Raw genomic sequence first — 53488 nt, 5'->3', positions numbered from 1 at the left:
ACTAAAACTCACAACATGATTTGTAAAATAAAAATAGAAAACTAATTGTAATATAAAGAAAAAATACAAAATACGTTCTGTTTAGCTAACAAAAACATCGTCCAATCCGGCCAAAAGCGAGGCAAGTAATAATCGCTTCAATCATTTAACTTTCATTCGAGCATTATTAATATTCGTATTGTTTTTTGAGCGTTTTAGAAAGAGGTAATTATTAGTCATGTAACCATGCCGCTATTAGATAAGTAATAGGCAATTTACCTTGACTAACATATAGTTTGATAGTCAAATAAAATGATTATCAAACTATATGGCGTTAATTTATATGTCTAGCCCATCCTTGTCCCATTTAAAACATTCACACCAGTTTACGTCCCACAATACTCAAGGAGAAAAACGTACTATTTACGTACTTATTCTCACCGTTGCAGCTATGGTTGCTGAAATTATCTCAGGTAACCTTTTTGGATCCATGGCTTTACTCGCCGATGGATGGCATATGGGTACTCATGCGGCGGCTTTTTGTATCACTTTATTTACCTACCGTTATGCCAAACGTAACGCTCATAATGAGCGTTTTTGTTTCGGGACAGGAAAAGTGAGTGTGCTTGGTGGGTTCAGTAGCGCTATTGCTCTGGGTATTGTAGCGTTAATGATGCTTTTTGATTCCGTGGTTCGTCTATTTTCACCTCAAGATATTCGTTTTGATGAAGCGATTATGGTTGCGATTGTTGGGTTAATTGTTAATTTTATCAGCATGTTGCTTCTTCATAGCGATAGTTCACAAAACGATAGTCCACATAGCGATTGTCTGCATAAGGATAGTTCACACAAGCATAACCATGGTCATAATCACAAGCACAGCCACCAAGACCACAATCTGAGGGCTGCTTATATGCATGTTTTGGCCGATACTCTCACCTCTGTTTTGGCAATTGTTGCCCTAATAGTGGGCAAATATGTGGGTTGGAATTGGCTAGATGCAGTAATGGGGATGGTGGGAGCCATCGTGATAACTAAATGGGCAATAGGCCTACTGCAACAAACAAGCCCAATACTGTTAGATAACTCTATCGACAAAGAATACCAACAGGCCATTATTGCTACATTGGCACCGTACGCCGACATTATTGACTTACATATTTGGAAAGTGAGCGCTGATCATTATGCTGCAAGCCTTATATTATGCTCGCAAAAGAGTAAAACTATCGATGACTATAGGCAAATGCTGTCTAATTTTGATAGGATTAATCACCTCACTGTAGAACTACATAATGTTAAATCTGAATGAATGAACTGACTGCGCTGAATCGATTACTCACCGAGTTTTACGACAAAATGTCATCATGGGAACAATCTGTGGTGAAAGACACTGGATACTCTTTGGCTCAAGTTCACACCATCGAAGTTTTAGGTAGTCACGGGCCTTTACGTATGAAAGAGCTCGCGGAAAAATTGGGAATAACAACAGGAACCTTAACCGTTCAGGTTGATAAGTTGGTGATGGCAGGCATGATTGATCGTTGTGCACACCCTGATGACCGACGTGCTATCGTCGTCAAATTAACTAAGGATGGAAATGAGCTGCATGCGCAGCATAACCAATTACATCTTGATTTGGTGCGTGATTTAACTCGTGATATTACATCGACTAATGAAAAGGTGCTTATTGAATGCCTAGAAAAAATAAACCGAGAATTTTAACTCTTTGAATCAAAGTGATTAGTGCAAGTGAATAGTTCTGAAACTAGTCACTTGCAAGCTTACCCATTCCGTTTACCGATTAGGCATCTATAAATTAAACAGCGGCAACAACCGAAATTTCAACCAGCAGTTCTTCTCTGGCCATTTGTGCTTGAACACAAGCTCTAGCGGGTGCGTGACCTTCTGGTACCCAGTTATCCCAAACCGCATTCATTTCTGAAAAATCATCCATACTTTTTACGTAGATAGTGGCCGATAAAAGTTTTTCTCGACAAGAACCAACACTTGCCAATAGTTCATCCACCTTCTCAAGCATAGTTTCTGTTTGGTGCTTAATGCCTTGCGTGGAATCTTTTGCTACCTGACCACAAAAATAAACGGTGCCGTTGTGGATCACTGCTCGACTCATTCGTTGCTTGGTTTCTTTTCTTTCAATCATTTTTATCTCTATTTTTATTTATAGCGAACAGCCAACAGTGTAAAGAAAATAGATCAAAAAAACAGATTAAATAGCTCAATGTTGTTTGCGTTGAAGTATCGGATCATGGCTAAACCACCAGTAAATCGATTGCTATCGCGACTTCAACAGAATTAGTTATTAAATACCCTCCAAACTAACAATCCATAAAAAAATAAGACTTACGTCACAAGTAAGCCACTTTATAAGCATTAATATTGCTAATAGAAGCATCAATAAACTCAACATATTTAGTAATAAAAAAAGCATATCGCTTTTTGTCGCTTAACTTGGAGATATCAACATGGCTACCCCACACATTAACGCTCAACCCGGTGATTTTGCAGAAACAGTATTAATGCCAGGCGACCCTCTTCGAGCCAAATACATTGCTGAAACCTTCTTAGAGGATGTAAAGCAAGTATGCGACGTTCGTAATATGTTTGGTTACACTGGCAGTTACAAAGGCAAAAAAGTATCGGTAATGGGACACGGAATGGGCATACCTTCATGCTGTATTTATGTTCATGAACTTATCGCAGAATTTGGTGTGAAAAATGTCATTCGAGTGGGTAGCTGTGGTGCTGTACGTGATGATGTCAACTTAATGGATGTCGTCATTGGTATGGGTGCGTCAACAGATTCTAAAGTTAACCGTATCCGCTTCAATGACCATGATTTTGCTGCTATTGCTGATTACGGCTTGTTAGAGGAAGCAGTAAAACAAGCTCGTATTCAAGAAGTACCAGTAAAAGTGGGCAACGTTTTTTCAGCCGATTTATTCTATTCCCCTGAAGCGGATATTTTCCAGAAAATGGAAAAACTGGGTATTTTAGGTGTCGATATGGAAGCCGCAGGAATCTATGGTGTGGCTGCTGATCTTAACGCTAAAGCGCTTACTATTCTTACTGTATCTGATCATATTATTCGTGGCGAAAAGCTAAGCTCTGAAGATCGTCAAAAGTCGTTTAACGATATGATGACGGTTGCACTTGAGACAGCCATTAATCTTTAGTTTTAGCCGTTAATTTCTAATTGTTAGCAGATAACGTTTATTTATCACTATTAGTAGTGATTCATCGCAAGCTGACAGCGAAAATATTTTAAGGGGGAGATCGTGTCAAACGACAGGCTACCTAAAGACGCAAATGGCTTACAACTCAACTTTTGTAAAACATTGGCGTGTGATAACTTTGGATTGAGTGATGTAGAACGATATGTGCTACAACACGTAAACCCCAAGCGTCCTACGATGGTCTGTCGCGAATGTGGTTCTTTCCCCCCCTTGCTTAATAATCAAGAGGTCGTAAACGAACTGAAGCGATTACGCATCGTTCATAATGACGGCCTCGCCGCTTGTTCCCACCCGGAATGTAGTAGCTTTGGTAAATCAGTACATACGAACAAAAATTTATATCATGCTTTTGGTTACAGTGGAGATAGGCAGCGCTATCGCTGTAAAAATTGCCAATCGACTTTTGTTGATAAATGGTCCGGTAACAACGCCAAGCTATCATTTCAGGAAAGTGTCCTTGCACTTTTATTTACTGGCTTTTCAGTCAAAGATATTTGCCGAAAATTACAAGTCAACCCAAAAACCTTTTACGACCATGTAAATCACATCGCCAGTCGATGTCGCCGAAAATTAGCCATGTTTGATGCCCGTTGGGTGAATCACGCTGAAAACTATCAATTCGCGTCACATTTTATGCCACTCCAACCGAACAGTAATAACGGCGTGTTATGGTTTGCGACCGGTGAGGCAGAATCGGGCTATATTCTTTCTCAACATATCAACTATTCCGCAGATGAAGAACCTTGTGGTCCCATTGATCATGACCCATATTCTTGCCCTACTCGCCATATTTCTAAACACTATTTACCTGAAGCCAATGTGAATATTGAAGTCACCTCTCAGGACCTATTAAAACGTATTGATGAGAAATATAAGATCATACTGACACGCAGCAATGTGGAAGATCCAATGGGCAATATGGCACAATTCAACTATCCGTCCAAAGGCGCATTAATACGTGCTCCTTATACTTCTTATGCACATTTCATGCAGATATTTGACCTATGTGATCCTACTAAACCAATGTCTATTTATCTGCCTCAAGATCCATTATTACGGTCTGCGGCCTTATCCTTGTGTGTAGCAAAAATGAAACGTAAAGATATTGATTTAGTTTATGTAGAAGAAGATCCGCAATGGGATAGTCATTTGATTAGCGATAAAGTTGATATTGTGCATATGGGCTGGTGGAAAGATCGTTGGGCTATTTCTGCGCAAGGCACTGCAAGTAAAGGTATTTGTTATCTAGCTGGAGAGGCCCCTTCTGCGCAACATTGGATCAATACAGCCAGCGTGCGAAATACTAAATTTTACCAAGACCGATTCCAACTTATCTTCACCAGCTTTATCAATGAGCCTCGACGAAAATTAAGACCGGCAGGCCTACTCCCTATGCTGGATATATTTAGAGCATGGCATAATCTTTGTTATCAGGACAAAGACGGAAAAACACCGGCACAAAAACTGGCAGTTACCGAGCAACCACTAACATTAAAACAGCTACTTTCCTAAAACTACATATTTGTTAAATAGCAAAAAACGTCCGTAAACATGGTTGTGTAATGTGATTGGGCACTGATTTTTATAGAAATAAAAATCATTCATTGCATTTTTATTGGTGATTATTTCCAAAGTATTCATATAATGTGTAGGATAATCAGTTATTCACAGCATGGACTTAGCCTTGGATAGAGCTCACTCAGTATTAGAAAACGAAATAGAACAGCTTTCTTATCGAATAGAAAGTGAGCCTGATGCTGTCTTAAATTCAGCTATGCAAGCACTCGCGCGTGCTGATCAAATATTCTATCCTGAAGGCGGAATTAAAGCCTCTATTTTAATTTCGCGCTGCCAATGGTATTTGAGAGATTACACCCAAGGCTTAAAAACCATAAGAGATGCGCACGCAAGACTAAATAAATTAGATACTGACCAATTCCTTCCCGAAATATTACATGTACACGCTTTGCAGTTCTGGGGGCAGTCTAAATATTATTCAGCGCAACAATTTTGGATTAATGCGCTTGAGCAAGCAGCATTGGTGGGTGAAACCGTTATCGAAATTGAGAGTTTAATTGGGTTAGGTAATGTTTGGCGAATCACCAATGAACATAAACTGGCTATGTCTACTCACTCTCTTGCTGTCAATGTTGCCAATATCGCTCGAATTGATTCGTTAGAAGGACGAGCAAGAATCCTACTGGCTAGAGACTTCTACCTACTTAACAATTACATTGAGATGCTTTCGGTACTTGATGCAGCAGAAGAAGTGCTTAAACATAACAGTAATGCCACATGGAAAGCTGAGATTTGGGAATACAGAGGTCTTGCTCTACTTGGCTTGGAACGAGTAAAGAACGCCGAAGAAGCAACATTGAAGGCGTACGACTTAGCAATGAAACACAACCTCTACTGGTTACAAACTCAAGCCTATATTAGTCGAGCTAGACTTGAGTTAATTAGAGAGAATATAAGCGAAGCCAAACAACTGTTATCTAACGCAGAGCAAGCAGCGAAAGAATTTCACAATGCAGATTTACTCGCACAGATTTGCTTTCAACAGTCTGTGGTCGCAGAAAAACAAGGTCAATTTGAAGAAGCATTAGACTCTTTCCAAAAATATCGACAACATTCCATTAAATTGCTTAAAGATCAAACCAATCGGCTTGGTATGGATAAAGCGAGAACCTCCAAGCGACAACTTGATAACCGTGCACAAAAGTTAATCAATAGGATTAAACGCCAAGTTGAATTCCATCACGGTGAAAAAGGCTATTCAATCCTTGTCTCTGAAACCTATTGGTGGGAGCAAATGGTATTATTTAAGAGTGAGCTTACCGCCTCAACTCATGCCATTATTCTTATTAAACATGAAGACACAGCTTACCTTGAAGTTTGTATCGAGATAGCACAATGTCTATGCAATCGTAATGATCTAATCTCTCGCCTAAGTGAAGATCGTATCGGCATGTTGATCGCGGAGAAAGGAAAACAAGCAGAAGAATTGTTTGATTTTTTTGTGCAAACTCTCAATAACTATCCATGGAAAAGACGAGGATTAACAGGAAAAATACCTGTAGCAGTGTTACACGATATTTTATCTTTTCCGTTCACCCTAGAACAGCTTGAAGAACAAGAACAAATGGACAGTGAGCATGGATAAGCTTCTAAGTAGAGTATCAGACGCAGGACTCGATCCGTCTTCTGTTACAGGAGAAGAGGCGATTATATTGTGGGATCACGTACGCAACCATGTCGCGATGTCACAAAAAGAAAAAGCCCTGTGTTTTTTAATTAGTGCGGAGTACCGCAGCCAACTCAATCAGCACCGACAAAGTATATTAGAATTAAAAAATGCTCAAAGCCTATTATCTTTGCCAGATCATGTAGAAGAAATCATCACCATAAAAACAAGTTTAAGTGAACGGTTAGTAGATGCAGGTTTATATGATGATGCTTTAAAAGAATTTATTGAACTTTCATCACTGGCGGTTGAATACAGTTCTATTGATGAATATGCGGTAGCAGTTTTAGGTATGGGCAACCTTTGTGATGCCTATGGTGACCATACTAAAGCACTACGTTACTACCAAAAAATAGAAAGCATTGATCATGCTATCAGTAGCCGTACATTAAGACTGAGATGTAAAATAAAGATGGTGGCTTGTTACATTGCACTTAATCGTATTGCATCAGCCAATGAACTGCTGCAAGAGTGTGAAGAACTAAGCATTTTGGTAAGTGAAAAAGAACTGGCCGGACAAATAATACTTTATAAAGCGAAGTTATTAAGTCGCCGCAATGAATATCACCTTGCACTTGCTACATTAACTAAAGCTCATTACTTGATACACCGTTCACAATCAAACTGGCTAGCCAGCATGCTTCGCCTAGAACAAGCGCACAATTTGACCGAACTTGGAAAGGTTGACTACGCTAACATAGTGCTCAAAAACACTACCAAGAAAATACAGCAAACCTCTTCACCTCTGCTTTTACAGCAACTGTACGATTCAATGAGCCATGTTTATCGCAATCAAGGCAAATTTAAAAAAGCATTAACCTTTGAAAAACTCGGCTATCGTGTAGCCACCGATCTGATTAAAAGTATCCCTATTACCGATCTAGGCAATCAGCAACTGAAACGTTTATCACGCTTTGAATTGCAACTTAAGCTAATTATGTCAGAGCAAGAAAATAAAGAATTGAAGGAAACCACGGAAAATCAGAAAAATGCGGTAGCAAAACTGCAACAAGACGTTTTTACCGATCCACTCACTTCTTTACATAATCGCCGCTGGCTAGATGTTAAGCTCAAAGATCTGCTATTGCATGACACACCTTTTGCTTTTTTGGTTATCGATATTGATCATTTTAAATCAATCAACGATGAACTAAGCCACTTAATTGGTGATAAAGCCATTGCTTGCGTCTCTGCTGAACTAAAATCTTATTTCAGATTTAGAGGTGCCTCTTGTGTTCGCTTTGGTGGAGAAGAGTTTCTAGTTATATTAGAACATGCGACGATTGAGAGAGCGGAAATGCACGCCGAACAATACCGTGAACGTATCTATAACTATAATTGGCAATCAATATTAGGTGAACGTGGATTAACTGTCAGTGTAGGAATAACGCTTCATCGCGACAAAGAAAATACTCAAAGGACGTTTTATCGTGCAGACAAAGCGCTTTATAGAGCTAAAGCCAGTGGTCGTAACCGAGTCTATGTTGAAGTATAATAATGCGCTTACTCTATTGTGGTCAGCACATCTTCACTGCTGTCCAATATGCAGTTGAGACATTTATATTTATTCTTTGTCAAAACTATCAACTACGATAGCCCCCATCGAAGCTGGCATAGTAATCACGATAATACGTTTAACTGCTACCCAAGGGTCGGTAGAAAAAGGCAGTTTATCAATACAAAATAGCACTAAAGTGACCACTAAGGCAGCCATTAAGTATGCCACGACAATACGAAACAGAAACACGCCCTTTCTACTAAGAACATCTCTTTGAAAGACACTTTCATAAGTGTATAACGCCAAAAACGTTATCGATAAAATAAATAACATCAATAAATTGGTTATAGGGAGAACTTCTCCTAATCGCCATGCCTCTTCTGAAAAAGAAATAGGGACAGCCAAAGCAAAAGCACCAACAAAAATTTGACTGGCATCTTCAAGATTAAAATTAAACTTCATTGATTATCTCTCCAATTTTTTAAAAGCCTCAGTCAAAAAAGTGACATATTAGGTGCGATTCGATAATAAAACTCCAAGAATAGTTAGGGCAAGCCCAAATATAATAGCAGCAGATAACGCTTCATTGAAGATAGGTACTGCAAGTAAAGCGGTTAAACCAGGTGAGATTGACCCCACTATAGACGCTCGTGCAGAGCCTAATTGGCTGACAACATAAGAAAACCCAATAGTCGCCAGTACCCCTACCCCTAAACCTTGAATCAATATAAAGGGCAAGGCATCCTCCATGCTAAAAACGCCAAAGTTTGATGAGGCTATACCAGAGAAAACTAAACCTAGCGTAATAAAAAAGGACAGATAAGAAACAACAATCGCTATAGAAAAACAACTAAGTTCGACACGCTTTAAACCAATAGTGTACCCAGCCCACACCAAAGCTGCACAGAACAAATATCCGACACCAACCATCATATCATCAGGAATATGGCCACTATGTCCCTTGACCATAATAACCACACCAACAAGAATTAATGATAAAGTGAACGCTCTTTTTGACGAAATTTTTTGCCGATATAGAACATAGGATAATAGTGCGACGAACAAAGGTGAAGTACCGGCTAATATAGTACCGACATACGCGGTGGGTGCGTTGTTAGCACCGAGTGCGGCTAAAAAAAGAAACGGAACACCACCAAGAATAATGAACAATATATCAGAGATTTTTATCTTTTTTATCTCGTTAAAGTGTGAGGGTATTAACGGGGTAAGTAGTACCAAAGGCACAAAAAACCGGATCAGCGATACATCAGCAATAGTAAGAAGTGAACCACCAATCGCACGAGTCGTAAGAGCAAAGCCAGACCATATCAATAGCACCAGTGCCATTATTAGATATCCCTTAGTTAATGGGGAAATCGAATGAGAGCGGGGTTTATTCAGTACTGAGTGTATCACCTTATCCATGGAAACTAATTCCTATTATTCATTAACTATTATAGGATTATCTATTAAATCAAGCGCATTAAATCAGCGATAACACGCTTAATAATGGTAATATTAGCGAATTCCACCAATTAAAATACAAAATTTGATACTTACCATCAAAAAGGAAAATCATGAATAGAATAGATCGCCATATACTTGAAATCATTCAAAAAGAAGGGCGACTCTCCACAGCGGAGTTGTCCGAACGGGTTGGTTTATCACCGTCTCCATGCGCTAGACGTTTAAAGCGGCTTGAAGACGAAGGTTTTATAGAAGGCTACCAGGCTAACCTAAACAAACAACAAGTTGGAATATCGCTGACTTTTTTTGTTGAAGTGAGCCTTAACAACCATCAAGAGGAATCGATTACAACCTTTGAGCAGGCACTCTCTAATTGGCCAGAAGTGATCAACGGCCACATTGTTTCTGGCGGGTATGATTATTTGTTAGAAGTAGTAACCGCTGATTTAGCGGGCTATGAAGCTTTTACCAGAAAGCTGCATAAACTAGCCAGTGTAAAAGATATCCATACCCACTTATCAGTAAGAGAAATGATCACCAATAATGCTTTACCCATCTATGCAAAATAGGTGTGATGAAGAGAGATTCACCCTATCTTTATAGCATCAGCATTAACTTGTGCAAATTAAAGAGGTTTTATTGGTCAATTTTTAATACTAGATTTTATAGCAATCGAGCACATATAGTGCGGTCATTAAATCTAAGTGCGCGCCACCACCATTCTTAAACAGTGTAATCTCTTGTTGTGATTGACGTCCCTTTGCACCACGGCATAATTGGTAAAAATCTGCCCCAATAGCTTCTTCTGTTATTGTCCCATTGTTTATAGGGATCGCCAATTCACCAATATCATAAATAGCGGTTTCTCGCGCATCAACAAAGATGCTCGATTTACTTAACAACGTATCATCCGCTTCACGCATATCCGGGCGATATGCGCCAATCAAATCAACATGAGTTCCAGGTTTAATCCAGTCACCCATAATTAAAGGCGAAGTCGACATAGTTGAACACGACACAATATCAGCATTTGCGAGAGACGTTGGCAAATCTCTAATTGCAACAGCTCCTTTATGCTCAGCTAATTCTTGGGCTTTCTCAAATGTTCGATTCCAAATCTGAACCTTTTCCAATTGAGGGAATAGCGCCCGAAATGCATCAATCACAGAGGATGCAACCGCTCCTGCACCAACAACGGTTAATATCTTGCTATCTGGCCGAGCAAGTAACTTCGCTCCAAAAGCAGAGTCACCAGCCGTTTTCCATTTAATCACTAGGTTGCCATCAATGAAAGCCAACGGAACACCCGTTTGATCATCAAATAAAGTAAAAACAGCATGTACACTTGGCATGCTTGGGTTGCGTTTTGCGTTACCCGGAAACACAGTCGCGGACTTAACACCTATTCCTTTACCTTTTATCCATGCCGCTCGACTGAGTAATGCGTTATCTTGATGCTTAAACAAAATATCATCAATATCGGCTCTTGCCACCTTATGCCCTGCATCGAAAGCTTTGCAAAGTTCGCTCCACGACAAACGATCTTCTACGTCTTGTGCTGTAATAAATGAAACCATTTTGATCAAAAAATCCTTTTGTTAAATAGACTCTCTCGCTCTTGAACGTCAATTTGTTCATTAGCAAAAATCTACAGAAAAAATAAAGAAATACCGAACAACGCAAAAAGGGTCCCTAAGATGCTTTTCTTAGTTACCATTTCCCCTTTAAACGCATAAATAATAAGAATAAATAATGGGCTGGTAGCGATCAGTGTTTGAGCAATCGCGGGGTTTGCATGTTTTAATGCAATTTGTTGTAACCACAAAGCTAAGAACGTTCCGACAAAAATAGCCGCTAATAACCACTTTTTATCTCGACCAGATAACCCATTCAGCTTAGTCAAGATTGACTTAATAGGTTTACGTTCCGTAAAGCCAATAACAATCATCACAGCAAAAACACCAATACTCAAACGAATAAGTGCGCCCAATAAAGGCGGAACGTCTCCTGCCACCAATGCGTAATGAGAAATAACCACGCCGGTTGCTTGGCAAACACTTGCAAGCAAACCGTAACCTATCCCAGACATTGACGTGGGTTGATTATCTACACTAGGTTGAAAGACAACAAACGTCACAGCTAGTGTTGTAATTACAACGCCCAACCAACTTTGACCACTTAATGTACTGCCTAAGGCAACTAACGCCAATACACCGGACAATGGAGGAGCAAGAGACTCCAACAACAACGTTTTATTAGCTCCTATTCTTCTCAATGAGGAAAAGTAAGCACTATCGCCAATCGCAATACCAATAATTCCTGATATGGCTAAGACATAAAAATGGTTCTGACTTAAGCTCAATTCAGGTAACGGTAAAACAGGCAGAACAAGCAGCATCATCATTGACGCAGTCACACCTTTTACTACATTCATATGCATGGCACTAAATTGATGACTAAACTGACTATAAATCCACGTTGCGACCGCCCAAACTAAAGCGGCAGATATCGCGGCTATTTCTCCAATATATTGCAAGTTATTTCCTTATTACTTGAGAATTGCATTTATAATAGTTGCATATGTTTTATTTATAACCTATTAATAATCAATTTTTATCTGTTAAACTAAAACATGCTCGTAACACATTATATATACTAAAGAGAATGTGACTATATATTGACTACTACAAGGAATAACCAATGCTAGAGTATGTCGCACTAGTGACGCTAATATGTGTTGTTTTGATTGTCTTCTATGGAATTATCGTTATTCACGATATTCCTTATGAAATAGCCAAAGAACGTAACCATCCTCACCAAGATGCCATTCATGTATCCGGTTGGGTAAGTCTATTTACCCTTCATGCTCTATGGCCATTCCTATGGATATGGGCGACGCTATGGCGCGATGATAGAGGTTGGGGGTTTACTAAATTGGCCAATGAACAACACGATTTAGAACACAAAATAACCCATTTAACCGAACAAATCTCTCATCTTCAAACTGAAGTTAAGCAGTTAAAAGAAAAAGAAAACCGTTCAACACCTCTCTCCCCTCAACAGGCGACTACTGCCACTGACGAGGAGAAATAGAATCAATGGAAACGTTATTAATACTAACTTATACCGCATTTTGTATTGCTATATTCAAAATTTTTCGGATACCTAAAAATAAGTGGACCATTCCAACCGCTGTTCTTGGCGGCGTAGTTATTGTTGGCTCGATGGTTTTAGCGATGAACTTTAATCACCCGTACACATCCATTGGTGGGCAAATATTCAGTACAACACCAATCGTACCGAGTGTGCGAGGAAAGGTAATTGAAGTAAACGTTGTACCTAACCAACCGCTCAAAAAAGGCGATATTTTATTCAAGATAGATCCAACACCTTTTCAAGCTGATGTAATCAACAAACAGGCACAATTAGCGGCAGCGGAACAAAATGTGTTGCAACTAGAATCTATTTACCGTGGCGCACAAGCGGCAAGTCTACAAGCCGAAGCGCAACGAGATAAATTAGAACGAGAATACCAACGCTATCAATCTGGTTATAAAAAAGGCGCATTCACAACTCAACAAGTTGATACCCGTCGCCAATCTTATTTAGCCGCTGAAGCCGCCGTAGCGGCAGCCAAAGCCAATGAGAACCAAACCAAGTTAGCGTTTGAATCACAAATAAACGGTGTCAATACCAATGTTGCAAGAGCAAGCGCGGATTTGGAACAAGCTCAATTTAAACTGGATGAAACCGTTGTTCATGCGCCAACCGATGGTTATGTTTCTCAACTGGCATTGAGACCCGGCATGATGGCAGTACCTTTACCATTGGCACCAGCTATGACTTTTGTCCATTCGGAAGAAAGGTATTACATTGGCGCATTTAGACAAAACTCCTCTCAACGGTTAAAGCCTGGATACGAAGCTGACTTTATCTTTAGAGCGTTACCAGGCAAAGTATTTACTGGGGAGGTAATAGAGACTCTACCTGCAATTGCTGAAGGGCAGTTCCAAGCAAGAGGAACACTATTGGGAACCAGTGCGATAAATACTCAAGGACGTTTGATGGTGAAGCTTAAAATTAATGATGATATGTCGCAATATGGACTTCCTCTTGGTAGCGCAGCAGAAATCGCCGTTTATTCAGATCATTTAGAGCATGTTTCGTTAATGCGAAAAATGTTAATACGGATGAAAAGTTGGCAGAACTATCTCTACTTAGATCATTAAGCCAATTAATTTAGACGATTTACTTTCGGCTCATTAGAATAAATAGTAGATTTAACTCATAAAGAACGTCAAAGGGTATGATTTCCCTTTGACGTTCTTTATTCCTATCTAAAATTTTCAAGCGAAAAACTTGTTTATGTTAAAAAATCCGCAAACAAACAAGAAAATTTTAAATAAATTCGCTACCATTATAGCTAACAACAATTAAATGATTTTCTAAGCAATTTGGTTTACCAATGATTAAAGAAGACTTCCAAAAAGCAGCTGAAATACTTAGAGCTGCTGTGCCATTAATGATCAAGAATCAGGTGCCAACTACTCCGCCAAACTATGCTTTGTGGTACACCTATGTAGAACAGTCACAACCAAAATTAAATCAACAGTTGGATGGGATCATTTCTGAATATGGTTTATGTTTACCTAGCCATAATGAAGACCTCTACCAGACATACATTGCGGGTAAAACCGAATCGGATGTGAGCGAGTTAAAATGCAACTTAGAAATATTGGCTAACGAAATATTTCTTTCTATGCAAGATACACTTGAAGACACATCAACTTTCGAAAAATCAATAGAAAAGAGCTTTTCTGATCTTGAAAAAATTGACGATGAAGGGCTGACATTTGATGAGTTACTGCGCTTAGTACATAACTTTGTCAAAGAATCAAAAGCGATCAAAAACTCCACCAGCTATTTTAACGATCAACTCAATGCAGCAAGTAATGAGATATCGAGTCTCAAAGAGAAGTTAGAACAAGTACAAAAAGACGCACTACGAGATAGTTTATCGGGATTATTAAACCGAGGTGCTTTTGATAAAGATATTGCAGCTTACTGTTCTTCAAAACAATCGTACCCACTTTGCCTGATATTGATAGACATCGACAACTTTAAAAACTTAAATGACGATTATGGCCATATTTTTGGCGACATGGTAATTAAAGCAATAGCGAAAAAATTACAAAGTAGCTGCCGTGAAGGTATCGCAGCTTATCGCTATGGAGGAGAAGAGTTTGCCATACTTGTTCCTAATAAAACCTTACCAATCGCTCGTCAATTTGCCGAAACTGTGCGTCGTTCAATAGAAAAAATTACCGTAACAGACAAACGTTCAGGCAAGAAAGTAAAAAATATGTCCGCTTCTTTCGGTGTCTCATTATTTACAGAGGGTGAAAATCCTATTTCCTTGATAGACAGCGCAGATCAACAATTGTATAAAGCAAAAAAATTAGGTAAGAATAGAGTAATGCCTATCTAGTCAGATACAACCATGGAGAAATAAATCGCTCCACCTCACATATCAAGATATTTTTTTATCGTTAACTGTTTCACTTCCACAAGTTAATAAATTGTTACCTGAAGTTTATTTATTGTTGTCTACACTATCAGCAAATTTATTTGTATGGGAGATAACAAGTCAATGAAATACAATCATACTTTTCTTACTCTACTTTTTATATTGTGTTCTTTTTCTGCTAACGCGACAGATCCTTCTAATCCTGTGATAACAGGCTTAACCACCTCTACTGTTGGTTATGCCGCGCTGTTTATATTTGCCTTAGCTTACTGTCTTGTGATGGCAGAAGAGTATCTGCAATTAAGAAAATCCAAGCCGGTATTATTAGCCGCAGGCCTAATATGGATAATGATTGGTTATGTTTATCAACAACATGGGCAGATTGACATCGCCAAACAAGCCATTGAGCACAACCTATTAGAATATGCAGAATTACTGTTGTTTTTACTGGTCGCCATGACTTATATCAGTGCTATGGAAGAGAGACGAATATTCGATGTATTAAGATCGTGGATGTTAAGTAAAGGGTTTAATTTAAGAACCCTTTTCTGGTTAACAGGCGTTCTGGCATTTTTCATCTCCCCTATCGCTGATAACTTAACCACAGCGTTATTAATGTGTGCCGTGATAATGAAAGTAGGAGGCAATAATACCAAGTTCATTAATATCGCCTGTATCAATATTGTCATTGCAGCCAACGCTGGTGGCGCTTTTAGTCCATTTGGTGACATTACCACCTTGATGGTATGGCAAGCAGGGTTAGTGTCATTCAGTCAGTTTTTAAGCCTATTTATTCCTTCTGTTGCCAACTATTTGGTACCGGCTATTGTAATGTCCTTTTTCGTCCCTAAACAACAACCTGAATCGATTCAGGAGTATGTAGAAATGAAACGAGGAGGCAAACGCATTATAGGGCTCTTTTTACTAACCATATTAACGGCCGTCGGCTTTCATGGCATTTTACATTTCCCTCCCGTTATCGGCATGATGATGGGCCTCGCTTACCTGCAATTTTTTGGCTATTTCTTACGTAAAACCTTACCTAAATCTATCGCACTCAAAAAAGCCAAAGCACTCGCAGCACATGACGAAGCCGCATTAAAAAGAATAGGCTCGATTGTTCCTTTTGACGTGTTTAGTCGCGTTTCACATGCCGAGTGGGATACTTTACTGTTTTTCTACGGTGTTGTGATGAGTGTGGGAGGATTAAGCTTACTCGGTTACTTAGGAGTAGTATCTGATCTAATGTACACCCAATGGGATCCAGTACTAGCCAACGTTGTTGTCGGATTTCTTTCTGCCATAGTGGATAACATACCCGTTATGTTTGCTGTTCTTTCTATGCAACCCGATATGTCTTTAGGTAACTGGTTACTGGTCACACTGACTGCTGGCGTTGGTGGCAGTATGCTTTCTATTGGTTCTGCTGCAGGCGTGGCACTAATGGGAGCGGCTCATGGTAAATATACATTTTTTGGCCATTTAAAATGGACACCAATAATTACCGTGGGATACGCGGTGAGTATTGGGTTACACTTATTGATTAATAGTGCCAGTTTTTAAGGATGCTAACTAACCTGAACCCTAGGTAGTGACAGTTATGTCCTAAAAATTGGCAAGTAATCTAATTAACTGTGAGTTCATTTCGGAAGCCATTTATGTCTGAAAAAATATCCACCACCAACTTAGCCAAACAAAACGATGAAGATTTGAAAGCTCTATTTTCTAAATTAAATCAGTACGGTTATATTGTTCGGCATGATAATAAATGGCTACTGACAGATTTAGGTCGAGAGTTTGGTGGAGAATACGTTACACATAATAAATACGGCCAATTTATAGTGTGGCCGGTTGACCTGATCATAAATAAAGCATTGAGCAACGGTGAACGATATACAGCAACACAGCTAGGTGAAAAGTACGGTTTAAATGCTAAGAAGATAAATCAAATTTTTAATGAATTAGGCTGGATAAACCGGGATTCAGACGGCTGGCGAATTACAGAGTTAGGATTGAGAGTAGGTGGTGAACAACGCCAAGATAAAGCCTCTGAAAATTTATTTACCGTTTGGCATGACACTATTCTGAAAAACCGCAATTTTAGCCATTCAGTCAAAGAATTTATGGGCGTAGACTCTGATATGCTATCGACCGATAAATCTTTCTCTCGCTTCAAACAAAAATTTGAAGCGAAACACCGCACATCTGATGGCCATTATGTTCGCTCAACAGGTGAATTGTTGATTGATAATTGGCTTTATTTGGCAGGGATCGTCCATGCTTATGAGCGGAAACTACCGATAGAAGAACAAGTCTACAGTGATTTTTATCTGCCAAGTGGCAAAGTTTACATTCAGTATTGGGGCACAGACACTGGCCCAATTGATTCAAGTGCCAAGCAAGAAAAAATCGCCATTTATTCCAATTACGGTTTTAATCTTATTCAAATTGAAGAGGATGAAATAAATAAACTGGATCAAATCCTTCCTTACGCATTAAGAAAGTTTGGTATTAAAGCGTATTAGTGAAACGAATAGAGGTGAGCGGTTATCGCTTAGCACCGGCTTTAGCAAGAATGTTGACCATCTCACTAGCGTGGTCTGCTGCTTCAGCAATCGTTAGAGCCGTATTACCTTCTTTGTTTTTTGCATTTATATCGACACCGTTATCTATAAGAAATTGAGCCAGTTCAAGATGGCCATTAGCGCACGCTTTGATCAGTGCTGTATTGCCGTCTTGGTCTTTTAATTGCTTATTCGCGCCATGTTCAATCAGAGCTCTAGCAAGACCTGGTAAAGCTTGAAAATCAATGGATTGATCACGTTGCCTTTGATGAACGGCTTTTTCGATGCCTGGGAAAAGTTGCTCATATTGAGCAAGTAACGTTGAACTATAACCCAATTTGTACAAAGATGGCGTGTGGGTTCTTCCCTCATAAATGGCGTCCATAAGTAATGCGGTTGTACCGTTGTTGTCTTTGCCATTTAGGTCTACACCTTGTGTTATTAAAAGTTCGACAACGTCAAAATATCCTTTATGGATAGCCTCCATTAAAATCGTCCTGCCATCGTTTTTGCCTAGCCTATATTTTTCATTCATTGTCGCACCATGTTCAATTAACCGTATGGCTACTAAAGGCTGATCTTCTTCTATCGATGTCATCAGCGCTGTATATCTTTGACTGTTTTTTATATTTACATCCGCGCCTTTTTCGATCAGCAGTTCAACAATATCGACGTGACCTTTCCATGCGGCTTGTGATAGAGCGGTATTGCCACGGCTATCTTGAATATTAATATCAGCGCCAGATTGTTTAATTAAAAAATCAACAACGTCAATATGACCAGAGAGAGAGGCCGCAACTAAAGCGCCATTGATATAAACCTCTGCTCCAGTATTAATAAGTAGTTTTACCACTTCAAGGCGGCCATTAGAGGATGCCCGTTCCAGAACGGTATAACCATAGTTGTCGCGAGCATGAATATCAGCACCGTTTTCAATCAGAGCCTTAATGACGGCGAGGTATTTCTGTTCAGTAATTTGACCAAAAACCCCCTCAAACGCCTCAATCAACGCTGTTTGACCTGCGCTACTTTCAGAATTGATATCGGCACCAGCAGAAAGGGCGATCATTATTCCTGCGAGATCACCCTTTCTTGCACTTCTAATGAGTTTTGCGTCTGAATCTGAAAAGGAAAAACGAGTTAAGTAACCTGCCCCATGTTCAACTAACATTTTGACCAGTTCTGCTTCATTTTTGTCCGACGCCATACTTAAAGCTGTGTTTTGATACTGATCTTTTTTGTGTACATCAATGCCTTTTTCAATCAATAACTTAGCAATAGCAACATGACCATTATCGATTGCCATAGTTAAAGCATTTTGGCCTCTGTTATAACCACGAATGATAGCGGTATCTTTGGCATTAATATCTGCACCCTGCTCAATTAACAACTTACCAATATCAGTATGACCGTTCCTAGAAGCCAATAGTAAAGCATCACTAGTGATATGGCTGTCATGTTCGATGAGAAGCTTAACAATATTCAAATGACCATTCATCGCAGCCTGTGATAATGCGGTGCCATTCCACCTGTTTTTACTATTTACATCTGCCCCGTGTTCGATGAGCAATTTAACGATATCTATATGACCTTTATTAGCTGCCCACATTAAAGCGGTTTTACCATCCCCCCAAAATATAGCGGAAAAAAACGGGACGCTATTCACATCAACTCCAGAACTCAGTGCAATTTCGGTCTGTAAAAGATTGCCTTGTTTAGCACTTTCAATCAGCGTAATGTTTTGATGTATAAAATAACCGATAGCAAGAAACAGTAAAAACACGATTAGAAAAAATAGCTTGAATAGCCTTATTGTCATGCTGTGCGACTGGTCTTTTTTCTGCGGCATAGTTGATACTCTTGTTGAATATTTACCAAAGACTGACGGTATGTAATGAACTGCTGTATGTATATTCTGATTTAAGTACAATTTAAGTATAAAGAGAAAGACTACCTTGCACCTGACTGGTTAAGTAGTTGTATAATATCAGGAAACCCCTGACTCCAAGTTAACAGTGTGTGACCATAGTTGTCTGTTGCATAGTCGTCCGTTGCGTTGACCTTGGCACCATTTTCAATAAGAAGTTTGGCAACATCGAAAGAACCATAAGCACAAGCTAATATTAACGGGGTATAACCGTATTTACCTATAACATTTACATCTGCACCATTTTCAATAAAGAATTGGGCAACGTCACTAGATTTATATACCGATGCTCGCATCAATGCCGTATTACCATCGACATTTTTTGCATTTACGTCTGCTCCATTCTCAACAAGTAATTTGGCTACATCCAGTCCCCAATAAGGGCTGTACATAAGAGCGGTTGAGCCTCGTTTGTCTTTAGCGTTGACATCCGCACCCGCTTCAACAAGGAGTTTGGCAAATTGTTGCCCATAGCGACTAAACAGCAGAGGTAAAGGTGTTTTCCTTTCGTCGTATTCGGCGTCTATATTATTTGCATCAAGCGAAAGAACAGCCAGTAAAGGTGTCCGACCTTGAGTATCCTTGAGGTTGATATCTAAAGCAAAAGTCAGCGCTATTTTCGCTCGTTTAAGGTCTTTATCTGCTATTGCTTTCATCAGCGCCTCACCTGCTGTGGCACCATGTTCAACTAACAGCTTGGCGATATTTGTATTGTCATTGTCAATCGCCATTGCCAATGCTTGGTTTTTGGCCTGATTACTCGGATCTTGTTCAAGAAGAAATACGGTGATGGGATCATGAATATGGTTAGAATTATCAGAGACTTTGCTGCTAGCTCTTTGTATTAAGCTACGATCTATTAAGGTAACTGCACTACTACCTATTAAGTTAACTGCACTACTATTTATTAAGTTAGTCTGGTTACTTTTATCACTATTTAGTTTAGAAATTGCAATTTTGATACAAGCAAGGTTGCCTCTTTTTATGCTATCAAACAATAAACCACGCACACTGGCACCATTTGCTATTAGCGTGTTGATCACATCAAAATGGTTATTCATAGAAGCAGATAACAGAGGCGTGCCATAGTCACCTTTAGCATGTATATTTGCGCCATTTTCGATTAGCAGTTTAACAACATCAATATGGCCATTATAAGCGGCTTCGGCTAAGGCTCTAGCTCCATATATTCCCTTCAAATTTACATCAGCACCATTTTCAATAAAGATTTTCACAGTCTCAAGGCTTCCCGCTTTGGCAGCGGCTAGCCATGCAGTGTCACCTTTTTTCGTCTCTACATTGATATCGAACTGTTTTTCCAGAAGGAGCTTAACAAGCTCCGGTTGATTTTTCTTCGCCGCTTGCACCAACCCTGAAACGCCTTCAACATGCTCTATTCTAGCGCCGGCATTAATCAACATTGTGACGATGTTAAAATGGTTGTGTTCAAGGGCCCGACTCAACGCTGTGTAGCCACGATCATCCTGTGTGTTCAGGTTTGCACCGCTTTGTAGCAGAAGTTTACAAAGTTGAACGCGACCTGCATTAGCAGCCTTCATCAAAACGGTTTCGTTATCCCATTTGTCTGTGGCATTAACATCCGCACCATTGGCAATAAGTAGCTTGGCAGCTTTAGTGTTACCGTCAATGGCACTGATCATTAATGCTGATCTGCCACGGTTATCTCGAACATTAACATCGGCCCCATTGTTAATTAGTTGCTGCATAACATCAAAATGAGAACGCGATAACGCGGCGATCAAAGCGGTATAACCACCATTGGCTATAGCATTAATATTAGCGCCTGCTGTTAGCGCTATTTTTACATTATCAGCCTTCCCCAATGCTGCACTTATAATCAATGCATTATCTGGTTCTGCGAAGAAAGATTTACCAAAAGAATCATCACCGTTTTGTTGCATGAGCCGTGCAATTTTTGCATGGCCATAGTAAGAAGCAAAGATCCGTGCAGTCCATCCTTCTTCATCTTTAACATGCACATCTGCGCCTGCATCAAGTAGATATTGGACTAGGTTGTGGTTGCCGATTTCTACTGCAGCCATCAACGCGGTATAACCTTGGTCGGTTTGAGAATTAACATCCGCGCCTTTTTCGATGAGCAGTTTAACAACCGCATAATGATTTCTTGCCACCGCTTTAATCAAAGCGGTGTACCCTTGCTCAGTCTTAGAATTAACATTGACTCCTTGCTCAATAACAAGCTTGACGATAGCATAATTGCCACCTTTGGAAGCTAAATCCAAAAGTCTATTATCATCAGATTTTATATATGCGCCATTAGCAATAGCCACTTGTACACCGGAGAAATCGCTCCTGCTTATACTGATAAATAGAGCATCATTTGGATCTTGTGCAAAGCATGGTTTAAATAAACAAAAACAACCGAAGAGAGTTAGACTGGCTAACATAAGGTGACCAACTGAACGTTGTCTATTGCGACGTAAGCATTGACTAACTTGTAGCATGGGTAATAACTCCCAACTTGTTCGATATTATTACAACAACGATGAATAGCTTTAAGACTACCTATAGAAAAATAGCCTTACTATTTTTATGCTTTAAATTGGCAGTAATATCAAACAACATCTAACACCAATAATTCATATTGCTGCTTCTGTTACGATTACGGTTATTTCTATTCTAAAAATGGTGAGATTAGCGTTGGCAAGAAGGGTTTTGCAATCGAAAGAGAGTGACTCACTTTCAAGATGACTAAGGTTCGCGTTCGCAAATCTTTAGCTTTATTTTTATCTTTAAGCCGTTATTAAGCAGTTTAGTGCTTGCTCCCAGTGATGAATTGGCATTATTCATATCAGCAAAAAATGTATAAAAGCTAGATATACTCCTTTTCTAGCCGATTCATCTGTCAGGAACAATTTACTTATCTTTAGCCATGACGGGCTTAATTATAAGCAGATGCAATGGTTAAATTGCAGGCTCTGCTTTTATGCAGATCAAATAAGTGCAGCAATCAAAACTCTTTGGCTGCAAATCCAGTAACCGCTTCTAATCTTAGTTCTTTGCCTATTTTGGTTAATGGATGCACAATAACCAGACCTTTTACTCTTTTCTTCAACTTACCCAAATCCGCTTGTTCTTCTTTGGTTATTGCTCGTTGAAAAGGCATATCAAGCAATTCTTTGCGCTCTTTATTCAAATCATAGCTTTGCTTATGCTTTAATTGATTTAGCTTTTTATTTATTTGCTCTATTTCTTTATCAAACTGAGCAATAGTAGGTTGATCGCGTCGAGAAACCGCTGCGCTCAACTTGTTTTTACATTTATCTAGACGATCGTTTAGTTGTTGTATCTCTTTCTTTGAACTCATTTGTTTACACCTATTCGAAATGGACGCTCTTTCTACCATTATATGATCAAAAAATGAATCAGTTTTTCATTATCTAATGCGAATTAGATCAGTATAAATTTTCCTATCATCGCTTTCATTCTTCTATAAACAAAATAAACCTAAAGTATTCAATTCTACTGTCGATAAATGATATTAAGTTCTTTGTATTCATGATCACGATTGAATCGCAAATATTTAACCACTTTATAAGTCACTATCGACGTTGAGATAAGCATTATGAATATAACGATAAAAACACGATTGTATCTATTAGCTGTACTTCCATTACTAATTATTGCTTTTAGTACCATGTATTTTACCAATAATGAACTTATAAAGTTAAATAGCGCTCATGTTGAGTCTTCTCGAAGCTATATGATGGAAAGTAACCGAATCGAGCTAAGAAATTATATGGAAATCGTCGATTCAATGATGACTTCGTTAACAGATAAAGACGCGAGTTTAGAGCAAGTCATTACTGAATTATCCAAGGTAAAATTTGGCGATACTGGTTATCTATTTGGCTATAACAGCAAAGGCGACCGAATGATGTCAGGCCTAAGCAATAGCGGTATTGGTAAAAATTTTTTACACTTGCAAGACCAAAATAATTTATATTTTGTACAAGAGATCATTAAACAAGCCAAAAACGGTGGCGGTTACACAACTTACTATTTTCAAAAGCCGGGAAACAATAGCGCGGCTCAACCTAAGTTAACCTATTCAATCTATAACGCTAAACTCGACCTTATTGTCGGCACAGGCTTTTATATTGACGATGTTGAATCAACAATATTGGCGATGGAAGAGATATCAGACGCTCTTGCTGAAAACGCGATTTTAAGTATTGGTATTGCAACTTTAATTATAGTTATTCTAGCGGGCTTATTTGCGGTCATCATTAACCAGAGTATTATTCGTCCATTGAATGCCTTTGATAAATCAATTGCTTCATTTGCTAATGGCGACGCGGATCTAACCGCGAGAATTGAAACCTTTAACCTACCAGAATTTAATCGCCTAGGAAGCAACTTCAACCTATTTGTAGAAAACCTCCAATCCATAATCAAAAATGTAATGCTGGTCAGTAATGACGTAGTAACCGAAACTAATGATATGGCGGGTAGAGCCACTCAGGTAGATTCTCTAGCCCATCAACAACGAGAAGAGACAGAGCAAGTCGCTACTGCAATGACAGAAATGACAACTACGGCAACCGAAATATCCAGTAATGCAATTCAGGCAGCTAACTCAGCTAAAGAAGTGGAAGGCAGTGCCAATCAAGCTATGGACATCGTCGTTTCGGCCGCTCATTCCGTAGAATCTCTCGCACAAGATGTAGAACAAGCTAATGATGTCGTGTCTGCACTAGAAGGCGACGTGCAAAACATTTCAACTTCTTTAGAGGTTATTCAAGATATCGCAGAACAAACCAATCTTCTTGCCTTAAATGCGGCAATAGAAGCGGCTAGAGCCGGTGAACAAGGTCGAGGGTTTGCGGTAGTAGCAGATGAGGTGCGCAAACTCGCCAGCCGCACTCAAGAAAGTACCTTAGAAATTCATCAAATGATAAATCAATTGAAATCAGCATCAGATGCAGCAGTACAAACAATGAATATTAGCCGTTCTAAGAGCACCAATACGGTACAAGAAGCAAACGCAGCAAGTGAGGCACTGAGTAAAATACAAAACTCTATCAACGTGATTATGGATATGAATGAGTTAATTGCTACCGCCACAGAACAGCAGAGCCAAGTGGGGCAAGAAATTTCAGAACATGTGGTGATAATTTCGGATAAAAGCCATCAATCTGCCCAGTTTGCCAATAAAAATCAAACTGGTTGCCACCAATTAAACAGTAAAGCCTCAGAATTATCTAACTTAGTTGGCCGTTTTACAGTGTAAATTGGGGTTGTACTAGCACTAATATTTAAATGAACAAGAGTCATTGTTATCAAAGCAATGACTCTTTTTTTAGATAAGTTAAGCCGATTGTTTTTCTATCGCTTTAATTAAGGCAGAGGTATCTAATCGACCCATACCTTCAGCAGAAAGTGCTTGGTAGTGAGTAAATGTTTCGCTAGTTAATGGTAAAGTTAAACCTTGTTTTTGAGCTTCTTCTAAACAAAAGCCTAAATCTTTGATCATCCAGTCTAGTGCAAAGCCAAAATCAAAGGAATTTTCTGCCATAGTCGTCGCACGATTTTCCATCTGCCATGACCCTGCTGCACCATTTTTTAAACAATCCACCAACGTTGGTATATCTAATCCAGATTGTTGAGCTAATAATAAGCCTTCTGAAAGCCCGTTTAGTACTCCAGCTATACATATCTGATTAACCATTTTAGCTCGCTGACCTTGGCCAACTTCTCCCATCAAGACCGATGATTTACCATAAGCATTGAAAACTGGCTGGATACGTTCAAATAGATTGATACTACCACCACACATAATGGTTAAAATACCATTCTCCGCGCCTGCTTGACCACCAGAGACAGGTGCGTCCATAAATTCAATACCCTTGCTCAGGCTGGCTTCTAATAACTCCTGTGCTAACGTAGCTGAGGTGGTAGTGTGATCAATTAATACACTGCCTTTTTTCATAGACGATAGCGCCCCACCCTCGCAAGTTACCACACTACGAACATCATCATCGTTACCAACACAAGTGATAACGATATCAGCGTCATCAACGGCTTCTGCAACGGTTGACTTAAAATGACCACCGTATTGCTCTGCCCATTGCTGAGCTTTTGCTGTGGTTCGATTAAATACTGTAACATCAAATCCTGAGTTTTGTAGATGCCCTGCCATTGGAAATCCCATGACACCTAATCCAAGAAAACTTACCCTCATAATATTCCCTTACTATTTTGTAATTTATCGCCCAATTAATCGTAATCGTGTGGATTAATTATTATAATTCGACAAGGCACAAAAAAACTGAGCAATGCTCAGTTTTTTATCGATATGTATGATATTAAGATTACATTCGGTATTAAATCTAACACATCATCTTTTCTAATCTGCATCTAATTCTGCATTGTGATAAACCTGTTGAACATCATCACAATCATCAAGCATGTCCAAAAATTTCTGGAATTTTTCCACATCTTCACCGGTAACAGGAGTGTTGGTTTGCGGCACAAACGTTATCTCTTCAACATCAATAGTCAAATCCGGAAAGTCAGTATTTAACGCTGTTTTCACTTTAAAAAATTCAGTATGAGGTGCGAATACCGTGATAACGCCATCTTCGGACTCAATATCAGTCACGTCGACATCCTGCATGATAAGTGCTTCTAAAAAGACTTCTTCATCATCACCTTTAAACTGAAATACAGCTTGATGATCAAACATATGTGCAGTCGTACCTGGGCTGCCAATTTTAGCACCAGTTTTCACGAAACATTGACGAACATCTTGGAAAGTACGGTTACCGTTATCCGTTAAGCAATCAACGATGACACTCGCGCCACCGGGAGCAAACCCTTCGTAACGCGCTGGTTGGTAATCCTCACCACCACCACCCGTCGCTTTATCAATAGCTTTGTCGATAACATGCGCAGGTACCTGATCTTTTTTTGCTTTAGCGATCAGATGTTTTAAAGATAAATTCATATCGGGATCAGCACCACCACTTTTGGCAGCCATGTACAACTCTTTTCCGTATTTCGAATAAACTTTAATTTTTGCGCCTTGTGTTTTAGCCATTGAGGCTTTGCGCACTTCAAAACTTCTTCCCATTGGGATCTTCTCTCTGCTTCAATTTATTAAATGAATCTTAACAAAATATGAACTCAATTCAATTTGCTTAGAATCAAAAGACTACGCTACACCCATAATATGTTTGTATTTTTCTACCGATTGCTCAAACCATATCTTTTCATCTTGTGTTTTAAACTTATCTCGCTGTGCAGTTATGTCAACCACACCGACTTTGGCGTGCTTAAGTTGCCAAACTAAGTATGAGGCTTGCTTATCAATTTCAATCTTATTTTTTTCATCCGCAGCAAGTAAAGACAAATTAATCGGCATTATATATCTCGGTAGCGTTTTTTGTATGGTGCAGCAATATAGCACAGTGAGTGGAAACGAGTGAATACTGAAAATCGACCAAAGAACAAATTAAGGCGGCACAATGGCCGCCCTTGGGGAATATGCATTCAGGACACAATCAATGAAGTAAACCTAACTCCTCTGCTTCTTCTAAGGTTAAACCGCTTTCACGAATCTCGCGCATCATTTCTATACGACGACGAGCTTCAGCTGATTTAAGCTGTTTTTTCGATTGCTTGGCACCTTCTTCCTTAAAGTCCCAATTGGATGCAATGTTTGCCATTTCATCATGATCTATAGAATTAATAGACATTAAAACCTCCGATTAAAACTGTGTCCGTAGACACTGGATATTTAGCAAATGTCATAATCGTTGTTAAGAAAAATAATCTAAGAATGTGACCTACTACAGGGTTATAACATTGAATTGATTTTTCTATCACTATGTCTTTGCTTATCCATTTTTTCGCATTTATTCTTGTAAGATTACCCAAAAAAATTGATTTCTATTTACGACAAAACCCACCGAGTATAGAGCCTTGCAAACTCAACCTACGTTCATATTAAAGTATAGTTGTTTTTCCTATGAGCATACTGTCAATTTTATAAATAAAGGTAAGATTGCCGTACTTTCCATCAAAAATTCTTTTATCGATTTGCCTAATAGACGTCAAGTGATAATAGTAAAAAACACTCAATTAATCGCATAAAAGTGGAACGATGATCAAGGGAATAAAAGAGCCAAGTAGAAGAATGACAGATAAAAAAATAGCGAGTTGCAAAACTCGCTAAAACTTATGTTATATGAACCGATCTATAATTGGATTAGAAAGGTTAAAAGGTTGTCTATTCAACTAAATTATAGTCCCACAGTTATTATCCCTGTCAGAATAATGTCAATACTGAGTCAAAATCGCTCAGACTCCAATAGCGACTTCGTCTAATGCACGAAATACATCGTCGTTAAAATGACTTTCATAAATAGATTTGCATACTTTTTTTCTAACCGCTAAGGCCGAAATTAATTTTTCTATGGACAAATGCCTTGATGACGTTTGAGAGTTATAGAGTTCTATTGTTTTACTTAGCGTTTCATAGCTTACAACTTCATCTCCTACTCTCAACCAGTCTAACTTCTCCATTAGCTCGTCACACTCAGTTTTAATAGAAGAAGGTGAATGCCCTGTCATTGCGGATAAAGCTGTTATACTGCGTTCTAGCGCCTCAGGAGAGGTATATTTAGATAAGGTTATTGTTAATTCATCGGCGTTAATTTCAACGAGGTGTTTACGAAGCTTGACACGACGACCCAATTTACCTTTCGATTTACGTTCATGACGTCGTATAGGTTCAAATTCACCATCGATAATTTCGGATAACTCTTCTAATTTTTCTCTAGATACCATTTCATTTCTAAGCGGATTCGGTAACGTAGGAGCCATATTTCTTTTGCCCGCATTAGTGGTTCTAGCGCGAGAAAAACGTAATACTTCTTCAACATCACATTTAATATCAATAAGATAATCAGAAATTTTACTTTTTGTTTCGGTTTGCGAGATAGCTAGATGGTATCCCCATAAATTAACAAAAAAATGTTGATCACCAGCGTGATCTTTGCTGAGTTTTTTAAGTTCTCTAATTAATTCAGATGAAAATCTTCGCCATTCTATATTTCTTGCAAGTTTCTGATTTAAATCACTTAACAGCATACTATCGGTATATCGGCGTGACATTCTGCTTCTGAAATATGAATACAATTGGAATACTAATGTATGTTGTTTAAGAATTTCTGGTGGGAATAAAAAGAAGTAATCTTTAGTCAACAGCTCCTCATAAAATGAAGGTTCCCACACTAAAATATAAAGGTTTGGTTTTATTCGTATTTCTCCAGCAGCATCTTCAGATGGCGCTTCTTCTGAAGCTGTAATGGTTCTAGCTAAGAATCGAAAACGATCACTTTTAAACCCTTCAGGCATATTTTCACTTAACCAACGGCCTGCTAACTCGTGCAACTGAAAATCGGTGTATTCAATTCGGTCGATGCTTTCCCTAATTGAATCTCTTGCTGGGCCACTATCTTTTTTGCCACGCATCGACAATATATCGGTAATGTAGAGTGGTGTTTTATTAGGAGCTTGTTTGATATTAAGTTGATATTCAGCTTGATGATGTTCATGGTATTGTACGGTTAACGTGAATAATGCAAATAGAGTCATTAGGTCATCAACTGTCATGATATTTTTAGACGATCTTGTTTCAATAATTGCCCTTGATCCTGAAATCGATACCATTGCTTTTTGATAATTTTTACGAGTTCTTGGTGGAGCGAGTGCTTGATCTATAATTCCTGCCCAGTTTGCTGGCGATACAACAAATTGATCCGCTTCATCTTTTAGTGTTGGTGGAGTTTGTAAGCCATATTCATTTAATAACCTTTTGTTTACTTGAGTTTGTGCTAGTGCTTTAGATCGTTTTTGTTTTTCAGTCTGTTTAGCACTCTCAGTCATTAGGCTAGTTGCACCCAGTACCGATACTAATTGGCTTGGATTAACAAATTTGTGCAGCATAGTTTTTCCAGCTAACCCTTCTTCAAATTTGACTGGAATTTGTTCAAATAGGCCTATATTCACAGCGGCACGTAAACGCTGTTGAATGGCAGCTCTGGTTAGATGTCTATCGGTAGCTTCAACTATTTCTGTTGTTGATACGTAACCATCTTTACTAGAAAAACTACGTAATGATATTAAATTTAGCAGTTCAACTATACTTTTAGTGACTCCTTTAAAATGCTGATATTGTTCGATCCAGTCTACTGCGTTTTCTGATACAGCAAATAAATGCCCATCTTTATGAGATCGCGGTAATTTGATGAGGATCTTTTCATCTGCTCTATGTTTGGAGTTCACTTATCATTATCCGTAATATTGTAATAGTTCCACAAGAATAAAGAAAAACATTAAATAAATAAAGTGTTATTTATTGTTATTTTATTAACTGATCTTAGTGATTAAACTGATCTATATTGATTAAGTGATCTAATGATCTATGGCGTTGTTTTTTCGCAAGATACTGTTTATTAAGTACTAAATTAGAATGTCTTTCAGAAGCATGATCATGGATTATACTGAAACATGATCATGCTTTATTCGGAAGGTTGATCACTATGATGTCGAAACGATGATCATAGGTGTTATGAAACGATGATCAATTAGTTCTCGGATTAATGATCATCATTTTAATACAGGTTATCCACAACCTACTACCTCTGTTCTCTATTTATTCATGAAAATTGGTCTTTATACTGCCAATTTTACTAACGGAAAGATGATCATGGTAAAGTTTTACTATTAATCGTTCGACTTTATTTTCAATGTACCCCACCGTTGTGTGGTCGTTGAAGTTAGTTTTGATATACGTTGCATTTATGACGTTAATGAAACGATGATCAAGGTAATAGCGTGTTTTTGCATTTTTCTGTAAGGTTATTATTTGAGCTGGAAATAGTTAGGTGTTGTGTTTATAGCTACTATCCAATAAGCATCTACCGTAATTGGCGCCGTAAGTTATATCGTTCCGAACAGATACTTACACTTGATCATTGATCCGTATTTGGATCGGACTATTTATAGTTATTATAACCGTTGTTCTACTCTCTTTTTACCTTGATCATTTGTCCGTATACTCATTTATTGGTCGAAACGATGATCAAGAGTTATCCTTGATCATCGTTCCTAGCAGAATTTACATTAAACATAGTGATGAGTAACACCTCAGTATAGTATGAAAAATACAAATACCGTAGTTTATGAGTTTTTATATATCGTTCCAGTAGTGTACTTTTTACACTGTAAATAAGTGACATTGTAACAATTTAAATCTAGAAAATATTTTGGTTAGTTATCTTGTTTACGATGATAATTTGTAAGGTAATATTTGTTCTTAATATAAGAGCTAATTAACCTTTTAACCTAATGTCAGTCAATTATTTTATTGTATACTCTGAAATGTATGTTCAGCTATTTATTGTTTTCATGCTAATTTTATGTACAATATTGCGCATACCTTTCTGTACGGATCATTTGAAATGAAAAGAGAGCAAACAATAGAAAACCTTTATCGCTTAGCTGAGCAAACCAAACAAGTTCAAGCTGACCGTATAGAGATAGTATTGGAAGAGCGAAGTGATGAGCATTTTCCTGCAATGTCAAAAGCATTGATGGAAACACGATCAGGTTTAACTAGAAGAAAGTTAGACGATGCGATTAATAAGCTTGAAGCTAAAGGCCACCAATTTACTAAAAATAATGCTAATCACTATTCTATTTCGCTTGCAGAAGCTCATATGCTGATGGATGCAGCCGGTAGACCGATGTTTCATGAGCGAAAGCTTGGTAAAGATAGTCATGTCACTAGAAAACCTTGGGTTATTAATGTCCAGAACCAAAAAGGTGGTACTGGTAAATCCATGACAGCAGTACACCTGGCAGCTTGTTTAGCATTGAATTTGGATAAAAGATATCGTATTTGTTTAATAGATTTAGATCCTCAAGGTTCACTTAGGTTGTTCTTAAACCCACAGATTAGTGTTGATCAACATGAAAATATCTATTCTGCAGTCGATATTATGTTGGATAATGTACCTGATGATGTTGAAGTTGATAGAGACTTTTTAAATAAAAATGTGCTATTGCCGACTCAATATCCAAATTTGAAGACTATTTCTGCGTTTCCTGAAGATGCGATGTTCAACGCTGAAGCATGGCAACATTTATCGCAAAATCAGTCTCTTGATATCGTTTGTTTATTAAAAGAAAAGTTGATTGATAAGATCGCTGATGATTTTGATATTGTCATGATTGATACAGGCCCTCATGTTGATCCACTGGTTTGGAATGCAATGTACGCTTCCAACGCGTTATTGATTCCATGTGCAGCAAAACGACTTGATTGGGCGTCGACGGTGAACTTCTTTCAGCATCTTCCTACGGTTTATGAAATGTTTCCTAAAGAGTGGAAAGGGCTTGAATTCGTACGTTTAATGCCGACCATGTTTGAGGACGATAATAAAAAACAAGTGTCAGTTTTGACCGAAATGAATTATCTATTGAATGATCAAGTTATGATGGCAACTATTCCGCGAAGTCGAGCGTTTGAAACTTGTGCGGATACTTATAGCACGGTATTTGATCTTACTGTAGGTGAGTTTGAAGGTGGTAAGAAAACGCTTCATACTGCTCAAGATGCGATTCAAAAAGCATCATTAGAACTTGAGCGCGTATTACATAGTCATTGGAATTCATTGAATCAGGAGTAAATTAAAATGGCCATAAAAACTTCTGAGTTAAACGCGAAATTATTTGGTAAAGCAAACAAGCGCCGCGCGACAACTCCCCAAGAAGCACAAACTGCGGCAAAAGAGAAAGCTCAGGTTATTGAATTATCGGTAGCTGGGCAAGAGGCAGTAGAGTTCCAATTAGTTAAAATACCGGCTAATGAAATTGAAAGCAGAACCACGGTTTTTGCCCAAAATGCTCGTGAACAATCATTTTTAAATGAACATGCGTTGTCTGACGTGATGGTGACATTAAAGGTGAAAGGTCAACAATATCCTGCGGTTGGGCGTAGGGCCCAAGACGGTAAAATTGAAGTTTTAGACGGTAGTCGTCGCCGTATGTCATGTATTTTGGCAGAAAAAGACTTCTTAGTTTATGTTGCTGACTCTATCGGACCCGAACAAGCTAAATTTCTTTCTGATGTTGCTAACGCGCATAAGCCATTGTCTCTTTATGAAAAAGGTAAAGAGATGTTGCACAAATTGGAAAGTGGCGAAGCAAGCGATCAGAAAACGTTAGCAGAAATTTTTCAATGTAGTGAATCATTGGTTAGTGGTGCGCTTAAAGCAGCATCGTTGCCGCTAGAGTTATTGCAGGCTTACCCTAATGTGAGTGAATTAGGTAGACCTACTATTGTTAAGCTTCATAAACAATTTAATGATTTGGACCAAGAATCCCGAGCTGCTTTACTTGAAAAGTGTCAATCTGGTGATGTTTTTGCTTGGCAACGAAAAGAATCCCAAGGTATCGCTCGCTTAACTAAAGATGTAACTGCGCATATAGAAAGTTGGATTACTGAGTTGGCACCGAAAAAAGTGGATTCTGTTGTTAAGAAAGAGTTTGTAAAAGGGCGTGCAAGCTTTACTCGTAATGGCAATAACTTAGCTATTAATTTGAAACGTGTTGATGATCAAGCAATGCAAGAAATTTTAAGTTATATCGAAAGCAAAATTAATTGATACTAATATTTGAATAAAGCCGCAAAAGCGGCTTTTTTTTTGGTCTGTGATAAAATAGGGTCTCTATCTACTTAGGTTTTTATGCATGCAGACTCCTCTATCTTATTTATTATCTTTACGTTCTATTGCCCAAGACCAAGGGTTTCGTTATTTAGTAAGACTGATTGGAAGTGAACGCTGGCAAGCCGATCTTATTGGTGAATACTGTACTCAAAGTGCCATTCAACGAAGCTATAAATTAGGTGGTGTAGAGATAGGGGAAGTAAAACAACTCTCCTATAAGCAAGGATCCTTACTGCTTGGTCAAGAAATAGATTGCCTTATTTATGATGACAGCAATGGTTTTGATGCTAACAGTTTAACTGCCGCTTCTGGTGCATTGTGTCGTGGAGGTATTTTCTTTCTTTTACTATCAGGTAATTGTTGCAACTCTTATCAATGGGTCGAGCGACATTCAATCGATACTATCGTTATCACTCAATCTGGTGCTTTGCCTGCTTTGCCACATTTATTGGTGAGCGTTGATAATCAGTTGCCATTTGCTGAGCAAAAGCAAGCGGTATCATTGATTAAACAGGTTTTGTTGGGGCATAGAAAGCGGCCATTAGTATTAACCGCCGATAGAGGTCGGGGAAAGAGCGCTGCTCTCGGTATTGCCGCCGCACAATTGATCAGTGAGCGCACTACAAAAATTCTGTTAACAGCACCATCGCGAAAGTCAGTTGATTCTGTTTTCTTGCATGCAAAAAGTAACTTACACTCAATCACAGCTTTGTCTAATAACACTCTGGTTAGTGGTAACTCATTTATCCAATTTGTTTCTCCTGATGAACTATTGCGCGACAATGTAGAGTGTGATTTGTTGTTTGTGGATGAAGCATCTGCGATTCCTGTTTCTATGTTGATCCATATTGTTTCTCGCTATCATCGTACGGTGTTCTCTTCTACCATACACGGCTACGAAGGTTGCGGTAGAGGCTTTAAAGTCAAATTCTTTAAATGGTTGGATCTTAACCGACCTAATTGGAAAACGTTTCATATTCACCAGCCAGTACGTTGGAATGTTGGCGATCCTTTAGAAACTTGGATTTTTGATACTTTCCTACTTAATTGTGATTCGGTGGATTCACAACCTGTTAGCCATTTTAGTGAAGCGGCTTTTAGATTGGTGAATAAGAGCGAGTTGCTAAATAATTCAGTGCTGTTCCGTAAGGTTTTCTCGATTTTGGTAAATGCACATTACCAAACATCACCAAATGATATGGTACAAATTTTAGATGACGAATCTGTTCATGTGTTTATCGCAACGATTGAAGGAGAGATAGTAGGTTGTCTGGTTGTAAAGCAAGAGGGTAAGCTAGAGTTGGATGTGATTGAATCTATTCAAATAGGAAAACGCCGCCCAAAAGGACATTTGGTCGCAGCACTTATCGCTGGACAATTAGGTATTATTCAAGCGGCGGAGGTTGGTTCATTAAGAGTGATGAGAATAGCAGTAATAGAACCGCTACAGGGGAGCGGCATTGGTAGCCAAATGCTCAGTTATTTGATTCGTCAAACGGATATAAAGGCGGATTATATTTCTACTAGTTTTGGTCTTACTCGCGAGCTTTTTCAGTTCTGGGCTAGTAACAATTTTAGTCCTGTACGCCTTGGTAGTCGGTTAGAGCCAGCAAGTGGGACGCATTCGTTGGTTATGCTACATAGCCTTAATAGTAATGATTGGGTTCTGGAAGTTGCAAAACAATTTCCTCTCGATCTGGTGTCTATGCTCCCCGAAACCTTTAGTGATTTACCTGCTGATCTGGTTATTGAATTATTGAAATCTAGTGAACTTACATACTTTCCAATTACTGATAATCAGTTTAAGTTGATTCAGAGTTATATATTAGGTGGTAGTTGCTACGAGAATGTAGCCCATGCGTTAACTCAGTGCTTATTTCAATATTGGACGGAAACTTATGTGCCTCCAGTTGTTATTAGTAAATTGTTGCAGAGAAAAAGTTGGTCAGAAATAGCTAGTTTGTATTCTTTAGTAGGGCAAAAAGCTGCTGAACAATTTTTTAAGCAACAAGTAGGAGAGATGTTGAAATTTACACTGTAAATTATGGTCGATGTTTGCCTCTTATAGTTGTTTGCTGATACTCTCAATTTACACTGTAAATTGTGAGTATCAGACATAATTCACAGATGAAACATAATTTTACAGCTATTTTTGAGCAAAATATCATAAATTGATTCATACTCTAAGGTAGACTTCCTCTACTCAATTAATGAGCTTTGTAAATAAATGTGGAAAGAACTAATACAATTATCTGAAAATTCGAATAACGTTATTGCTAAACTCTCACATGGCCAACAGCTAGGGCCTACATTCAGCCTTGACGGGTTAGATGTCGTGCTGCAAGAATTGGGAGTCAGTGATTTTTATTTTGATGACGAGGCAGCCGGTCAATTTGTGCGAGCTGCACGTGAAAAAAAGAAATCGGCGTATCAAGGTGTAGTTGTTGCTTACAAAAAGGATGCAACGGTTAACGTTATTTTATCTGATAGTGATATGTTAGCCACAATGATAGTTGAAGGTTCCTGCAGTGGAAAACCGCTTGGTAGTGTTGATATTATGCAAGCGCTGGCCAACGCTCATGTCATCAAAGGAATTGATAAACTTGCATTAAAAAAAGTTCTTTCTGCTAGTCAAGGTCTTGCGAAAGGGGAAACTTTGGAACTTTCAGTTGCAAAAGGTGTACAAGCTATTAACGGAGTTGATGTTATTTTCACACCGTTGGTTGCAGATATTAGCCAACGCGTATTGGCTCCTCAAGAAGATAACAACCAAACCCATAAAGTTGACATGCGAGATCTTGGCGAGTTAATTACGGTAGCAGAAGGGCAAAGTATACTAAAACGAGAACCTGCGACAAAAGGTACGCCTGGCTACACGGTACTCGGTGTAGAAATTGAACCTAAAGCAGGTAAAGACGAATTACTCAAAGCTGGCAAAGGGTCGTATGTTGATGATAATGATCCTAATCTACTCCGCGCCAGTCAATCGGGTATTCCGATTATTCGAAAGTCGACCGTTGATGTTGATTCATCACTAATACTAAAAAACGTTGATGTATCTACTGGACATATTAAATTTAAAGGTAGTGTTGTTGTTGAAGGTAATATAGAACCTGGAATGATAGTAAGAGCAACGGGTTCTGTAACGGTCGGAGGTTTTATTGAATCTGCGGATGTGCAGGCGCAAGAGGATATTATTGTTGGTAAAGGTATCATTGGTCATGCGGTAGATGAGGGGGAAGATAAAGCGTGTATTATCAAAACTAATGGAAATATTACGTCAAAGTATGCTCAGTTTGCATTCTTACAGGCTCACGGAGATATTAACTTAGAATTACACTGTATGAACTCAACTACTATGTGTACAGGTGACCTTACTGTGAAAGATGAGTTAGGACAACATGGTACATTGAGTGGAGGAATTACCAAAGTAGGAGGCAAAATTAAGTGTTTCCATTTAGGCGTTGAAGGGGATACCGCAACTGATGTCCATGTGTTTGTGCGCTTTAATAAGTATAAACAAGGATTAGCTGAGCTTAAAGAGCGCTATAAATCACTTCAAGATAAAACTATGGACACGATACGCTACGAAATGGATTACATGAAAAAACCAAAAGAGGAACGGCTAGAAGATGAGTTAAAAAAAATACACTTACTTAAAAGTCAAAACAGCACTCAAATGGAGCTAACTAAAACTAAAATTGAAAATGCTGAGTGTGAATTGCAGCGGTTGTTGCAAGAAAATACGGTGTCTGCGGACAAGGTTTTTTCTCGAGTGACGATTCGTTATGGTGAGGAGCAGTTATTAATTAAAGAAGAACGAGGTATTAGTGTGTTTTCTTTTGACCAATATAAGATTCATTGTACTACGATGGTAGAAGCGGTTGAACAAGATCGATCGAGTTAAATTGCACGTTATGATGTTTGTCTTATCATTATCTTTGTCTTAAATAGACTGTAACAGATTCTGTCTATCCCTCTATCATTTTGTCAATAATCATCTGCCCTTACGGGTCTTTATCGTAGCTATTAGTTTATAGAGTCACCCGCTCAGTTTTTCGCTTTATTTCATTCATAGTCCAAGTTATTAGCCTATAGTTTATAGATACTTGCTCTATGATTGTACGAGAAATAATTTTGTAACCTTAGGTCGGTAATTGGTTGTAGTGACTATGGCAAATTATTTCCTAACTCATGGGTAGTAGTTTCTAATTTGTTTTTCTATGTGAAGGAATACTATGAAAACTATAAACTCAGCACTTTTTTGTTGTTCGCTGTTTTGTCTTCCTGTTTTAGGTTCAGAACCTCCCTCTATAAACCAGAAACAACCTAATGATTTGGAACATATCCAATATCCACATTTCTACCTTGGTGGTCGGTTAGGTTGGAGTTTCTTCCAAGACGCATGTAGTAATGATGCGAGCGATTGTAATGACGACATGGTAGGCGGAGGATTTTATATAGGTTATCAGTTCAATCATTGGTTTGCTATTGAAGGAGGGATTACCGATTATGGTGAGCCGAACGCTACGTATAATCTAGCAACCGTTAGTGCGGATGTTTATGGTAAGGAACTGTCTGGGAAGTTCTCTTATCCGCTCTCGTCTGAATTTACCCTCTTCAGCCGGTTAGGTGGATCATATTTAGATGTAAAAAAAGTTTCAAGTTGGGCTGGCAAACAAAATAATAGCAATTGGAACGCGTTGGCTTCTATTGGTGTGGATTACTCTTTGTCACCAGATTGGTCGTTAAGAGCGGAGTACCAATTTATTGACGGAATTGGTGGTAGCGATACGCTAAAATCCGATTTACACTTTACTTCGATTGGTTTTACTTATCGTTTTGGCCAAAAAACACCGCCAGAGTTAGTCGCTACTGTTTTAGAAGACTCCGGACCTGCCTCATCTCAATTGGTTAAACCTACAGCCACTCCGAAGCCCATTATATTAGGTTCTGATGGGTTGTTTGATATCGATTCACATCACCTTAAATATACCCCCGAATTGACTGCGTTAGCTGAAAAATTAACCCATTATTCTCATGGGTTAATCTATATCACCGGCTATACGGATAGCTCTGGTTCCAAAGTGTATAACCAGAGATTATCAGAACAACGAGCCATTGCGATCTCAGAGTATTTCAAACGAATGGGTATTGAGCAACAGCGATTAAATATAAATGCAAAGGGCGAGGGTTCACCTGTCGCAGATAATAAAACAGTTGAAGGACGTAAAGAAAACCGTCGCGTAGAAATTCGATTTGAAGTGCCAGCCAGTGAAGAAAATAATGAGGGGCAACAATGATGAAGTATGGATTCTTTCTACTGATATGCTCAATCTTACTGGGCTGTAATAATGGTGATGAAAATTTACTGAGTAGTTCTGAGTTATCGGCGGATGCAGTCGAGCTAATTGTTACTCCCAAAGTAGAGCAAACACCATTGGGTTTTTCCGTACAATACCAAGCGAATGCTTTGCTATCTGATGGTCGGGTTATTGATGTAACCCATAATCCGGCATTAACGTGGCATTCTACTAATGAAAATATCGCTACTATTAATGGTAGTGGTGTGGCTAAAGGTCAATCTGTAGGTAATGTGACAATTTCAGCATCAGGCAGTGCTAATGGTGAAACGCTAACTGATGACGCGAGTTTAGATATTACCGATGCAACAGTAATGTCACTTCAAGTGACTCCTGTAAATTCAGAAGTGCCTGTCGGTTTATCTCAACAATTTATTGCTACGGCTCTATTTTCAGATGGTTCAACATTAAATGTTACCAATGATGGCGTTGTTACTTGGAGTAGTAGCGATACTGATATTGCGTCGGTTGTTTCCTCGCGTTTTACCGGCAATGGCTTGGCTACAGGATTATCAACCGGTAGTATCACAATTAGCGCGTCAGGCAGTGCTAATGGTCAAACGTTTACTGGTGTAGCCAATTTGGATGTTATAGACGCAGTCGTCACTGCGTTAGATATTTCACCAGAAAGTTCAGAAATTCCCATCGGTTTAGCTCAACAATTTACCGCAATCGCCACTTTTTCCAATGGGAATACATTAGATGTTACTAATGATGGTGCAGTAAACTGGAGTGTTAATGACGATAGTGTGGCAACGATAACATCTACTTTAGAAATGGATAACGGACTTGCTACAGGCATATCAACCGGTTCGGTTGCGGTAAAGGCATCTGGTAATGCAAATGGTCAAACGTTTACCGATGTTGCAACGTTAAATGTTGTCGATGCAACCGTAACTGCGCTCGAAGTTACACCAGAAAATGCAGAAGTACCGGTTGGCTTATCACAGCAATTTACTGCCACCGCAACACTCTCGGATGGTAGTACGCTAGATGTCACCAATGATGAGGCATTAAGCTGGAGCAGTAGTGATAGCAGTATAGCCTCCATTGCTTCTGCGTTATCATCAGGAAATGGTCTTGCGACAGGTATAACTTCTAGCACTGTTACCATAACCGCTTTTGGTAATGCCAATGGCCAAACGTTTACGGATGCGGCAACTCTAAATGTTGTTGATGCAATCGTAACCGATTTAGAGATTACGCCTACATCGGCTAGAGTTCCGATAGGTTTATCACAGCAATTTACTGCTACTGCAACATTTTCAGACAGCAGTACGCGCGATGTGACTAACGATGGAGCGATAAGTTGGAGTAGTAGTGATATCAGCACCGCTACCGTTATTTCCTCTCAAGATACTGGCAATGGTGTGTCTTTTGGTGTTACTTCGGGAGACGTTGAGATTTCAGTATTAGGAAATGCGAACGGCAGCTTGTTTAGCGATACCGCATCACTGGAAGTACTTGCTGCTACATCTAGCCAATTATTTGGAGAGGAAGATAGTGGAGATGTCTCTGGCAACTACCTGCTAGGATCGAGTCAAAACCTCAGTTTCCGCTGTGGCTCTATTGTTGATGCAATGGGGACACCTGAAGGAGGGCTTGTCGGTGGTACTGGAGGTACCTTTTACACTGTTTCGGCGGTTGATGTAGTAAGAGTCGATGTAGACTGGGGAAATTTTACATACGATCAAAGTGCTGATGTGACTATTTCAAAAATAGTCCTTGAATATGACGATAATAGTATTTTTTCTTGTGGGCAGAACACAGATACATCAGACATTCAATCTGACTACTGGACTGTACCCGCGGGTGAGAAATTTCTCGGTTTTCATATTACCAGTAGCGCATATGCACACTCTTTGAGGGTGATATCTATTACCGAATAAAGTTGAAGTGTTATAGAGTTTATTATTCACTATGCGGTTAAATACTCTATAACACTTTACTCGGGTTAAGCGGTGGCTTTTACTTTACCTTGTTTGAGCTCATTTAGTACTTTATGTTTCGGGCCATCCGCGATAATCGCGCCTTTTTCCATAATGATGACCCTGTCTACAATATCTAACATGGTTGTCTTATGAGTAATAAGGATAAGCGTTTCGTCTTTGCGTAATTGACCTAATTGGTTTTTAATCCGTATTTCTGTGCGGTTATCCATCGCACTAGTTGGCTCGTCCATTAATAATACGGGTGGTCGACCTAATAGTGCTCGGGCGATCGACACTGACTGCCTTTGCCCTCCGGAAAGCAACATCCCTCCTTCACCAACTTGTCTTTCTAATCCTGCGGGATCTTGTTGGGTAAATACCGTTACTCCAGCCCGGTTCGCTGCGTCCATGATTTCTCTATCATCGACAAGTGTTTGCCCTAGGGTAATATTATCTCTGATTGATCCGAAAAACAGCAGACTTTCTTGTGGCACACAGCCTATATTACGCCTTATGTCAACATGATGCAGCTGAGCTATATCGGTGTCGTCAATGCGAACATGGCCTTCTGTCGGCTTGTAAAGACCCATTATTAGCCGTTCTAACGTTGTTTTTCCTGAGCCTATTCGGCCAATAATGGCAACTTTCTCTCCAGGGTGGATAGTTAAACTCACATCACGGATAGACGCCATTTCTGAATCTGGGTACTTGAAGGTTACTCTGTCTAATTCAATTTTACCTTGGATAATAGGACGGTGAATATAACGTTTTCCCTCTTCCTGCTCATCAGGCATCTGCATGACTTGTTCGATAATCGTCATTGATGACTTTGCCTGGTTATAACGAGTCGAAAGTAAAGATAATTGTACTAGCGGGCCAATAGCTCTGCCACTCAACATGGTTGCGGCTATTAAACCGCCCATGGTCAGTTCACCATCTGCTATTAAGTAAACACCTAGAATGATCATACCTATATTACTGGATTGCTGCACAAAGCCAGCCATATTTTGGATGGTATCGGTTAGACGCTTAGTTTTAATATTCCAGTTTGCCATATGAGCAACAGATTCTTCCCAGCGATACTGGAACTGGCTTTCTGCTCCGAATAATTTTACTGATTCTAATCCGGCTAGACTTTCAATTAAATTCGCGTACTTTTGTGATGCTAGCCGAGAGCCTTCTTCGATACTTTTTCTTAATGGAGCTTGAATTAGGAGGGAATGGATAATAAGAATTAGCACCCCAATAATCGGAATAATCACCAAGTTTCCAGCAAGTAACCAAATTACAATTAAAAATAACAAAGCAAAAGGTAAGTCAATTAAGGCTGTAATGGTGGCGGAAGTAAAAAACTCTCGAATAGACTCAAATTCTTGCAGGTGTCGGGCAAATGCCCCTACGGAAGGCGGTCGAGACTCCATCCGAATGCCCATCACTTTACTGTATAGCTTTGATGATATGAGAATATCCGATTTTTTTCCCGCTACATCAATAAAATAACTTCTAAGGGACTTGAGGACAAAATCAAATAGGAATACTACAAATATTCCGGATGCTAATACCCACAAAGATTCGAAAGCGAGATTTGGTACAACTTTATCGTAAACAAGCCGAGTAAACATTGGTGCTGCGATCGCAAATACATTTACCAAAATCGAGGCAATAAGTACATCTCTGTAAATATGTTTCGAGGCGAATAAGGTTCCCCAAAACCAGTGGCCATCTCTTGTTTTTAGTATTTCAGGAGAACGTTGGTCATAACGAAATTGCTTTTTTATTAGAAAGTATCGCCCTGTATATTGCTGCTCAAGCTCAGTCACAGGGATCGATATGGGCATCATATCAGAATCAGATGTGATGATTTCTGCGTCGCCATCTTTTTCATTAACGCTAATCAGTACACATGAATTACCTTCGTCTAGAAGTAAAATAGCAGGTAGTATGAGTTTGGATATTTGATCCAGTGGCGTTCTATTTTCTTTAGCGATTAAGCCCGCTCGCTCCGCTGCTCTAGGGAACAGAAAAGGAGTGAGTAGGCCATCAGATAAAGGTAAACCATTTACAAGAGCATCGGGCGAATTAGACAAGCCATAATAACGACTGACGTAAATTAATGAATTTAAAAGTGGATCTTGCATTCAACGTGACCTCAAATATATTTAATTACTTGTCTACAATAAAACCTTGGAAAGCTTCTATATAATGTTTAGACAAGAAATCGAGCTGAGCTTTAGTTTCAACCCTTGATGCTATGGTTTTTATTCCTAGGTTATGAGCTGCACGAGATATTGACGTTAACGTGTAAGCTTGTTTTTCGTCTTCGATTTGGTGCGTATACAAATAATCTAGTTTAACGTAGTTGGGTCTGAATTCGTTGATATAATCTAACGAATGGAAGTGCCTGCCGTAGTTATCGACACCAAAATCTGATCCACGGCTGCGGATAGCGTGACAAAGCAACGCGGTGTGGTGTTGATGAGAAATAAAGCAAATTTCAGGAATCTCAAAGTGTAACTTCGGTGCTGCTTTAGGGTGTTTTGCCAGTAACTTGGTGAGCCAGCGAATAAAGCTTGGTTCGGATATACTGCTGACAGTCAGATTGATAGCCAATGTGTCTTGAATTGCTCCCGCATTAAGTTTTTGAATCATGTCTTCAATAACAAATTGGTCGAACAGATAACCAGCATTGAGTTGATCTAATGCGAATAGATATTGATTGGCGGTGTAACGTACTCCATCTTTCTCAATCGATGAGAATACTTCTTTATGGAACGTTGTGCCGTTATGATTAGTGGCCGATTGAAACTTAAATTCGACGCTACGTGAATTAATCGCTTCTTCAACCAGTTCTTTCCATTGAAGTTTACCGAGCAAGGATTGTTTATTGTCTTCAGAAACGATGTCGTAACTTTGTTCGGGGTGAACAATTGCTTGTGATAGGGCATTATCTACTAGAGATAATATTTCGGTACTAGATTTTTGCGTTTCACTGAACACTAACCCTAATGCCATATCGATAGGTGCTGTGCCTGTTGGATCTGGGCGCATACTTTGAATATTGGCTACAATATCATTGGCAACTGTTTCTAAATCTTCTTTTTCAATATTTGGGAAAATGAAAGCAAATTCTTCGGTGTTTATACGAGCCAATATTGAAATTGAAGAGTTTGTTGTCAGTTTTAGGTGGTCTGCTAGTTCTCTTATTAAAGTATCACCTGCTTCATACCCAAATTCATCATAGGCATCTTTGATAAATTTTGCGCGTAATAAAGCAACACCTCCTCGAGAGGATTCTTGCAGCCATTGGTTGAGTTGTCCCATGAAGAATGAACGGTTACCTAGTTGGGAAACAGGATCCATATAGGCTCGTTCTCTTAATTTCTCAGCTTCTTGGGCTTGAGTTTTAAAGCTTTGCTCTACCTGCTTAGACATTAAATTGATGCCATTGACTACTGGCACCAGATCTTTCGTTTTCGGTTGTTTAAGTGGTTCACCGAATTTATTCTCAGCAATATCTTGCATTTTTTTGGTAATAAGAAATAAAGGTCGTAGACTTCTCTTCAACATGGCAGAAATAAGCAGCATACCGAAAGTAAATGAGAATATAAAAACAATGCCTAAGTGTTTTAGAGCTGCCCAGAGTTGCACGTACGCTTCTCCCGGATGACTAACAATTTCAATTTCCGCTAATTGTAACCAACCACTTGTTACTACACGTTTATCTTCCAGTTTTGACAAAAGGTTCATATTAATAAACCAATTAGGTACGTCGGTAGCCGTCACAGGGTAGGTACGTAAAATTTCTTCATTGTCATCAAGGAAGGTAAGCTTTACTACTGAATAAGAGCTACCATCAAATAGCGCATTAATAACAGATTCCACTGCAACTTTGTCTTTTTGTTCTAGGTAAGGCGCGAGTGCAAGACCCACTGTATTGATGGTGTTGTTGACCTCTGAACGTTGTTGTTGGATCAGAAAGTTACGTGTTGTTGAGAACTCTATTGCGAATACAGAGCTAACAAGTAACAAGAAAACAGCCAGCATTCCGGCAACAAGTTGTTTATGTAATGTCATGATGGTTACTCATTATAGTTTCGTTTTGGTGTATTTAGTTTCAAGCTTTTATTTCGCGAACGAAGGTCATTCCACAAACTTAATCTCGAGGCATTTCCTGCTAACTCTCCACTGGCTTTTTCTTTCATAAGCCAGAGATTTTTACCATTAAAACTGTATATCGGTAATAAGTCAGGGCGCTGTGTCGCTGGCAGAATTACTGGGTTAATATTGTCGAGTATTATCGGCACTGAATTGGGTTTCTCATAATAAGCCAATACCATATGGAATTGATTTAACTCGATCGCTTTGACGTAGACTAAGCGCAATTTTGTATCTGAAACACCGAGCTCTAATAGTGAGAAATATTTAGCGATAGTAAAATCTTCGCAATCTCCAGCATTACTGCCTATGAACTCAAGCGGTGTAGCCCAGTAATCATTTTTCCCCCACAAATCGATGTCATTAACGAAATTAAGTTGATTGAAAAATTTGTTAATACGTTCAAGCTTATGCATTTCTGAATCTTGTTTCAGAGACGCTATTTCCGTTCTCCAAGTCATGGTACGTTTGGCCGCATGAGAACCATATATTCTTGATACTGCATCTACCCATTGCTGCTCTACTGTATTGAGCGCAAAAGAAGCGATAGAAAACGACATTATTATCAATAAAATACTAAAAGATTTCATTGAAGTATATGGATCCAGTAGATTAGCAACATGTAGTGCATTTCCTTATTCTCGTAATGCTGTTTGTTGGGCCGTTAATATTGGGTTTAACAGATAACTTAAAATTGTCCGTTTGCCGGTAATAATATCTACAGATGTGGTCATACCCGGTATAATCGGAAGCTCTGCTTTATTTAAGAATTTATGCTCATCGGTTCGTATTCTTACTAAATAGAAACTATTGCCTTCTTCATCTTGAATTGTATCTGCGCTTATATGTTCTAATACGCCATCGAGTCCGCCGTAGCGGGTAAAGTTATAAGCGCTGAATTTGACGATAGCCGGTAATCCTGGTCTTAAAAATGCGATATCTTGTGGAGCAATTTTAGCTTCTACTAATAATGCGTCTTCTGTCGGGACGATTTCGATTAAGTCCATACCCGGTTGAATAACCCCACCGACAGTATTAACATATATTTTTTTGACGGTTCCAGTGACAGGGGAAAGTACCACAGTCCGATTCACTTTATCTTCTAGTCCAACCGTTGATTCACTTAGTGCAGAAAGTTTATCTTGTATTTGATTGAGTTTCTCTTGTTGTTCCGAGCGAAATTTAAGTGCCGCATCTATCCTGCCTAACATCACTTCTCGTATTGCAGAGTTGATACTTGGAATTTTTAATCTTGTAGAAGTAAGTTCGCTTTCTTTGTCATTTAGTTGACGCTGTAGTTTTAGAAACTCAATTTTTGGAACGATCCCTTCGTCAGCCAATGGTTTGGTTATATCGATTTCTCGTTTGACGAGTTCATAGCTCGTTCTTAAACTTTTTTCTTTAGCTCTTTGTTCAATTAATTCCTGTTCTTTTTGCTTTACTTGTTGATTTAAAACAGAAAGTCTATTTTGTAAGTTCTCTAAACCTTGGCGGTATTCAGCTAATTGTCTGTCGACCAAAAGTGGTTGATTTGAACTGAAAGTAGGAGGGAATGTAAGTTTATCGAAACTTATTCTTACGCTGTCTTGCCAGTTGTTTTCGTCGAAATCTTCTTCAATTAGAACACTACTGATCGAGGCCGAAAGTTGTAGAACATTCGCAGTTAAACTAAGGATTTGTTGTTCACTTTCTCTGTAGTCAGAACGAAAGCGAGTGTCATCTATTAGAATAAGTTGTTGGCCTTTGGTGACTAAATCGCCTTCTCGAACGAGTAAGCTTTTTACTAAACCACCTTCTAAGTTTTGTACTATTTGCAATTGTGAACTTGGGATGACTTTTCCTTGACCAACCGTTACTTTATCTATTTGTGCCCATGAAGCCCATGTTATGGCAGCGATAAAAAATAGCACTATTATCCAAAGCAGAATTCGGGCACTATTTGGCGTGTTAAGAAGCAAAGCGGCAGTTTTATCATCAACATAGTCTAATTCTGAATCTTTGAGTTTTGCAAACTTCTTAATGCTCATTTATCTTTCCTAGAAATACTCTGGCCACAATGTTGTGACTTAATCAGTAATGATTGTGTTAGCTGTTGCGTAGAATGTTAAACGTCAGTTTATCTTTTCACAAAAAAGTGATAACACTTGTAGGCTAACTGTACTTATACATTAATACCGAATAGTCCAACTATATTGAATAATTTAAGTTCATTGTCAATGTATACATCAAACTTCTTATATATGGATGTTTGGATATAGAATAGTTGACTTATAAAGAAGATTCTTGTTTTCAGACCAGTATAAGCGCAGAATCTGAAAAAAATGAGGAAATAACATGAAATTAGACGATATTCGTCGTGAATATTTAAGAGGAGGGTTGCGTCGAAACGATCTGCGAAACAACCCTATTGATCAGTTTAATGATTGGTTAGAACAAGCTATACGTGCTGAGTTAGCGGATCCTACTGCAATGACGGTAGCGACGGTGGATGAAAATGGTCAACCGTTTCAACGCATAGTATTGCTAAAAAATGTCGATAATAATGGTTTTGTATTTTATACCAATTTGGCTAGCAGGAAAGCTCATCAGATTGGTGTTAACTCTAAAGTTAGTTTGCACTTTCCTTGGCATACTATAGAGAGGCAAGTCCATGTTACTGGCACCGCGGTAAAGCTGTCGACTATAGAGAATATTAAGTATTTTTCTTCACGTCCTAAAGAGAGTCAAATAGCGGCATGGGCAAGTAAACAAAGTAGTCGTTTGTCTGCGAGAGGCATGCTGGAAGGAAAGTATTTAGAGCTCAAACAAAAATTTGCCAATGGTGATGTGCCTATTCCTAGCTTTTGGGGTGGTTTTCGTATTGTGCCAGATAGTATTGAGTTTTGGCAGGGAGGCGAACATCGTCTACATGATAGGTTTCTATTTAATAAAGAGAATAATGTGCAAGATGATGATGTTTTATGGCGTGTTGAACGTTTAGCCCCCTAGGCTCATTAAATCCCGCTCTTATTCGAGCAGGATTTAATAGGTAGTAGCCGTAAACTCAGAGCTGGGCTCTTTTTTGATATAGTGTTAAAGCTGACGTAGTATCCTGAATCCTAGATAATTTGCTGACGTGTTTGGCGTAAGATATAGTCTACTCTGGGCGGTTGCTTGATTAGGAGAAAAGCTCCAAGCGCCACCTTTAGCGATAGCTTGGTTCGCGTTTATTTCTTGGTTAGATTGTGAACCTTGAGGTTGTTTAGTCCATTCCCAAACGTTACCGACAACATCGTAAAGGCCAAATCGGTTTGGAGCGAAGGATTTTACTGGTGATGTACTGGTATTAGACCATTGAGTTCCACTCCATCCTGTATTTGCTTTACCTGATCCAAATGTGTTGCCCCACCAGTAGGCATTTTTGTTACCTGCTTGTGCTGCAATTTGCCACTCTGCTTCTGATGGTAACCTATAGGTATGACCTGTTTGTTTCGACAGCCAATTAGTGTAGGCGATTGCATCTGTCATACTGACACATACAACGGGTGAGTTAACTTCTTGTTTAAAACCAGGGTTTCTCCAATAACCATTAGTTATAGGTGTAACTTGTGACTCTTCTATTGCGATACAAATCTTCTTAAGTTCAGCGTCGGTTTTATAGTGAGTTGCATCAATAAAAGCCTTGAACTGTGAGACCGTGATAGGGGTTACCGACATTGCAAATGCTTTTTTAATGGTAACTTGTCTGATTTTTGTTGTTTCTTGACTGCTTTCTATAATGCCGTTCGTAATAGAACTATTTTGGTTTATTTGATATTGACCAGGAGCAATCACGGTCATTTCTGGAGCTTGGGATTGATTATTTAACTTATCTGCGAATTTTTGACCAGAGTGAGCGATATTTCTCTCCTGTTGCAGATTAGCTCGCAGAGTGTGATCTTCACGAATATTTAATTCTCGTTTAAAAGGACGATATCCTTGTTTTTCTATTGTTACTTGATGAGAACCTACAGGCAACATTAGATCTAGAGGCGTACTTCCGTAACTAACACCATCTATTGTTACTTTATCCTCATACTGATTTGAACGAACGGTGACCGTTACCCATTGAATTTCTTCTTGTTGACTCATTTGTTGTTGGCCTGCATCAAAACAATAAGCAGAGGCGACGTCAAGTAATTTACAAGGTGTATTTGTTGCAGGGCGCGCTTGCATAGTGACATCTAATATAGCTTGGTAACGATTTCCTTCCACAAAACTGCTTTTCGATGCTTTTTTGTTTATCACATGTATGTTTAACGAAGCCGATTCTATATTTTGCTTAACGAGGTTTTGTTCGCTGACATTGGCTATAAGGTTATCTTGATATTGGGTTACGGCTTTTTGTAGCGCGAGATCTTGTGTTCTATCAGCACATTGCGCAATCGTCATGTCGTTTTTACATACATTGGTAAAGCTAACAGTGAGTTGTTTCTCTTGACTGAGTTCGGTTCTCAGTTTCTCTATACGAGCTCGAATTTTCTGTTCTGACAATTGGTTTAATTCGACAGCAAGACGCTTTTGGTCTGCTTCAAACAAAGATAAATCTGCATACAGCTCTTGAATTTTTTGCTGAGATTCTAAGCGTTCTTTTTGATTTTTTTTCACTTCGGCCCATGAATTTTGATACATCTTTTGGCTAGGTTTAATATCAAATTCAGGCTCGTCTGCAATGCGTGCGTAATCTTTATCTAGTGCACTCTTACTTTGCTTCAATTTATTGTCTAAAACCACAGACAATTTTTCTAAACTTGATTGTTTAGTTTGAGCGGTTTGTATAAGAGACTTTTGTTTGGCGATCTGTTCTGCAGAAGCATCCATTTCTGCTTGCTTTAACTCAAGTGCATCGCTAGCTTGCTGAATATTGGCCGAGCTTGTGGTTTCCAAAGCGAATGTTGTAGCAGAAACGAAGCATGGAGAAAGCGCGAGTAGTAATACAGGTAATCCTTGTCGCATAGTCATATTTACTTCAATGATTAATTAAATAATTACCCTATTCTATACGAAAACGCCATTTTGTCAGAGCATATCATTATAAGATAATAGACAAAATGGCGTTAAATAATCAGCTTTGTGAATTCTAACAGTAAGCTAAGTAGCAAATTGGCCCTGTTTGGACACCAATACGTTAAAGTTTATTAGTTCTGCTTACTTTCTTTTAGCTTGATCCAAACAGTATCATTACCGTTAATAGTAATGGTTCGGCTGTATGTTTCATAACCTGATTTAGAGACGGTAAATTGATGTTGTCCTGCCGGTAGTGCGACTTGGATTGGTGTCGAACCGTATTTTACACCATTGATCGTTACGTTGTCGTTGTATTGGTTTGATCGCACCGTAACGTTAGCCCAAGATTTATTCTCTTTATTTAATTGAGTTGTAGATTGCTGTTTAAGGCAGTACCTAGATTCAACACTTAATAATTTACACGCGGCTATTGATTCAGGTTTCGCCTGTAATTGGGCCTGCATTTCAGTGTGATAGGAGTTGCTACCAGAAAAGCCACTCTTAATGAATTGGCTTTCTTGAACATGAATGTTCAATTGAGCGCTGTCCAAATTTTGTTTGGCTAAATTTGCTTCCGTTAAGCTATTGAGTAATTTTTCTTTAAACGTCTTAACCGCTTTTTGTTTGGTAAGATATTGGCCTTGATTGATACATTCGCCTAATGTCATTGTCGATGAACATGTGGTCGTGTACGTTGTTGTTAATACACTACTTTCACTTAACTCGGCATTTAATCGCTTCACTCTGGCTTCAATACGAGATTCTTTTAAGTTCTCATATTCAGTATTCAAGCGAGCCTGCTTCTGTTTGATTTGTGACAGCAGTACTTGGCTTTCAGTGATTTCTTGACGATTCTCTAATAGTAAAGATTGGTTTTCTTTTACTGTCGCCCAAGACTCCTGGTACTCTCTTTGATAAGAGGTTAAGTCGGTATCGGGGTCATCGAGTAATTTTGAATATTGCTTATCAAGTGCTGTTTTTGCGCGATTTTTTTTTGCTTCTTTTTCTGAAGCCTCTATTTCTAAACTCGCGCGTTGTTGTTGCAAACGCTTCAACTTTATCGATTCAGAATCAAATTCTTGATTTATGCTATCGATATCGGCGTTTTTCTGTTCGATTTTTGTGTCTATTGCAACAACAGGATCCATTTGTTGGCTGTTATCTTCTGCAATAGACCAAAAGGAAATAAGCGCAAGACAAAGCGCTGAGATACGGCGTATGATCATAAGTCCCTGCAATATTGGTGGTTAAGTAATCCAGTTTAAAATAAATCAATAGTATTTAGGTTGCATTTTTTTGAGCTGATTGCTAACCAAGATCAAGGATAGCATTATTAGTTCTACTTTATAAATAGTTATGCTTGTTTTTAAGAGCAAGAAAGCATCCTTTCTGTTCAGCCTCATCTTAATTATGTTGATCTATTTTGAGTAAACATTGGCCGTAATTCACTTCTACTTGATCATCGTTCCGAAATGATGATTGCTGCCTGTTCAATAGGTTAAGGCAAGTGAATTGGCTAGGTCGGGTGTCGAAAAACAAGCGGTAACTCATTTTTCTGTAAATGAAACACAGCAATGAGAAGCGCATCTGTAAGGTGTTGACTTACATATAAACAATGATCGGTCAATCATTTCTAAACGGGTTTAGTTTAAGCAGGATACCGGACGAGTAAATAAAATCATATTACTATTTTATAAACTGCAAAGCGCAAGTGATTACTTACTTCAATGGTTAAGTTAAATCATCATGTACTTTTAAATTAAGAGACTTAATTACGAAAGAATGATCAAGGAGATTCATCTGTTTGTAAAATGAATTTTTTGTAATCGTTCGCCCTTGATCATGTTTCCTGTGGTATTTGTTACATTGCTATTTTCAGTCGACACTTATTCCGCGATAAATCAGCTTATTGACCTGAAAGTTCAATAAATTATAGCTAATTTGACGATGTGACTTGATTTAGACAGGTGAAGTACGTGATCATAGTCCGTTCTTTAATACCTGTTCCACTTATCAGGTAGAACAAGGAAGATTATTTTAGTTAGAGGAGAATTTAATGATAGAAAATAGCATTGCTATTACAGCCACATTTGCTGGTTATTTAATTATGATGTTACTGATTGGTTATTACGCCTATCAACGCACATCAAATTCAAGCGATTACTTTCTTGGTGGACGTTCATTAGGCCCTTGGCCTGCGGCTTTATCGGCTGGTGCTTCCGATATGAGTGGGTGGTTACTACTCGGATTACCAGGTTATGCTTATGCTGCTGGAATAGAAGCTTTATGGCTTGCTGGTGGTTTGTTAATAGGAACTTGGGCTAATTGGTATGTTTGTGCCAAACGTCTTAGGACTTATAGCATTGTCACTGATTCATTAACTATCCCTGAGTTTTTATCTCGTCGCTTTAATGATAAATCTAAATTGATACAAAGCATCTCGGCTTTCTTTATTTTGTTATTTTTCCTTTTTTATACAAGTTCTGGCCTTGTGGCTGGCGGCAAACTATTTGAGACAGTATTTGGTTTGGATTATAGCTATGCCGTAATTATTGGCGCGGTTTGTGTTGTTTCTTATACGTTGTTTGGTGGTTTTTTGGCGGTATCATGGACAGATTTAGTTCAAGGTTTATTAATGTCTGCTGCATTAATGATTGTTCCGATCGCTGCAATGCAAGGAGGATTTAGTCAACTAACTACGGACTTATCGAATATAAACCCAGAGTTGCTTACTTTATGGAATGATTCAAAAGGTGAGCCATTAACAATCATTGCGATTATTTCTCTAGTTGCTTGGGGGTTAGGTTATTTTGGGCAACCGCATATTCTGGCTCGATTTAAAGCGACTCGCACCAATAAAGATTTGGTTACGGCTCGTCGAATTGCCGTTGTATGGTCTGCTTTTTCGATGGTCGGCGCTTTGTTAGTCGGTTTGGTTGGACTTGTGTATGGCACTAATTCTGACGCGGGTCTATTAGTTGATGGAGAAAAAGTATTTATGGTTTTAGTCAATGCCATTTTCCATCCGGTCATTGCAGGGATATTATTGGCCGCTATTCTTGCTGCAATAATGAGCACAGCCGATTCTCAATTACTTGTTTCATCATCGGCTTTAGCGGAAGATTTTTATAAGCAAGTGTTTAAACCGAATGCAACTTCAGAAGAGGTAGTTAAGGTTGGTCGTATAGGTGTTATTTTAATTTCTATTCTAGCGTTAGTTTTAGCTGCGAGTCCTGATAGCTCTGTGCTTGGTTTGGTGTCTTATGCATGGGCTGGATTTGGTGCTGCATTTGGACCGGCTATTGTGTTGAGTCTATATTGGTCGAAAATGAATAGAAACGGAGCGTTGGCGGGTATCATTGTTGGCGGTGTTACTATTGTTGTCTGGAAACAGTTATCGGGTGGCTGGTTTGATGTATATGAAATTGTTCCTGGGATCGTTTTTTCTACGATCGCAATAGTCTTTGGGAGTTTATTTTTAGGTGAGCCAGAGCAAAAAGTAACCGATCAATATAAAGAGTATCAGCAGGCGTTAAACCAGCTTGATTGATTATTTAATCCAAATTGACTAATTAGTATTTACTGATTATATGAGTTAAGTAGTATAAATGGGGCCGATTAATGGCCCTATTTTTGTGAGCAAAATCTTACAAATAGAAAATAAATTAAAGTTTTTACATTAATCTAATAATTCTATTTGTTTTACGTATTAGTATAGTTTTTCGTTATATAACTTATTCATAAGTCAAGGCTTTAGGAAATACCATGTC

40 protein-coding genes are annotated in these 53488 nt (G+C 38.7%); 21 read left to right on the top strand and 19 right to left on the bottom strand.

The window, feature by feature from the left end:
- Nucleotides 1–322: 322 nt before the first annotated feature.
- Together dmeF and R3X26_RS10795 are read left to right on the top strand one after the other, a co-directional pair.
- Nucleotides 323–1288, top strand: a complete 966-nt coding sequence (gene dmeF / locus R3X26_RS10800) for a CDF family Co(II)/Ni(II) efflux transporter DmeF (protein WP_317717322.1) — start codon at nt 323–325, stop codon at nt 1286–1288.
- Entirely contained in the window at nt 1285–1701 is a 417-nt protein-coding gene (locus tag R3X26_RS10795; RefSeq protein WP_317717321.1) for a MarR family transcriptional regulator, read from the top strand. The genes dmeF and R3X26_RS10795 overlap by 4 nt, the downstream gene beginning before the upstream one ends.
- Nucleotides 1702–1795: 94 nt before the next feature.
- Here R3X26_RS10795 and R3X26_RS10790 read toward each other — a convergent pair whose 3' ends face one another.
- Entirely contained in the window at nt 1796–2140 is a 345-nt protein-coding gene (locus R3X26_RS10790) for a RidA family protein (RefSeq protein WP_317717320.1), read from the bottom strand.
- Nucleotides 2141–2462: 322 nt separating this feature from the next.
- Between R3X26_RS10790 and deoD the strand changes: the two genes are divergently transcribed.
- The 4 genes from deoD (at nt 2463) to R3X26_RS10770 (ending at nt 7972) form a co-directional block, all read left to right on the top strand.
- The gene (gene deoD / locus R3X26_RS10785; RefSeq protein WP_317717319.1) at nt 2463–3173 is read left to right on the top strand and encodes a purine-nucleoside phosphorylase; all 711 of its coding nucleotides are present in this window, start codon (nt 2463–2465) and stop codon (nt 3171–3173) included.
- 102 nt (nt 3174–3275) lie between these two features.
- A complete protein-coding gene (locus tag R3X26_RS10780; protein ID WP_317717318.1) occupies nt 3276–4745 on the top strand; it encodes a lactate dehydrogenase in 1470 nt (489 codons plus the stop codon).
- Between the two features lie 172 nt (nt 4746–4917).
- The gene (locus R3X26_RS10775) at nt 4918–6396 is read left to right on the top strand and encodes a hypothetical protein (RefSeq protein WP_317717317.1); all 1479 of its coding nucleotides are present in this window, start codon (nt 4918–4920) and stop codon (nt 6394–6396) included.
- Nucleotides 6389–7972 carry a GGDEF domain-containing protein gene (locus tag R3X26_RS10770; RefSeq protein ID WP_317717316.1) on the top strand — a complete coding sequence of 528 codons (1584 nt, stop codon included), beginning with the start codon at nt 6389–6391 and terminating at the stop codon, nt 7970–7972. The genes R3X26_RS10775 and R3X26_RS10770 overlap by 8 nt, the downstream gene beginning before the upstream one ends.
- Before the next feature lie 69 nt (nt 7973–8041).
- Here the strand turns inward: R3X26_RS10770 and R3X26_RS10765 are convergent, their stop codons facing one another.
- Together R3X26_RS10765 and R3X26_RS10760 are read right to left on the bottom strand one after the other, a co-directional pair.
- Nucleotides 8042–8437, bottom strand: a complete 396-nt coding sequence (locus R3X26_RS10765) for a DUF2391 family protein (RefSeq protein WP_317717315.1) — start codon at nt 8435–8437, stop codon at nt 8042–8044.
- Nucleotides 8438–8485: 48 nt separating this feature from the next.
- The gene (locus R3X26_RS10760; RefSeq protein ID WP_317717314.1) at nt 8486–9400 is read right to left on the bottom strand and encodes a DMT family transporter; all 915 of its coding nucleotides are present in this window, start codon (nt 9398–9400) and stop codon (nt 8486–8488) included.
- A gap of 152 nt (nt 9401–9552) precedes the next feature.
- Here R3X26_RS10760 and R3X26_RS10755 point away from each other — a divergent pair, with 152 nt between their 5' ends.
- The gene (locus R3X26_RS10755; RefSeq protein ID WP_317717313.1) at nt 9553–10011 is read left to right on the top strand and encodes an Lrp/AsnC family transcriptional regulator; all 459 of its coding nucleotides are present in this window, start codon (nt 9553–9555) and stop codon (nt 10009–10011) included.
- An 87-nt stretch (nt 10012–10098) separates the two neighbouring features.
- Here the strand turns inward: R3X26_RS10755 and R3X26_RS10750 are convergent, their stop codons facing one another.
- Both R3X26_RS10750 and R3X26_RS10745 read right to left on the bottom strand, forming a co-directional pair.
- Nucleotides 10099–11019 (bottom strand): hypothetical protein, encoded by a 921-nt coding sequence (locus tag R3X26_RS10750; RefSeq protein WP_317717312.1) that lies wholly within the window; start codon nt 11017–11019, stop codon nt 10099–10101.
- A 71-nt stretch (nt 11020–11090) separates the two neighbouring features.
- Entirely contained in the window at nt 11091–11978 is an 888-nt protein-coding gene (locus R3X26_RS10745; protein WP_317717311.1) for a DMT family transporter, read from the bottom strand.
- 164 nt (nt 11979–12142) lie between these two features.
- Here R3X26_RS10745 and R3X26_RS10740 point away from each other — a divergent pair, with 164 nt between their 5' ends.
- The 5 genes from R3X26_RS10740 to R3X26_RS10720 all read left to right on the top strand — a co-directional run bounded on the left by R3X26_RS10740 (nt 12143) and on the right by R3X26_RS10720 (nt 17494).
- The gene (locus tag R3X26_RS10740) at nt 12143–12535 is read left to right on the top strand and encodes a DUF3302 domain-containing protein (RefSeq protein ID WP_317717310.1); all 393 of its coding nucleotides are present in this window, start codon (nt 12143–12145) and stop codon (nt 12533–12535) included.
- Between the two features lie 5 nt (nt 12536–12540).
- Nucleotides 12541–13671, top strand: a complete 1131-nt coding sequence (locus tag R3X26_RS10735; RefSeq protein WP_317717309.1) for an HlyD family secretion protein — start codon at nt 12541–12543, stop codon at nt 13669–13671.
- Nucleotides 13672–13907: 236 nt separating this feature from the next.
- On the top strand, nt 13908–14930 hold the full coding sequence (locus R3X26_RS10730; protein WP_317717308.1) for a GGDEF domain-containing protein: 1023 nt from the start codon (nt 13908–13910) through the stop codon (nt 14928–14930).
- Between the two features lie 162 nt (nt 14931–15092).
- The gene (gene nhaD / locus R3X26_RS10725; protein WP_317717307.1) at nt 15093–16532 is read left to right on the top strand and encodes a sodium:proton antiporter NhaD; all 1440 of its coding nucleotides are present in this window, start codon (nt 15093–15095) and stop codon (nt 16530–16532) included.
- Between the two features lie 95 nt (nt 16533–16627).
- Nucleotides 16628–17494: a glycerol kinase gene (locus R3X26_RS10720; protein WP_317717306.1), complete on the top strand. Its 867-nt coding sequence runs from the start codon at nt 16628–16630 to the stop codon at nt 17492–17494.
- A 22-nt stretch (nt 17495–17516) separates the two neighbouring features.
- On the opposite strand, the gene R3X26_RS10715 is transcribed toward R3X26_RS10720, so the two are convergent.
- From R3X26_RS10715 to R3X26_RS10705, 3 genes are all read right to left on the bottom strand, one after another.
- Nucleotides 17517–19382, bottom strand: coding sequence for an ankyrin repeat domain-containing protein (locus R3X26_RS10715; protein ID WP_317717305.1), 1866 nt, complete (start codon nt 19380–19382; stop codon nt 17517–17519).
- A 101-nt stretch (nt 19383–19483) separates the two neighbouring features.
- Entirely contained in the window at nt 19484–21946 is a 2463-nt protein-coding gene (locus R3X26_RS10710; RefSeq protein WP_317717304.1) for an ankyrin repeat domain-containing protein, read from the bottom strand.
- Between the two features lie 506 nt (nt 21947–22452).
- Nucleotides 22453–22809, bottom strand: coding sequence for a YibL family ribosome-associated protein (locus R3X26_RS10705; RefSeq protein WP_317717303.1), 357 nt, complete (start codon nt 22807–22809; stop codon nt 22453–22455).
- Nucleotides 22810–23067: 258 nt separating this feature from the next.
- On the opposite strand from R3X26_RS10705, the gene R3X26_RS10700 reads away from it, so the two are divergent.
- Nucleotides 23068–24735, top strand: a complete 1668-nt coding sequence (locus R3X26_RS10700; protein WP_317717302.1) for a methyl-accepting chemotaxis protein — start codon at nt 23068–23070, stop codon at nt 24733–24735.
- Nucleotides 24736–24813: 78 nt separating this feature from the next.
- On the opposite strand, the gene R3X26_RS10695 is transcribed toward R3X26_RS10700, so the two are convergent.
- From R3X26_RS10695 to R3X26_RS10675, 5 genes are all read right to left on the bottom strand, one after another.
- Complete coding sequence (locus tag R3X26_RS10695; protein WP_317717301.1) at nt 24814–25686, bottom strand: NAD(P)-dependent oxidoreductase; 873 nt, start codon at nt 25684–25686, stop codon at nt 24814–24816.
- 165 nt (nt 25687–25851) lie between these two features.
- A complete protein-coding gene (locus R3X26_RS10690; RefSeq protein WP_317717300.1) occupies nt 25852–26577 on the bottom strand; it encodes a YebC/PmpR family DNA-binding transcriptional regulator in 726 nt (241 codons plus the stop codon).
- Between the two features lie 81 nt (nt 26578–26658).
- Nucleotides 26659–26868 (bottom strand): DUF3283 family protein, encoded by a 210-nt coding sequence (locus R3X26_RS10685; RefSeq protein ID WP_317717299.1) that lies wholly within the window; start codon nt 26866–26868, stop codon nt 26659–26661.
- A gap of 139 nt (nt 26869–27007) precedes the next feature.
- Nucleotides 27008–27202 carry a PA3496 family putative envelope integrity protein gene (locus tag R3X26_RS10680; protein ID WP_317717298.1) on the bottom strand — a complete coding sequence of 65 codons (195 nt, stop codon included), beginning with the start codon at nt 27200–27202 and terminating at the stop codon, nt 27008–27010.
- Between the two features lie 604 nt (nt 27203–27806).
- Complete coding sequence (locus R3X26_RS10675) at nt 27807–29795, bottom strand: replication initiator protein RctB domain-containing protein (protein ID WP_317717297.1); 1989 nt, start codon at nt 29793–29795, stop codon at nt 27807–27809.
- Between the two features lie 1178 nt (nt 29796–30973).
- Here R3X26_RS10675 and R3X26_RS10670 point away from each other — a divergent pair.
- From R3X26_RS10670 to R3X26_RS10645, 6 genes are all read left to right on the top strand, one after another.
- Nucleotides 30974–32203, top strand: a complete 1230-nt coding sequence (locus tag R3X26_RS10670) for a ParA family protein (RefSeq protein ID WP_317717296.1) — start codon at nt 30974–30976, stop codon at nt 32201–32203.
- 6 nt (nt 32204–32209) lie between these two features.
- Entirely contained in the window at nt 32210–33181 is a 972-nt protein-coding gene (locus R3X26_RS10665; protein WP_317717295.1) for a ParB/RepB/Spo0J family partition protein, read from the top strand.
- Nucleotides 33182–33266: 85 nt separating this feature from the next.
- Nucleotides 33267–35285 (top strand): GNAT family N-acetyltransferase, encoded by a 2019-nt coding sequence (locus R3X26_RS10660; protein ID WP_317717294.1) that lies wholly within the window; start codon nt 33267–33269, stop codon nt 35283–35285.
- A gap of 186 nt (nt 35286–35471) precedes the next feature.
- The gene (locus tag R3X26_RS10655) at nt 35472–37151 is read left to right on the top strand and encodes a FapA family protein (protein WP_317717293.1); all 1680 of its coding nucleotides are present in this window, start codon (nt 35472–35474) and stop codon (nt 37149–37151) included.
- Nucleotides 37152–37482: 331 nt separating this feature from the next.
- A complete protein-coding gene (locus R3X26_RS10650) occupies nt 37483–38547 on the top strand; it encodes an OmpA family protein (protein WP_317717292.1) in 1065 nt (354 codons plus the stop codon).
- A complete protein-coding gene (locus R3X26_RS10645) occupies nt 38544–40496 on the top strand; it encodes an Ig-like domain-containing protein (protein WP_317717291.1) in 1953 nt (650 codons plus the stop codon). The genes R3X26_RS10650 and R3X26_RS10645 overlap by 4 nt, the downstream gene beginning before the upstream one ends.
- Nucleotides 40497–40561: 65 nt before the next feature.
- On the opposite strand, the gene R3X26_RS10640 is transcribed toward R3X26_RS10645, so the two are convergent.
- Genes R3X26_RS10640 through R3X26_RS10625 form a run of 4 tightly spaced genes read right to left on the bottom strand, consistent with a single transcriptional unit; the run spans nt 40562 to nt 46720 of the window.
- A complete protein-coding gene (locus R3X26_RS10640) occupies nt 40562–42676 on the bottom strand; it encodes a type I secretion system permease/ATPase (RefSeq protein WP_317717290.1) in 2115 nt (704 codons plus the stop codon).
- A gap of 25 nt (nt 42677–42701) precedes the next feature.
- Nucleotides 42702–44612 (bottom strand): EAL domain-containing protein, encoded by a 1911-nt coding sequence (locus R3X26_RS10635; RefSeq protein WP_317717289.1) that lies wholly within the window; start codon nt 44610–44612, stop codon nt 42702–42704.
- 5 nt (nt 44613–44617) lie between these two features.
- Complete coding sequence (locus tag R3X26_RS10630; protein WP_317717288.1) at nt 44618–45283, bottom strand: transglutaminase-like cysteine peptidase; 666 nt, start codon at nt 45281–45283, stop codon at nt 44618–44620.
- Nucleotides 45284–45328: 45 nt separating this feature from the next.
- Nucleotides 45329–46720 carry an HlyD family type I secretion periplasmic adaptor subunit gene (locus R3X26_RS10625; RefSeq protein WP_317717287.1) on the bottom strand — a complete coding sequence of 464 codons (1392 nt, stop codon included), beginning with the start codon at nt 46718–46720 and terminating at the stop codon, nt 45329–45331.
- 307 nt (nt 46721–47027) lie between these two features.
- Here R3X26_RS10625 and pdxH point away from each other — a divergent pair, with 307 nt between their 5' ends.
- The gene (gene pdxH, locus R3X26_RS10620; RefSeq protein WP_317717286.1) at nt 47028–47681 is read left to right on the top strand and encodes a pyridoxamine 5'-phosphate oxidase; all 654 of its coding nucleotides are present in this window, start codon (nt 47028–47030) and stop codon (nt 47679–47681) included.
- A gap of 84 nt (nt 47682–47765) precedes the next feature.
- Here the strand turns inward: pdxH and R3X26_RS10615 are convergent, their stop codons facing one another.
- Both R3X26_RS10615 and R3X26_RS10610 read right to left on the bottom strand, forming a co-directional pair.
- Complete coding sequence (locus R3X26_RS10615; protein WP_317717323.1) at nt 47766–49667, bottom strand: SUMF1/EgtB/PvdO family nonheme iron enzyme; 1902 nt, start codon at nt 49665–49667, stop codon at nt 47766–47768.
- A gap of 182 nt (nt 49668–49849) precedes the next feature.
- Nucleotides 49850–50944 (bottom strand): PEGA domain-containing protein, encoded by a 1095-nt coding sequence (locus R3X26_RS10610; protein WP_317717285.1) that lies wholly within the window; start codon nt 50942–50944, stop codon nt 49850–49852.
- A gap of 830 nt (nt 50945–51774) precedes the next feature.
- Here R3X26_RS10610 and putP point away from each other — a divergent pair.
- The gene (gene putP, locus R3X26_RS10605) at nt 51775–53268 is read left to right on the top strand and encodes a sodium/proline symporter PutP (RefSeq protein ID WP_317717284.1); all 1494 of its coding nucleotides are present in this window, start codon (nt 51775–51777) and stop codon (nt 53266–53268) included.
- Nucleotides 53269–53488: the final 220 nt, after the last annotated feature.

This window comes from Vibrio sp. TH_r3, from assembly GCF_033101115.1.
Classification (GTDB): domain Bacteria; phylum Pseudomonadota; class Gammaproteobacteria; order Enterobacterales; family Vibrionaceae; genus Vibrio.
This window is presented reverse-complemented; position numbering and strand designations above follow the sequence as displayed.

Coding starts and splice junctions, on each gene's coding strand:
- dmeF (WP_317717322.1), top strand. CDS start 323: ATGTCTAGCCCATCCTTGTCCCATTTAAAACATTCACACCAGTTTACG.
- R3X26_RS10795 (WP_317717321.1), top strand. CDS start 1,285: ATGAATGAACTGACTGCGCTGAATCGATTACTCACCGAGTTTTACGAC.
- R3X26_RS10790 (WP_317717320.1), bottom strand. CDS start 2,140: ATGATTGAAAGAAAAGAAACCAAGCAACGAATGAGTCGAGCAGTGATC.
- deoD (WP_317717319.1), top strand. CDS start 2,463: ATGGCTACCCCACACATTAACGCTCAACCCGGTGATTTTGCAGAAACA.
- R3X26_RS10770 (WP_317717316.1), top strand. CDS start 6,389: ATGGATAAGCTTCTAAGTAGAGTATCAGACGCAGGACTCGATCCGTCT.
- R3X26_RS10765 (WP_317717315.1), bottom strand. CDS start 8,437: ATGAAGTTTAATTTTAATCTTGAAGATGCCAGTCAAATTTTTGTTGGT.
- R3X26_RS10760 (WP_317717314.1), bottom strand. CDS start 9,400: ATGGATAAGGTGATACACTCAGTACTGAATAAACCCCGCTCTCATTCG.
- R3X26_RS10755 (WP_317717313.1), top strand. CDS start 9,553: ATGAATAGAATAGATCGCCATATACTTGAAATCATTCAAAAAGAAGGG.
- R3X26_RS10750 (WP_317717312.1), bottom strand. CDS start 11,019: ATGGTTTCATTTATTACAGCACAAGACGTAGAAGATCGTTTGTCGTGG.
- R3X26_RS10740 (WP_317717310.1), top strand. CDS start 12,143: ATGCTAGAGTATGTCGCACTAGTGACGCTAATATGTGTTGTTTTGATT.
- R3X26_RS10735 (WP_317717309.1), top strand. CDS start 12,541: ATGGAAACGTTATTAATACTAACTTATACCGCATTTTGTATTGCTATA.
- R3X26_RS10730 (WP_317717308.1), top strand. CDS start 13,908: ATGATTAAAGAAGACTTCCAAAAAGCAGCTGAAATACTTAGAGCTGCT.
- nhaD (WP_317717307.1), top strand. CDS start 15,093: ATGAAATACAATCATACTTTTCTTACTCTACTTTTTATATTGTGTTCT.
- R3X26_RS10720 (WP_317717306.1), top strand. CDS start 16,628: ATGTCTGAAAAAATATCCACCACCAACTTAGCCAAACAAAACGATGAA.
- R3X26_RS10715 (WP_317717305.1), bottom strand. CDS start 19,382: ATGCCGCAGAAAAAAGACCAGTCGCACAGCATGACAATAAGGCTATTC.
- R3X26_RS10710 (WP_317717304.1), bottom strand. CDS start 21,946: ATGCTACAAGTTAGTCAATGCTTACGTCGCAATAGACAACGTTCAGTT.
- R3X26_RS10705 (WP_317717303.1), bottom strand. CDS start 22,809: ATGAGTTCAAAGAAAGAGATACAACAACTAAACGATCGTCTAGATAAA.
- R3X26_RS10700 (WP_317717302.1), top strand. CDS start 23,068: ATGAATATAACGATAAAAACACGATTGTATCTATTAGCTGTACTTCCA.
- R3X26_RS10695 (WP_317717301.1), bottom strand. CDS start 25,686: ATGAGGGTAAGTTTTCTTGGATTAGGTGTCATGGGATTTCCAATGGCA.
- R3X26_RS10690 (WP_317717300.1), bottom strand. CDS start 26,577: ATGGGAAGAAGTTTTGAAGTGCGCAAAGCCTCAATGGCTAAAACACAA.
- R3X26_RS10685 (WP_317717299.1), bottom strand. CDS start 26,868: ATGCCGATTAATTTGTCTTTACTTGCTGCGGATGAAAAAAATAAGATT.
- R3X26_RS10680 (WP_317717298.1), bottom strand. CDS start 27,202: ATGTCTATTAATTCTATAGATCATGATGAAATGGCAAACATTGCATCC.
- R3X26_RS10670 (WP_317717296.1), top strand. CDS start 30,974: ATGAAAAGAGAGCAAACAATAGAAAACCTTTATCGCTTAGCTGAGCAA.
- R3X26_RS10665 (WP_317717295.1), top strand. CDS start 32,210: ATGGCCATAAAAACTTCTGAGTTAAACGCGAAATTATTTGGTAAAGCA.
- R3X26_RS10660 (WP_317717294.1), top strand. CDS start 33,267: ATGCAGACTCCTCTATCTTATTTATTATCTTTACGTTCTATTGCCCAA.
- R3X26_RS10655 (WP_317717293.1), top strand. CDS start 35,472: ATGTGGAAAGAACTAATACAATTATCTGAAAATTCGAATAACGTTATT.
- R3X26_RS10650 (WP_317717292.1), top strand. CDS start 37,483: ATGAAAACTATAAACTCAGCACTTTTTTGTTGTTCGCTGTTTTGTCTT.
- R3X26_RS10645 (WP_317717291.1), top strand. CDS start 38,544: ATGATGAAGTATGGATTCTTTCTACTGATATGCTCAATCTTACTGGGC.
- R3X26_RS10640 (WP_317717290.1), bottom strand. CDS start 42,676: ATGCAAGATCCACTTTTAAATTCATTAATTTACGTCAGTCGTTATTAT.
- R3X26_RS10635 (WP_317717289.1), bottom strand. CDS start 44,612: ATGACATTACATAAACAACTTGTTGCCGGAATGCTGGCTGTTTTCTTG.
- R3X26_RS10630 (WP_317717288.1), bottom strand. CDS start 45,283: ATGAAATCTTTTAGTATTTTATTGATAATAATGTCGTTTTCTATCGCT.
- R3X26_RS10625 (WP_317717287.1), bottom strand. CDS start 46,720: ATGAGCATTAAGAAGTTTGCAAAACTCAAAGATTCAGAATTAGACTAT.
- pdxH (WP_317717286.1), top strand. CDS start 47,028: ATGAAATTAGACGATATTCGTCGTGAATATTTAAGAGGAGGGTTGCGT.
- R3X26_RS10615 (WP_317717323.1), bottom strand. CDS start 49,667: ATGCGACAAGGATTACCTGTATTACTACTCGCGCTTTCTCCATGCTTC.
- R3X26_RS10610 (WP_317717285.1), bottom strand. CDS start 50,944: ATGATCATACGCCGTATCTCAGCGCTTTGTCTTGCGCTTATTTCCTTT.
- putP (WP_317717284.1), top strand. CDS start 51,775: ATGATAGAAAATAGCATTGCTATTACAGCCACATTTGCTGGTTATTTA.